48 protein-coding genes and 1 pseudogene (2 of these 49 running past the window's edge) are annotated in these 56784 nt (G+C 72.3%); 27 read left to right on the plus strand and 22 right to left on the minus strand.

The annotated features are described in order from the left end of the window. The 3 genes in view from ACIA8D_RS10170 to ACIA8D_RS10180 are tightly spaced (each overlapping or abutting the next) and all read right to left on the minus strand, a layout consistent with a single transcriptional unit that may run on beyond the window. Positions 1-931: the 5' portion of an MFS transporter gene (locus ACIA8D_RS10170; protein ID WP_399230540.1), read on the minus strand. The gene continues 413 nt to the left of window position 1, outside the view; 931 of the gene's 1344 nt are visible here — the first part of the coding sequence; its start codon is at positions 929-931; its stop codon lies off the left edge, out of view. Continuing rightward, complete coding sequence (locus ACIA8D_RS10175; RefSeq protein ID WP_399230542.1) at positions 928-1776, minus strand: SDR family NAD(P)-dependent oxidoreductase; 849 nt, start codon at positions 1774-1776, stop codon at positions 928-930. The genes ACIA8D_RS10170 and ACIA8D_RS10175 overlap by 4 nt, the downstream gene beginning before the upstream one ends. Beyond that, entirely contained in the window at positions 1773-3131 is a 1359-nt protein-coding gene (locus tag ACIA8D_RS10180; protein WP_399230544.1) for a flavin-containing monooxygenase, read from the minus strand. The genes ACIA8D_RS10175 and ACIA8D_RS10180 overlap by 4 nt, the downstream gene beginning before the upstream one ends. 145 nt (positions 3132-3276) lie before the next feature. Here ACIA8D_RS10180 and ACIA8D_RS10185 point away from each other — a divergent pair, with 145 nt between their 5' ends. After that, positions 3277-4410: a helix-turn-helix domain-containing protein gene (locus ACIA8D_RS10185; RefSeq protein ID WP_399230545.1), complete on the plus strand. Its 1134-nt coding sequence runs from the start codon at positions 3277-3279 to the stop codon at positions 4408-4410. 33 nt (positions 4411-4443) lie between these two features. Here ACIA8D_RS10185 and ACIA8D_RS10190 read toward each other — a convergent pair whose 3' ends face one another. Together ACIA8D_RS10190 and zapE are read right to left on the minus strand one after the other, a co-directional pair. Next, positions 4444-5829, minus strand: coding sequence for a PhoX family protein (locus ACIA8D_RS10190; protein WP_399230547.1), 1386 nt, complete (start codon positions 5827-5829; stop codon positions 4444-4446). Positions 5830-5965: 136 nt separating this feature from the next. Next, positions 5966-7036 (minus strand): cell division protein ZapE, encoded by a 1071-nt coding sequence (gene zapE, locus ACIA8D_RS10195; protein WP_399230681.1) that lies wholly within the window; start codon positions 7034-7036, stop codon positions 5966-5968. An 82-nt stretch (positions 7037-7118) separates the two neighbouring features. On the opposite strand from zapE, the gene ACIA8D_RS10200 reads away from it, so the two are divergent. The 4 genes from ACIA8D_RS10200 to msrB all read left to right on the plus strand — a co-directional run bounded on the left by ACIA8D_RS10200 (position 7119) and on the right by msrB (position 10514). Then, positions 7119-7970, plus strand: coding sequence for a pyrimidine reductase family protein (locus ACIA8D_RS10200; protein ID WP_399230549.1), 852 nt, complete (start codon positions 7119-7121; stop codon positions 7968-7970). A gap of 161 nt (positions 7971-8131) precedes the next feature. Next, a complete protein-coding gene (locus tag ACIA8D_RS10205; protein WP_399230682.1) occupies positions 8132-8587 on the plus strand; it encodes an indole-3-glycerol phosphate synthase in 456 nt (151 codons plus the stop codon). Positions 8588-8697: 110 nt separating this feature from the next. Beyond that, complete coding sequence (murC, locus tag ACIA8D_RS10210) at positions 8698-10101, plus strand: UDP-N-acetylmuramate--L-alanine ligase (protein WP_399230551.1); 1404 nt, start codon at positions 8698-8700, stop codon at positions 10099-10101. 5 nt (positions 10102-10106) lie between these two features. Next, entirely contained in the window at positions 10107-10514 is a 408-nt protein-coding gene (msrB, locus tag ACIA8D_RS10215; RefSeq protein ID WP_399230553.1) for a peptide-methionine (R)-S-oxide reductase MsrB, read from the plus strand. A 21-nt stretch (positions 10515-10535) separates the two neighbouring features. On the opposite strand, the gene ACIA8D_RS10220 is transcribed toward msrB, so the two are convergent. From ACIA8D_RS10220 to ACIA8D_RS10230, 3 genes are read right to left on the minus strand one after another with little or no spacing between them, the layout of a single operon-like run. After that, positions 10536-11213 (minus strand): ADP-ribosyltransferase, encoded by a 678-nt coding sequence (locus ACIA8D_RS10220; RefSeq protein WP_399230684.1) that lies wholly within the window; start codon positions 11211-11213, stop codon positions 10536-10538. A 43-nt stretch (positions 11214-11256) separates the two neighbouring features. After that, complete coding sequence (locus ACIA8D_RS10225; protein WP_399230555.1) at positions 11257-12528, minus strand: cytochrome P450; 1272 nt, start codon at positions 12526-12528, stop codon at positions 11257-11259. Next, positions 12525-13313: an alpha/beta fold hydrolase gene (locus tag ACIA8D_RS10230; protein ID WP_399230557.1), complete on the minus strand. Its 789-nt coding sequence runs from the start codon at positions 13311-13313 to the stop codon at positions 12525-12527. The genes ACIA8D_RS10225 and ACIA8D_RS10230 overlap by 4 nt, the downstream gene beginning before the upstream one ends. A gap of 132 nt (positions 13314-13445) precedes the next feature. Here ACIA8D_RS10230 and ACIA8D_RS10235 point away from each other — a divergent pair, with 132 nt between their 5' ends. After that, on the plus strand, positions 13446-14279 hold the full coding sequence (locus tag ACIA8D_RS10235) for a pentapeptide repeat-containing protein (RefSeq protein ID WP_399230558.1): 834 nt from the start codon (positions 13446-13448) through the stop codon (positions 14277-14279). A gap of 38 nt (positions 14280-14317) precedes the next feature. Here the strand turns inward: ACIA8D_RS10235 and ACIA8D_RS10240 are convergent, their stop codons facing one another. Continuing rightward, entirely contained in the window at positions 14318-14950 is a 633-nt protein-coding gene (locus tag ACIA8D_RS10240) for a chorismate mutase (protein WP_399230560.1), read from the minus strand. A gap of 136 nt (positions 14951-15086) precedes the next feature. Between ACIA8D_RS10240 and cyc2 the strand changes: the two genes are divergently transcribed. The 5 genes from cyc2 (at position 15087) to ACIA8D_RS10265 (ending at position 22346) form a co-directional block, all read left to right on the plus strand. Continuing rightward, the gene (gene cyc2 / locus ACIA8D_RS10245; RefSeq protein ID WP_399230562.1) at positions 15087-17336 is read left to right on the plus strand and encodes a germacradienol/geosmin synthase Cyc2; all 2250 of its coding nucleotides are present in this window, start codon (positions 15087-15089) and stop codon (positions 17334-17336) included. Positions 17337-17425: 89 nt separating this feature from the next. After that, the gene (phsA, locus tag ACIA8D_RS10250) at positions 17426-19366 is read left to right on the plus strand and encodes an O-aminophenol oxidase PhsA (protein ID WP_399230564.1); all 1941 of its coding nucleotides are present in this window, start codon (positions 17426-17428) and stop codon (positions 19364-19366) included. 152 nt (positions 19367-19518) lie between these two features. After that, entirely contained in the window at positions 19519-20172 is a 654-nt protein-coding gene (locus ACIA8D_RS10255; RefSeq protein ID WP_399230566.1) for a PDZ domain-containing protein, read from the plus strand. Positions 20173-20306: 134 nt separating this feature from the next. After that, a complete protein-coding gene (locus ACIA8D_RS10260) occupies positions 20307-21434 on the plus strand; it encodes an aminopeptidase P family protein (RefSeq protein WP_399230569.1) in 1128 nt (375 codons plus the stop codon). A gap of 63 nt (positions 21435-21497) precedes the next feature. Further along, positions 21498-22346, plus strand: coding sequence for an aminoglycoside phosphotransferase family protein (locus ACIA8D_RS10265; RefSeq protein WP_399230686.1), 849 nt, complete (start codon positions 21498-21500; stop codon positions 22344-22346). Between the two features lie 34 nt (positions 22347-22380). On the opposite strand, the gene treZ is transcribed toward ACIA8D_RS10265, so the two are convergent. Beyond that, on the minus strand, positions 22381-24195 hold the full coding sequence (gene treZ / locus ACIA8D_RS10270; protein WP_399230570.1) for a malto-oligosyltrehalose trehalohydrolase: 1815 nt from the start codon (positions 24193-24195) through the stop codon (positions 22381-22383). Between the two features lie 186 nt (positions 24196-24381). Between treZ and ACIA8D_RS10275 the strand changes: the two genes are divergently transcribed. Continuing rightward, positions 24382-24933, plus strand: a complete 552-nt coding sequence (locus ACIA8D_RS10275; protein WP_399230571.1) for an FHA domain-containing protein — start codon at positions 24382-24384, stop codon at positions 24931-24933. Between the two features lie 85 nt (positions 24934-25018). Here ACIA8D_RS10275 and ACIA8D_RS10280 read toward each other — a convergent pair whose 3' ends face one another. Further along, complete coding sequence (locus ACIA8D_RS10280; protein ID WP_399230572.1) at positions 25019-26260, minus strand: M14 family zinc carboxypeptidase; 1242 nt, start codon at positions 26258-26260, stop codon at positions 25019-25021. 189 nt (positions 26261-26449) lie between these two features. On the opposite strand from ACIA8D_RS10280, the gene ACIA8D_RS10285 reads away from it, so the two are divergent. After that, on the plus strand, positions 26450-27700 hold the full coding sequence (locus ACIA8D_RS10285) for a cytochrome P450 (RefSeq protein WP_399230574.1): 1251 nt from the start codon (positions 26450-26452) through the stop codon (positions 27698-27700). Here ACIA8D_RS10285 and treY read toward each other — a convergent pair. After that, entirely contained in the window at positions 27660-30122 is a 2463-nt protein-coding gene (gene treY / locus ACIA8D_RS10290; RefSeq protein WP_399230575.1) for a malto-oligosyltrehalose synthase, read from the minus strand. The genes ACIA8D_RS10285 and treY overlap by 41 nt on opposite strands. An 81-nt stretch (positions 30123-30203) precedes the next feature. Between treY and ACIA8D_RS10295 the strand changes: the two genes are divergently transcribed. Beyond that, the gene (locus ACIA8D_RS10295; protein ID WP_399230576.1) at positions 30204-31472 is read left to right on the plus strand and encodes an MFS transporter; all 1269 of its coding nucleotides are present in this window, start codon (positions 30204-30206) and stop codon (positions 31470-31472) included. Here the strand turns inward: ACIA8D_RS10295 and glgX are convergent. Further along, entirely contained in the window at positions 31447-33564 is a 2118-nt protein-coding gene (glgX, locus tag ACIA8D_RS10300; RefSeq protein WP_399230578.1) for a glycogen debranching protein GlgX, read from the minus strand. The genes ACIA8D_RS10295 and glgX overlap by 26 nt on opposite strands. Before the next feature lie 159 nt (positions 33565-33723). Between glgX and ACIA8D_RS10305 the strand changes: the two genes are divergently transcribed. The 4 genes from ACIA8D_RS10305 to ACIA8D_RS10320 all read left to right on the plus strand — a co-directional run bounded on the left by ACIA8D_RS10305 (position 33724) and on the right by ACIA8D_RS10320 (position 38096). After that, positions 33724-34509 carry a Tat pathway signal sequence domain protein gene (locus ACIA8D_RS10305; protein ID WP_399230580.1) on the plus strand — a complete coding sequence of 262 codons (786 nt, stop codon included), beginning with the start codon at positions 33724-33726 and terminating at the stop codon, positions 34507-34509. A 40-nt stretch (positions 34510-34549) separates the two neighbouring features. Further along, a complete protein-coding gene (locus tag ACIA8D_RS10310) occupies positions 34550-35869 on the plus strand; it encodes a copper amine oxidase (protein ID WP_399230581.1) in 1320 nt (439 codons plus the stop codon). A gap of 130 nt (positions 35870-35999) precedes the next feature. Next, positions 36000-37268 (plus strand): SAV2148 family HEPN domain-containing protein, encoded by a 1269-nt coding sequence (locus ACIA8D_RS10315; RefSeq protein ID WP_399230583.1) that lies wholly within the window; start codon positions 36000-36002, stop codon positions 37266-37268. 99 nt (positions 37269-37367) lie between these two features. Then, entirely contained in the window at positions 37368-38096 is a 729-nt protein-coding gene (locus ACIA8D_RS10320) for a 3'-5' exonuclease (protein ID WP_399230584.1), read from the plus strand. 216 nt (positions 38097-38312) lie between these two features. Here ACIA8D_RS10320 and ACIA8D_RS10325 read toward each other — a convergent pair whose 3' ends face one another. Continuing rightward, complete coding sequence (locus tag ACIA8D_RS10325) at positions 38313-39203, minus strand: phosphotransferase enzyme family protein (protein ID WP_399230586.1); 891 nt, start codon at positions 39201-39203, stop codon at positions 38313-38315. A gap of 333 nt (positions 39204-39536) precedes the next feature. Here ACIA8D_RS10325 and erm point away from each other — a divergent pair, with 333 nt between their 5' ends. The 3 genes from erm (at position 39537) to ACIA8D_RS10340 (ending at position 42888) form a co-directional block, all read left to right on the plus strand. Next, positions 39537-40319 (plus strand): ErmE/ErmH/ErmO/ErmR family 23S rRNA (adenine(2058)-N(6))-methyltransferase, encoded by a 783-nt coding sequence (erm, locus tag ACIA8D_RS10330; RefSeq protein ID WP_399230589.1) that lies wholly within the window; start codon positions 39537-39539, stop codon positions 40317-40319. Between the two features lie 82 nt (positions 40320-40401). Beyond that, positions 40402-41622: a macrolide-inactivating glycosyltransferase gene (gene mgt / locus ACIA8D_RS10335; protein WP_399230592.1), complete on the plus strand. Its 1221-nt coding sequence runs from the start codon at positions 40402-40404 to the stop codon at positions 41620-41622. Between the two features lie 210 nt (positions 41623-41832). Next, positions 41833-42888 carry a CDP-alcohol phosphatidyltransferase family protein gene (locus tag ACIA8D_RS10340; RefSeq protein ID WP_399230594.1) on the plus strand — a complete coding sequence of 352 codons (1056 nt, stop codon included), beginning with the start codon at positions 41833-41835 and terminating at the stop codon, positions 42886-42888. 43 nt (positions 42889-42931) lie between these two features. On the opposite strand, the gene ACIA8D_RS10345 is transcribed toward ACIA8D_RS10340, so the two are convergent. Then, entirely contained in the window at positions 42932-45232 is a 2301-nt protein-coding gene (locus ACIA8D_RS10345) for an MMPL family transporter (protein WP_399230596.1), read from the minus strand. Between the two features lie 350 nt (positions 45233-45582). On the opposite strand from ACIA8D_RS10345, the gene ACIA8D_RS10350 reads away from it, so the two are divergent. From ACIA8D_RS10350 to ACIA8D_RS10370, 5 genes and pseudogenes are all read left to right on the plus strand, one after another. Then, a complete protein-coding gene (locus tag ACIA8D_RS10350) occupies positions 45583-46788 on the plus strand; it encodes a S8 family serine peptidase (RefSeq protein ID WP_399230598.1) in 1206 nt (401 codons plus the stop codon). 73 nt (positions 46789-46861) lie between these two features. After that, positions 46862-47425: a DUF1697 domain-containing protein gene (locus tag ACIA8D_RS10355; RefSeq protein ID WP_399230599.1), complete on the plus strand. Its 564-nt coding sequence runs from the start codon at positions 46862-46864 to the stop codon at positions 47423-47425. Positions 47426-47449: 24 nt separating this feature from the next. Continuing rightward, positions 47450-48463 (plus strand): ketopantoate reductase family protein, encoded by a 1014-nt coding sequence (locus ACIA8D_RS10360; protein WP_399230601.1) that lies wholly within the window; start codon positions 47450-47452, stop codon positions 48461-48463. 73 nt (positions 48464-48536) lie between these two features. Further along, a complete protein-coding gene (locus ACIA8D_RS10365; RefSeq protein WP_399230602.1) occupies positions 48537-49139 on the plus strand; it encodes a TIGR03086 family metal-binding protein in 603 nt (200 codons plus the stop codon). A 55-nt stretch (positions 49140-49194) separates the two neighbouring features. Then, positions 49195-49800, plus strand: a pseudogene (locus ACIA8D_RS10370) (DsbA family protein). Positions 49801-49847: 47 nt separating this feature from the next. Here the strand turns inward: ACIA8D_RS10370 and ACIA8D_RS10375 are convergent. After that, the gene (locus ACIA8D_RS10375) at positions 49848-51107 is read right to left on the minus strand and encodes an MFS transporter (RefSeq protein ID WP_399230604.1); all 1260 of its coding nucleotides are present in this window, start codon (positions 51105-51107) and stop codon (positions 49848-49850) included. 80 nt (positions 51108-51187) lie between these two features. Between ACIA8D_RS10375 and ACIA8D_RS10380 the strand changes: the two genes are divergently transcribed. Beyond that, positions 51188-52174 carry a DUF5937 family protein gene (locus tag ACIA8D_RS10380; protein ID WP_399230606.1) on the plus strand — a complete coding sequence of 329 codons (987 nt, stop codon included), beginning with the start codon at positions 51188-51190 and terminating at the stop codon, positions 52172-52174. 7 nt (positions 52175-52181) lie between these two features. On the opposite strand, the gene ACIA8D_RS10385 is transcribed toward ACIA8D_RS10380, so the two are convergent. The 6 genes in view from ACIA8D_RS10385 to ACIA8D_RS10410 are tightly spaced (at most 14 nt apart) and all read right to left on the minus strand, a layout consistent with a single transcriptional unit that may run on beyond the window. Continuing rightward, on the minus strand, positions 52182-52922 hold the full coding sequence (locus ACIA8D_RS10385; protein WP_399230608.1) for a sirohydrochlorin chelatase: 741 nt from the start codon (positions 52920-52922) through the stop codon (positions 52182-52184). Positions 52923-52930: 8 nt separating this feature from the next. Continuing rightward, positions 52931-53464 (minus strand): hypothetical protein, encoded by a 534-nt coding sequence (locus tag ACIA8D_RS10390; protein ID WP_399230609.1) that lies wholly within the window; start codon positions 53462-53464, stop codon positions 52931-52933. 13 nt (positions 53465-53477) lie between these two features. Next, complete coding sequence (locus tag ACIA8D_RS10395) at positions 53478-54827, minus strand: sulfate adenylyltransferase subunit 1 (protein WP_399230611.1); 1350 nt, start codon at positions 54825-54827, stop codon at positions 53478-53480. Between the two features lie 2 nt (positions 54828-54829). Beyond that, positions 54830-55765, minus strand: coding sequence for a sulfate adenylyltransferase subunit CysD (gene cysD / locus ACIA8D_RS10400; protein ID WP_399230613.1), 936 nt, complete (start codon positions 55763-55765; stop codon positions 54830-54832). Next, positions 55762-56328: an adenylyl-sulfate kinase gene (gene cysC, locus ACIA8D_RS10405; RefSeq protein WP_399230615.1), complete on the minus strand. Its 567-nt coding sequence runs from the start codon at positions 56326-56328 to the stop codon at positions 55762-55764. The genes cysD and cysC overlap by 4 nt, the downstream gene beginning before the upstream one ends. 14 nt (positions 56329-56342) lie before the next feature. Then, positions 56343-56784 carry the 3' portion of a phosphoadenylyl-sulfate reductase gene (locus ACIA8D_RS10410; protein WP_399230617.1) on the minus strand. 269 nt of this gene lie beyond the right edge of the window, so the window shows 442 of its 711 coding nt (coding positions 270-711); its start codon lies beyond the right edge, outside the window; the stop codon is at positions 56343-56345.

Consider the following 56784-nt stretch of genomic DNA (forward strand, 5'->3'; position numbering starts at 1 on the left):
TGCCCTGGGCGGCCAGCAGCCCGCGCTGCTTGCCCGTGCGCCGCGACAGGCGCAGCCACAGCGGCCCGACGACCGTGGCCGGGACCAGGAAGGCCGCCATGAGCACCGCGGTCAGCGAGCGGTCGTGGAGGACGTACTGCGTGAAGAAGGGCAGCGCCGCGAGGAAGAGATGGGTGGTGGTGCCGGTGCAGAGGTACGAGAGCAGCAGCGCGCGGAAGTCGCGGTCGCGCCAGGCCGAGCGGACGTCGCCGAGCACCGAGTGCGGCCGCTCGCCCGGCGGCCGGAACCCGCAGCGCTCGGTGAGCCTGCGTACCCCGACGAGCGCGAGGAGACCGGAGCCGACGAGACCGCCCGCGAGCAGCAGCGCCATCCGCGTGTACGCGCCGCGGTCCCCGGACGAGACGAGGGCCGGCGCGCTGACGCCGGCGGCCAGCAGTCCGAGCGTCAGGAACGCCATGCGGAACATGAAGACGCGGGTGCGCTCGTGGTAGCCGATGCGCAGATCGGAGGGGGTCGTCAGATACGGCACCTGGAAGCAGGCGAAGAGCAGGTTCCCGACGATGTACGCGCCGCCGACCCACAGCGCGGCGCCGGTCCCGGTGAGCCCGGCCGGGACGCTGAACAGCGCGGTCCAGGCCACCGCGAGGAGCAGCCCCCAGCGCAGCATGGCGCGGCGGTGCCCGGTGCGGCGGGCCTGCCGGTCCGAGCGGGAGCCGAGGAAGGGGTGGACGACGATGTCGACGACCTTCGGCAGCAGCAGGGTCGCCCCGGCGAGGAACGGGGACACGCCAAGGGTCTGCGTGAGGAAGTAGAGCAGCAGCAGCCCGGGGACCGTCACCCACAGGCCCATGCCGACCGACCCGGCGGCGTAGAGGGAGAGATCGGCGGGGCGGGCCCGGGTGGCGCGGGCGTCCTGCGCCAGGGCGCTCATGGCGCGGACCGGTGGCGGCGGACGACACCGGCCGCCAACTCCGCGCCCGTGAAGGCGTTCTGGCGCACCCGGCCGGCGAGTGTGCGGGCCACGATGCGGTCGGTGAGCCCGGGCAGATGGCGGGCGAGGAAGAGCTCGACGGCGCCGCGCCGGGTCGTCGGCAGATCGCGGCGCACCCGGCGGCCGAGCCCGGCGCGCAGCACCGTGTCGACGACGCCGTCCAGCGGCTCGTAACTGCTCATGCCCTCAAGGGACAGCCCGGCCGCCGCCGTCGAGTCGTGGATGGGGCTGCGGACCGCCGACGGGTAGACGCAGGTGACGCCGACGTGGGTGCCGAGCTCCAGACGCAGCGCGTCGGCGTACGCGACGAGGGCCCGCTTGGACGCCCCGTACGCGGCGGCCAGCGGCAGCTGCATCGCGGCCATCCGGGAGGACACCATCACGACCCGGCCGCGCGCGGCGACGAGGGCCTCGACGCAGGCCGCGGTCGTGCGCCAGGTGCCGAGCAGATTGAGGTCGAGCTGGCGGCGGACCTCCTCGCCCGGCGGGAGTTCGGCGGGGGCAGGGCCGCCGGTCCCCGCGTTGTTGATCAGCAGATCGAGCCCGCCGAGCCGGTCGAGCGCGGCGGATACGGCGACCGGCACCGCGGCGTCGTCGGTGAGGTCGCAGGGCAGCACCGCGACCGGGTCCTCGGCGCCCGGCGCCAGATCGAGGCCCACGACATGGGCGCCCAGGTCGGACAGGCGTGCGCAGATCGCGCGGCCGAAGGTGCCGGACGCCCCGGTGACCAGCACCCGGAGGCCGCGGGGGTCGCGCACGCCGCGCGGGGTCGAGGGGGTGCTCACAGGGCGCTCCTGTCGTGGGCGGTGGCCGTGGAGGGGGTGAACGGGCGGGCGCCGCGGCGCAGTCGGGCGCCGCCCGCGGAGATCTCGCGCGGCACGTCGGCCACGTACTGGTCGAAGTCGATCCGCATGGCGGGCCGCCGCTCGCCCCACCGCTCGACGGCGGCGCGCAGCGCGTGCGCGGCGGCGCGGCGCCGGTCCTCGGGGGACGGCAGGGCGTAGCGGCCGCCGAAGTGGGCGGCGGCCAGCTTGGCCTGGGCCTCGACCACCGGCAGCGCCGCGCCGGTCGACTGCATCAGGCCGACGAAGCACAGGCTCGGGTCGTCGAGGTGGAACACCCGCTTGTAGAGCCGCAACCGCTCGGGGTCGGCGCCCAGCCAGCGCTCGGACAGGAACGGGACGGTGACCCGGTAGCCGGTCGCCCACACGATCACGTCGACCGGCTCGCGCCGCCCGTCGGTGAAGACGACGTGGTCGCCGTCGAGGCGCTCGACGCCGGGGCGCGCGGTGACCTCGCCGTGGGTGAGGCGGTGCAGGATCGTGTCGCTGATCGTGGGGTGGTTCTGGAACAGCCCCCCGGCCGGCGCGGGCAGCCCGTAGCTCTGCGGGGTGCCGACCGCGAGCCTGAGCATCGTCTCCGCGACGCGCTGGCGCAGCCGCCACGGCAGCACGGCCAGGGCGCCGCCGGTCGCGTCCGAGGGCCGCCCGAACAGGTACTTGGGCACGATGTGGACCCCGTGCCGGGCCGAGAGCAGCACCGGTCCGCGGGCCACGTACGAGGCGTCGACGGCGATGTCCATCGCGGAGTTGCCCATGCCGACGACGAGCACCCGGCGGTCCCGGAAGGCCTCGGCGGTGCGGTGGTCGTGGGCGTGCATCTGCGTTCCCGAGAAGGCGCCCGGGTACGCGGGCTCGGGCCACCTCGGGTCCCAGTTGTGCCCGTTGGCGACGACGACGGCGTCGAACCGCTCACTGCCCTCGCCCTCGCTGGTCACCTCCCACCCGTCCGCGACCCGCTCCACGGACGTCACCTTCGTCCCGAACCGGATCTGCGGTCCGAGCCCGAACTCCGCGCAGTAGTCGGCGAGATACCCGGCGACGAGGTCGGCCGACGGATAGTCCGGCCAGTCGGCGGGCATCGGGAAGTCCGCGAACTCGGTGCGCCCCTTGCTGGTGTTCAGGTGGAGCGAGGCGTACGCGGGGGACAGGCCGCTGGAGTTGTCGCGCACCCACAGCCCGCCCGGCCGGTCCCCCTGCTCGTACGCCACCGGCCGCGCGCCCACGTCGAGGAGTTCCTTGACGGCGGCGAGACCGGCCGCTCCCGCGCCGATCACGGCGACACGGCACGGTGCGGGCATGGGGCTCTCCTCCGGGAGGGGGCGGGACGGCCGGACTGTGGCCGACGCCAACCGTAGGTTCCGTCCCGCCCGTTGGACATGGGCCCCGGAACGGGATTCGGCCCGCCCGTTGTGCCCGGCCACAACAGCGGCGAGGATCCCGGACATGGCGGGACAGGACAGCACGGGCTGGAGCGGCGTCGTCGACCTCATCGAGCGGGTCGTCGGCGAGGACGATCTGATGCCCTCCGTGGTGACAGGAGTGCGCAGCACCGTGCGGGAGGTGGCGGTGCTGCCCGCAGCGGACATCGCGGGGCACACCCGCGCGCTGCTCGCGGCGGCGACCCGGGCGCTCGCCGCGCGGCGCGGGCCGACGGAGGCGGAGCTGTCCTTCGTCGAGGAGCTGGGCTCCACCCGCGCCCGGCAGGGCGTGCCCATCGAGGCGGTGCTCGGGGCGATCCACGTCGCCGAGCGGGCGATCTGGTCACGGGCCAGGGAGGTCGCGGCCGGCCGCGGCATCGAGGCCCATGTGCTGCTCGACGCGCGGGAGCTGTACGACGACTGGGCGCAGGCGGTGCGGGCCCGGCTGATCACCGCGCACCGGGCCGCCGACACCGGGCGCGCGGGCGCGGGGGACCGGGATCTGGCGGTGCTGCGGCGGCTCCTCGAAGGAGGTTCGGCGGCGACGCTGGCCGCGGCCGAGGCGGGGCTGCCGGCCGGCGGCGGCCTGTGGGTGCTGGTGGCCCGCCCCGCCGACGGCGCGCCCGCGCCGCCCGTGCGCGACCTCGGCCCCGTGCTCCTCGCGCACCTGGACGGACTGCTGGTCGGCGTGTTCACGCGGGCCCCGTACCGGCTGTCCGGCGGCGGCCCCGCGGGTCTCGCGGGGCCCGCGGAACCGGAGGACATGGGCACGCTGCGGCGCCTGGCGCTGGCCGCCCTGACCGCCGCGGAGGCGACCGGGCGGGAGGGCGTCGTGCATGTGGCGGACGTCGCCGTGCTCGCGGCCGTCGCCGACCGGGCCGACCTCGCGGCCATGCTGACGGACCGTCACCGTGCGGCGTTCGCGGAGTTCGGCGCCCACGTGGAGCCCGTCGCGGCGGCCGTCCGCGCCTGGCTGGAGTCGGGGCGCGACGTGACGGTGGCCGCCGAGCGCCTCTTCGTCCACCCCAACACCGTGCGCAACCGCGTGCAGCGCTTCGCCGCGCTCACCGGCATCGACCCGGCCGACCCGTTCGGGGCGATGAACGCGTGGTGGCTGTGCCGGTCGTGGCTCGCCGCGCAGGGCGAACCGCAGCGCTGAGCCGGCGCGCGGCCGGCCCAGCTCCGGTGGCTACTACTTGTGCCAGGGCCCCGTGACCGCGAACGTGGTCCCGGGCGTATAGCAGTTCACGTACATCGTGTCGCCGTCCGGCGAGAACGTGACGCCGGCGAACTCGCCCCACTCGGGCTTGTCGGCCGTACCGATGTTCTGGCGGCCGCGCGCCATGGCGTACACCTCGCCCTTGCGCGTCACGCCGAACACGTGCTGCGCACCCTCGCCGTCCTCGCACACCATCAGGCCCCCGCTGGGCGCGAGGCAGATGTTGTCGGGCTCCTCGCCGGGCAGTTGGACGTCCGTGTCGGGCCCGAACACGATGACCAGCGTCAGCCGGCGCGACGACGGGTCGTAGCGCCAGATCTGCCCGAAGTGGTCGGCGGCCGAGCCCTCGCGGCTGCGGGCGTACGACGACACGAAGTAGACGCTGGAGCCGCCCCAGTAGCAGCCCTCCAGCTTCTGCGCGTGGGTGATGCCCTTCGGGCCGAAGTCCTGGTTGCGGATGGGCGTCTGCGCGGCCAGCGGGTCCGGCACGTCGACCCACTCGATGCCGCTGAACGTGGCGCCGGTCTCCTGGACCGCCGACAGGTCCGGCACGCCCGGCACCCGCATCGCCTGCAGCTTGCCGCCCGCGCGCAGCGAACCGAGGCCGCCCTTCCGGTTCTTGGGCAGGAAGCGGTAGAAGAGCCCGAAGGGCTTGTCGAAGGCGTCCTCCGTCTCGTAGACGACGCCGCGCTTCGGGTCGACGGCGATCGCCTCGTGCTGGAAGCGGCCCATCGCGGTCAGCGGGACGGCGCCCGAGCGGTGCGGGTCGACCGGGTCGACCTCGAAGATGAACCCGTGGTCCTTGGTGTAGCCGTTCGTACCGGCCTTGTCCTCGGTCTCCTCGCAGGTCAGCCAGGTGCCCCACGGGGTGGGCCCGCCCGCGCAGTTGACGGCCGTGCCGGCGATGCCGACCCGCTCGGACTGGACGTTGTTCTTCCGGTCCACGGAGAGCACGGTGCAGCCGCCCTTGCCCATCGGGTCGTACGTCAGACCCTCGACGGTCGGTACCGCGATCTTCCCGGTGACCCGGTTCTCGTGGTTGCGCACGAGGTGTACGCGGCCCTGTCTGCCGGCGAAGGCCGCCATCCCGTCGTGGTTCGAGGGCACCTTGCCCTCGCCGGAGCGCAGTGGCTCGCCTTCCCGCGACAGGACCTTGTAGCGGAATCCCTTGGGAAGGTCGAGCAGCCCGGCCGGGTCGGGCACCAACGGGCCGTATCCGGCGCGTCCTTGGGCGACGGCGGAGCCGGCGAACAGTTCGGAGAGGTTCCCGGCGAAGGCGATGCCCACTCCCAGGGCGCCGGTGCGGGCGAGGACTTGACGTCGAGTTGCGGACTGTCGTGCGTCAGCGGTGTGCGACATGGGTGACCTCCTGCTGGCGGACAGGAACTGTGACCCGGCTGTGTCTATCACGTGCCCTTCGCCCCGGGAACCACGCGCGTAGCGCACACAATCCGTGCACCACCCACGTATCGGCTCACCTGCGCGGCGCCCGTGGTTACTCGTGTACGAGGCCCTTCCCGTCGCGCGCGAGCGCGGTCAGCCGGGAGATCGCCCGGAAGTACTTCTTCTTGTACCCGCCGTTCAGCATCTCCTCGCTGAACAGCTTGTCGAACGGCTGTCCAGACGTGAGCACCGGTATCTCGCGGTCGTACAGCCGGTCCGCCAGGACGACGAGCCGCAGCGCGGTCGACTGGTCGGGCACGGCCGCCACATCGGTGAGGCAGACGGCCTTCAGGTCGTCCGTGAGCGCCCCGTACCGGCTGGGGTGCACGCGCGCGAGGTGCTCGAGGAGGTGCGGGAAGTCGTCGAGCGAGGCGCCCTCGGTGGCGTACGCCGCCTTGGTGACCTGTTCGTCGGTGAACGGCGAGGGGGCCTCGGGAAGGCCGCGGTGCCGGTAGTCCTCGCCGTCGATGCGCAGCGGCCTGAAGTGGGCCGACAGGCCCTGGATCTCGCGCAGGAAGTCGGCGGCGGCGAACCGGCCCTCGCCGAGCTTGCCCGGCAGCGTGTTCGACGTTGCGGCGAGCGCGACACCCGCCTCGACCAGCTTCCCGAGGAGGGACGACACGAGGACCGTGTCCCCCGGGTCGTCCAGCTCGAACTCGTCGATGCACAGCAGCCGGTGCCCGCTGAGCGTCCTGACGGTCTGCTGGAAGCCCAGCGCGCCCACGAGGTTCGTCAGCTCGACGAACGTGCCGAACGCCTTGTGCTGGGGCTCGGCCGGCGTCGCGTGCCACAGGGAGGCGAGGAGGTGGGTCTTGCCGACGCCGTAGCCGCCGTCGAGATAGACGCCGCGCGGCCCGGTCGGGGCGGCGGGCTTCTTGGCGAACCAGCGGCGCTTGCCGGAACCGGAGGCGTGCGCCCCGCCGAGACCGGCCGCGAAGCCGCTCAGGACCTGGACGGCCTCGATCTGACTGGGCTGGTTCGGGTCCGGAATGTACGTGTCGAAGCGGGCGGAGCTGAACCGCGGCGGCGGCACCATCTCGGCGACCAGGCGCTCCGCGGGTACGTGCGGCTCGCGGGCGCACAGGGACAGCGGCGCCGCGTCGGGTATGGGGCTGATGCCCATCTGGCTGGACTCCCGGGAGTCGGCGGCTTCGAGGGATGACGACACAGCCACCCAGCTTAGTCGCCGTGCCACACTGCACGTCATGCGACGCCTGTTCCCTGTGACGTACGAAACAGCAGATGGCAAGGGGTACGAGGGGAGGGAGGCGAGTCCGGAGGGGCGCGAGTGGAGCCTCGACGAGCTCGCCGACGCCTACGCCTACCCGCCCGAGGCCGGGCGCGCGCCCTGGCTGCGGGCGAACATGGTCTCCACGCTCGACGGGGCCGCCCAGCACGACGGCCGCTCCCAGCCCATCTCCTGCGACACCGACATGCGGATCTTCGGCACGCTGCGCGCGCTCGCCGACGTCGTCGTGGTCGGCGCGGAGACGGTCCGCCTGGAGGGCTACCGCCCCGCCCGCGCGCGCGAGGCGTTCGCCGAGCGCAGGAAGGCGGCCGGGCAGGGCCCCGCCCCGCAGATCGCCGTGATCAGCGCGAGCCTCGACCTCGACTTCGGCCTGCCCCTGTTCACCGACCCGCTGGTGCCGACGCTGCTGCTCACCGGCGCGAGCGCCCCGGCCGAGCGGGTCGCGGCGGCGCGCGCGGCGGGCGTGGAGGTACTGATCGCGGGCGACGGCGCGGCGGTCGAGCCGGACCGCGCGGTGGCGGCGCTCGGCGAGCGGGGCCTCAGGCGGCTGCTCACCGAGGGCGGGCCGAGGATGCTCGGTCAGTTCGTGGCGGGCGGGGTACTCGACGAGTTGTGCCTGACCGTGTCGCCGATGCTGACCGCGGGGGACGCCCAGCGGATCGCGGGCGGCTCGGCGCTGGCCGTGCCGGAGCGGTTCGAACTGGCGTCCCTACTGGAGGAGGACGGATTCCTGTTCAGCCGTTATGCCCGGCAGCGGGGCGGACATCAGCCGCTCCCATGGGCAGCGCGGCGACATTCGGCGGAATGAGTCGTTCCGTTTAGCTTTGGCTGGGCACACTAAATCTCGCAGACCCCGTGCGAACGCGGGGCAGGATGGTTTCCGCAGGTCCGCTGGTCCACCCGGAGGGTCGCCGTCAGTCGGCCCACGGTAGGAGAAGAAGGGCGCCCGTCGTGTTCACGAGCGTATTGATGATCGAGAAGGCTCTGACCTCCGCCGACGTGGAGTTCGTCACCACGTTGCACGGAGAGGAGGAAGTCTCCTTCCACGTGCTGCTCCAGCCCCGCGGGGACCAGGCCGACCGCCTGCTGCGGGCCATCGACGACGTCGCGATGGGGGAGTTCGACGAGGCGGGCAAGGAGAACGAGGTGCCCGAGGGAGACGAGGCCAAGGGCCCGGCGGAGAAGGCCCTCGCGGTCTCCCTCGCCGCGCTTCACCAGGCGGGCAGCGAGGCGGTGGGCCGGCTCATCGAGGACCACCCGCTGGACGCCCTCAAGGCGCTCGTCGGCGAGGTGAAGGCGGACGAGGTCATCGTGCTGACCGATCCGCACTACGTCGAGGAGTTCTTCCACCGGGACTGGGCCTCGCGCGCCCGCCACCAGGTCGGCGTACCGGTCCTGAAGCTGTTCTCGCACAGCAAGGCGTGACAACGGGGAGAGGTGCGGGGCGGTGCCGGGCGAGGCAATAGGCTGGGGCCCGTGCCGTGGTCGTCGGGACCACGGGTCAGGACATCCGAGAACCCCAGGGGAGACCACGCATGGCACCCGGCCTGCCGAATTCCGTCGCCGACATGGACCGACCGCACTTCATCGGCATCGGCGGCGCCGGCATGTCGGGCATCGCCAAGATCCTCGCCCAGCGCGGCGCGCGGGTGGCGGGCAGCGACGCCCGCGAGTCCGCCACGGCGCAGGCGCTGCGCGAGCTCGGCGTGAGCGTGCACATCGGCCACGACGCCGCGCACCTCGCCTCCGACGCCACCTGCGTGGTCGTCTCCTCGGCCATCCGCGAGGACAACGCGGAGCTGGCCCGCGCGACGGAGCTGGGCATTCCGGTCGTGCACCGCTCGGACGCCCTCGCCTCCCTGATGGACGGCCTGCGCCCGATCGCGGTGGCGGGCACGCACGGCAAGACGACCACGACGTCGATGCTCGCCGTGTCCCTGAAGTCCCTCGGCCTGAACCCGTCCTACGCCATCGGCGGCGACCTGGACGTCCCCGGTTCCAACGCCGACCACGGCGAGGGCGAGATCTTCGTCGCCGAGGCCGACGAATCGGACCGCAGCTTCCACAAGTACGCGCCGGAAGTCGCGATCATCCTCAACGTCGAGCTCGACCACCACGCGAACTACGCGTCGATGGACGAGATCTACGAGTCCTTCGAGACGTTCACGGGGAAGATCACCCCCGGCGGCACCCTCGTCATCGCCGCGGACCAGGCGGGCGCGGCCGAGCTGACCCGCCGGGTCCGGGACACCACGTCCCTCAAGGTCGTCACCTACGGCGAGTCCGAGGGCGCGGACATCCGCATCCACAAGATCACGCCGCGCGGACTGACCAGCGAGGTGACCGTCCTCCTGGACGGCAAGCTGTTGACCTTCACGGTCTCGGTCCCCGGCCGCCACTACGCGCAGAACGCGGTGGCGGCGCTCGCCGCGGGCGTCGCGATGGGCATCCCGGCCCGCAACCTCGCCTCGGCGCTCAAGTCGTACACCGGTGTCAAGCGCCGCCTCCAGCTCAAGGGTGAGGAGAGCGGCGTCCAGGTCATCGACTCCTACGCCCACCACCCCACGGAGATGACGGCGGACCTGGAGGCCATGCGCTCGGCGGCCGGCGACGCCCGCATCCTCGTGCTCTTCCAGCCCCACCTCTTCTCCCGCACCCAGGAACTGGGCAAGGAGATGGGCCAGGCGCTCGCGCTCGCGGACTCCTCGGTCGTCCTCGACATCTACCCGGCCCGCGAGGACCCGATCCCCGGCATCACGAGCGCCCTGATCATCGACGCCGCGCGGGAGGCGGGCGCCGACGTGCAGGCCGCTGACGACAAGGACGCGGCGGTCGCGGCGGTCGCGGGAATGGCCAAGCCCGGTGATCTCGTTCTCACCATGGGCGCGGGCGACGTCACGGAGCTCGGCCCGCGCATCCTGGACCAGCTGAGGGGTTGAGAGACATGTCGTACGACGTCGAGAAGCCGGACGAGCAGTGGCGCGCGGAGCTGAGCCCGGCGGAGTACGCGGTACTGCGCCAGGCCGGCACGGAGCCCGCGTTCCGCGGTGAGTACACCGACACGAAGACGAAGGGCGTCTACGGCTGCCGAGCCTGCGGCGCCGAGCTGTTCACGTCCACCGAGAAGTTCGAGTCGCACTGCGGCTGGCCGTCCTTCTACGACCCGAAGAACACCGACGCCGTGGAACTCATCGAGGACCGCTCGCACGGCATGGTCCGCACCGAGGTGCGCTGCGCGCGCTGCGGCTCGCACCTCGGCCACGTATTCGAGGGCGAGGGGTACGCCACGCCCACGGATCAGCGGTACTGCATCAACTCGATCTCACTCACGCTGAGCCCCGAAGGGGAGTGAGGACCGGCGGCCCGGTGGTGCTCAGCGCGTCGCCGTCGCCGCCGTGACCGGCCGGAAGCCCGGGTTGCTCACGCAGTCCGACATGCGTTCGGTGTTGGTCTCCTTGTTGATGGGGCAGGCGCCGATGACGAAGCGCGGGGCGACCCCGCCGGGGAAGGCGACCTCCACCTGGTCGGCGTACTTGTGCGTGTCGCCGATGGTCTCGTTCACGTCGATCCCGTTCGGGGCGTCGATGTAGTAGTTGTACGCGCCGCCCTTCATCCACTTCGTCCACTTCTTGAAGAGGTCGTGGTCACGCGTGGTGGAGACGAACGGCGACGGCTGGTTCTTGAGGACGTACTTCTCCAGGTCGTACTGGCCGTTCACGGCGTCCTTCGGCGCGAAGCCCTCCTTGAAGATCACTGCCGGGGCGCGGCCGTCCGCCCGGTACAGCGTCCGGCAGTCGTTCCGGTACTCCGGGGCCGGCGAGATCCGCTCCAGGGGGACGCGGTCGATGGCCGCGTAGAGGCGGTCGGGGACGACGGGGCAGGAGGAGGGCGCGGCCTTCGCCACGGAGGCCGTGGAGCCCGCGGACTTCGCGGTGTCGGCGGCGGGGACGCTCGCCGTGGCCGAGGGCGCGGAGGCGAGGGCAAGGACGGAGACCGCGGCGGCGGGCAGGGTGGCGAGGCGGCGCGTGGTACGGGGCAGCTTGTTGATCATCATGAGCAGAACCTTCGGGGGTCCCGACCAGGATCCCCGCCAATCACCGGATCGTGGGCGTGTGCGCGTGCGTGGGCCGGTGCACGCGCAGCTCCTTGATTCCGTTGATGAAGTTCGAGACCAGACGCTTCGGCGGGGCCGCGAGCGTCAGCTCCGGCAGCGCCCGGCCCACCTCCTCGTACAGCGCCCGGAGTTGGAGGCGGGCGAAGTGGGCGCCGAGGCAGACGTGCGGGCCGTCGCCGAAGGAGACGTGGGGGTTGGGGGCGCGGGACAGGTCCAGGGCGAAGGGGGCGTGGAAGACGCGTTCGTCGTGGTTGGCGGAGGCGTGCAGGACGACCACCTTGTCGCCGCGCCGGATGCGGGTGCCCGCCAGGGTCGTGTCCTCGGCCGCCGTGCGGCGGAAGGTCAGGACGGGCGGGTGGCGGCGCAGCAGCTCGTCGAGCGCGAGCGCCACGTCGGCCCGGCCCGTGCGCAGTCGTCCGTACGCGGACGGGGCGCCGGCCAGCAGGGCCAGGCCGCCGGGGGCCGCGCTGCGGACCGTGTCGTTGCCCGCGATCGTCAGCAGGAAGAAGAACATCTGGCGCTCGGGCGGGGTGAGATCGGGGTCCGCGGCGAGCGTCGTCATGATGTCGTCGGCGGGGTGGGCGCGTTTGTGGGCCGTCAGTTCGTCGGCGTACGCGAACATGTCGGCCAGCGCGGAGGGGGAGCGCGGGTTCACCGGTGGGCCCGGGGTGGCCGCGGCCGCCCCGGCCGTCTCGTCGGGGTCCTGGTAGCCGATGACGCGGCGCGTCCAGTGCAGCAGCAGCGCGCGGTCGGACTCCGGGACGCCCAGGAGGTCGGCGAGGTTCAGAAGGGCGTAGTCGTCGGTGACCGTGGCGACCAGGTCCACCGCGTCCGCGTCGTCGTCGAGCGCCTTGCGCAGCAGGGTTCTTGCCCGGTCGCGCACCGATTCCCCGAACGCCTCCACGCGGCGCGGCGTGAACGCCCGGCTCACCAGGCGGCGCAGCCTGCCGTGGGCCGGCGGGTCCTGGTTGAGCATCATGCCGCGGATGAACGGGAGGTCCGCCGGGTCCGGATCGCGGATCTGGGTCGCGCCCAGGCACGAGGAGTACGCCGACGCGTCCTTGAGGACCCGGACCACGTCCGCGTGCCGGGCGACCGCCCAGAAACCGGGGCCCTCCGGCCAGCCGAGGACCGCGGGCTCCGGCTGCCAGGCCACCGGGTGGTGGTCGCGCAGCGTCCGGTAGCGCTCGTGCGGGACGCCTTCGGCGTACAGCCGGGGGTCGAAGACGCCCGGCACCTCGCGGTCCGTCATGCGCGCCTGCCCGCGCGGTCCGCCCGCAGGAAGTCCTCCATGACGCGGATCAGCGAGAGCGGCGCCTCGTCCATCGCGTAGTGGCCGCACACGGGCAGGTCGACGAGCTCGCCGCGGGTGAACCAGGTCAGCCACGTCGAACGCATCAGGGGCGCGGCGAGCGCCGGGTCGAGCTGCCCGGTGACCGCGAGCGCGGGGACCGTACAGGGCTCCAGATCCGCGTGGAAGTCGTCGCCGGTCCACGAGTCGAGCCAGGCCCGGAACGCCTTGGCGTCGCTGCACGCGAGCGAGCGCTCCACCATGCGGTCCAACCACGCGGCGGGGCGTACGCCGCCCGTCGTGACGTCGATGATCGCGCGGCGGTTAGCGGGGGAGGAGTCGGCCGTCACGAACAGCTCCCACTGCTCGGGCGGCATCGGAAGCCCGGACGCCGGGACGGGGGAGATGCCCACGATGCGGCGCACCCGGTGCCGCGCGTTCGCCACCACGCGCTGCGCCACGCTGCCGCCCATGGAGTGCCCGATCAGCGAGAACCGCTCCCAGCCGAGCCGGTCCGCCAGGTCGAGCACATCCGCCGCGGCCTCGGCCGTCGTGCACGCGCCCGGCGTCTGTTTCGCCTCCCCGTAGCCGCGCAGGTCAACCAGCGCGTACTGGAAGGAGGCGCGGTCCAGGTCGGGCACGATGGGCGCGTAGGCGGTGCGGTCGGCGAACCAGCCGTGCACCGCGATCACCTTGTGCGGGCCGTCACCGTGCAGTTCGTACGGCAGGACGAAGGACAAGGCCACGTCGACTCCCCAGGGTGTGGAACTTCAGGCGGTGCCGGACGCCTCCAAGGTGGCGCGGGGCGGTGCCCGGCCACAAGAGGGCGCACGCGCGCGTGGCCGTGTGCGCCCTGTCCCATCGGCGACAATGGACGGGTGACCTCCCCGGACGCCCCCCTCGACCGCCCCGACCTGCGCGCCGACTGCGCGGACTGCTTCGGCCTGTGCTGTGTCGCCCTCCCCTTCGCGAAGTCGCACGACTTCGCCCACGACAAGAACGCGGGCACGCCCTGTCGCAACCTTCAGGAGGACTTCCGCTGCGGCATCCACGCGCGGCTGCGCGACGAGGGCTACCCCGGCTGCACCGTCTTCGACTGCTTCGGCGCGGGCCAGAAGGTCTCCCAGGTCACCTTCGACGGTATGAGCTGGCGTGAGCGGCCCGAGAGCTCCAGGGTCATGTACGAGGTCTTCCCCGTCATGCGGCAACTGCACGAGCTGCTCTGGTACTTGAGCGACGTACTGGAGCTGGCCGCCGCCCGTCCCGTGCACGGTGACGCCCGGCGGGCCCGCGAGGACATCGAGCGGCTGACCCGCGCGCGCAGCGACGAACTCGTCGCCGCCGACGTGCCGGCCATCCGCGGCGACGTGAACACCCTTCTACTGAAGGCGAGCGAACTGGCGCGCGCCGACGTGCCCGGCGCCCTGGGCCGCAAGAAGAACCACCGGGGCGCCGACCTGGTGGGCGCCCGGTTCAAGAAGGCCGACCTGCGGGGCGCCAATCTCCGCGGCGCCCTGCTCGTGGCCGCGGATCTGACCGGCGCCGACCTCCGCTCGGCCGACCTGATCGGCGCGGACCTGCGGGACGCCCGGATCCAGGGCGCCGACCTCACCGGGGCGCTGTTCCTCACCCAGGCGCAGGTGAACGCGGCGCGCGGGGACGCCGCCACCCGCATCCCGGCGGGTCTGCGGCGCCCCGCGCACTGGGCGTAGGGCCTGTCGTCCGGATCAGGCCCCGGACCTCAAGGGCCTCAGGAGGCGCACACCGAAGGCAGTGCCTGCGCGAGGCCCTTGAGGTGCAGGGCGTCGAACCCGCGCGCGTGGGCGTCGCGCAGCGCCGCGGCCGTCAGCAGCGGACCGCAGGCCGCGGAGGCGCGGGTGGGAGCCACCTCCCGCAGCGCGTCGAGGAGCTGTGTCGTGATCCGGTCGAGCTGCGGCCTGACCTCCTTCGCGAGGTCGGGGCGCTCGGTCGGGCGCTGCTCGGGGTGGGCGTCCCAGCGGGCGTACAGGCCGCGCTGGACCACCTTGTTGGCCTCGATCTGGTCCCGGAAGACGGCCTGTGCGAACGCCGGGTCGATGCCGAGGCCCGCCGAGCGCTCCGCCACGTCGTCGAGGATCACCTTCTCGCGTGCCGGGTCGTCGATCGGCGCGTCCGTGCCGTACTTGGCCGCCGCGACCTTGTCCGCGAGGGCCAGCCGCTCGGTGGCGAGCGAGGTGATCGCGGCGAGGGCGCGCGGGTCCGCGTGGGCGCTCTGGGAGGAGGTGGCGGCGGGCGCGGCCGGGGCCGCGGTCGCCGGGAGGGCCGCGCCGCCGAGGGCGAACGCGGTGGCGGCGCCCAGGGTGAGCAGGCAGCGGGCGGTGGTCGACGTGGTCCGGATGCGCAAGGCGGGTCCTTCGTCTCGTACGGGCAACGGGCGTGCGTTTCCCTGAACGTACGTCGAACAACCCAGGTTCACGCGATGGTGCGATCATCTTCCGCCCCGTGGATGCCGGTTGACGGCCCCGGGTAGGGCCGCGCTCATGACACACGAGTCCACACAGCCCTTCCGTCTGCCGCGCTTCTACATGCCGTACCGGGCCAGGCTCAATCCGCACCTGGACGAGGCGCGGGCCCATTCCGCGGTGTGGGCCCGCGAGATGGGGATGCTGGAGGGCAGCGGTGTCTGGGACCGGGCCGACCTCGACGCGCACGACTACGGCCTGCTGTGCGCGTACACGCACCCCGACTGCGACGGTCCCGCCCTCTCCCTGATCACCGACTGGTACGTGTGGGTCTTCTTCTTCGACGACCACTTCCTGGACATGTTCAAGCGCACGAACGACCGAACGGCCGGCAAGGCGCACCTGGACCGGCTGCCGCTGTTCATGCCGATGGAGCTCGACACCCCCGTGCCCGAGCCCGAGAATCCGGTCGAGGCGGGCCTCATCGACCTGTGGCGGCGCACCGTGCCCGCGATGTCCATGGACTGGCGGCGGCGCTTCGCGGAGTCGACCGAGCACCTCCTGAACGAGTCGATGTGGGAGCTGTCCAACATCAACGAGGGACGGATCGCCAACCCCGTCGAGTACATCGAGATGCGCCGCAAGGTGGGCGGCGCCCCCTGGTCGGCGGGCCTGGTCGAGTACGCGACCGCCGAAGTCCCGGCCTGCGTCGCGCAGTCGAGGCCGCTGCGCGTCCTCATGGAGACGTTCGCCGACGCGGTGCACCTGCGCAACGACCTGTTCTCCTACGAGCGGGAGGTCAGGGACGAGGGCGAACTCTCCAACGGCGTGCTGGTGTTGGAGACCTTCTTCGACTGCACGCCCCAGGAGGCGGCGGAGGCCGTCAACGACGTGCTGACCTCGCGGCTGCACCAGTTCGAGCACACCGCGCTGACCGAGGTCCCCGCCCTCTCCGTGGAACAGGGGCTCACGCCGGACGAGATCGCCGCCGTCGCCGCGTACGCGCGCGGGTTGCAGGACTGGCAGTCCGGCGGCCACGAGTGGCACATGCGCTCCAGCCGCTACATGAACAAGGAGGCCACCGCGCGCACCGAGCCGCCCCTGGGTCGGCCGAGCGGACTCGGGACCGGCGCCACGGACGTACGGGCGCTGCTCGACGAGGTCGGCGCCGAGCGCCTGCGCGCGTACACGCACGTGCCGTTCCAGAAGGTCGGCCCCTCCCTGATCCCCGACATCCACATGCCGTTCACGCTGCGCCTCAACCCGGAGCTCGACGGCGCCCGCGCGCGGCTGCTCCCCTGGACGCACCGCATGGGCATCCTCGGGGAGGGCGTCTGGGACGAGGACAAACTCCGCGCCTACGACCTGCCGTTGTGCGCGGCGGGCCTCGACCCGGACGGCTCGCCGGAGGCGCTCGACCTCAGCTCCCAATGGCTCGCCTGGGGCACCTATGGAGACGACTACTACCCGCTCGTCTTCGGACACCGCCGCGACCCGGCCGCCGCCAGGCTGTGCACCACGCGGCTCTCCGCCTGCATGCCCGTCGACGGCGAGGAGATCCCGCCGCCCGCCAACGCCATGGAGCGCGGCCTCGCCGACCTGTGGCGGCGCACCACGGCCGACATGACCCCGCGGCAGCGGCAGACCCTGAAGGACTCCGTCGAGGTGATGACCGAGAGCTGGGTGTGGGAGGTCGCCAACCAGTTGCAGAACCGCGTCCCCGACCCCGTCGACTACCTGGAGATGCGCCGCGCCACCTTCGGCTCCGACCTCACCCTCAGTCTGTGCCGGATGGGCCACGGGCCCGCCGTGCCGCCCGAGATCTACCGCACGGGCCCGGTGCGCGCCCTGGAGAACTCGGCCATCGACTACGCGTGTCTGCTCAACGACGTGTTCTCGTACCAGAAGGAGATCGAGTACGAGGGCGAGATCCACAATGCGGTCCTGGTCGTGCAGAACTTCTTCGGCGCGGACTACCCGACGGCCGTCGGCATCGTGAACGACCTGATGACGCAGCGCATGCGGCAGTTCGAGCACATCGTCGAGCACGAACTCCCCGTCCTCTACGAGGACTTCGGTCTCGACCGCAAGGCGCGGGCGGTCCTCGACGGGTACGTCGAGGACCTGCGGAACTGGACGGCCGGCATCCTCAACTGGCACGCGAACGTGGACCGTTACCGCGACGCCTGGCTCGGGCGGCGCGCCCACGGCTTCGTGCCCGGCCGGATCCCGGCGCCTCCGGTCGCGACGGTTCCGCTCGGTTTCAAGAACCGCACGTCCGGAATGGGCGATTCGGGGAACTTCGCTGGGGCGTCAGCCGTCTTGTGAGGTGAGACGGCCGTTCACGGCCGCAACAGGACGGCCGTTCGCGGCCGTGGAACGGGGACTGTTCGAGAACACACGGGGGTGTTCTTTTCATGACCGAAATCTTCGAGCGCAGCACGGACAAACTCACCGGGATCGAGGAGGCCGCGAGCGAGATCGCCGCGGCCGCCGTGGGGGAACTGGCGCCGTACGTGGCGCCGTTGACGGTGCCGCCGGTGCTGCGGCCCGACTCCGGTGACGTCCGACAGGAAACGGAGATCGCGCTGCGACCCACGTGGCAGCGGCTGCACCCGCAGCTCCCGCCGACACTGATGTGGGGATACGGCGTCGACACAGCGTCGGTGCCGGGCCCGACGATCGAGGTGCGGCGCGGCGAGCGCGTCCGCATCGCCTGGACGAACCGCATCCCGAAGGGCAGCGAGTACCCGGTGACGTCGGTGGAGGTGCCCAATCCGCCGGCCGAACCGGGGCAGGACCCGCCGCCCCCGCCGACCACGCTGCCCGGCCGCGGCGGCGTCGCGGCGAACGCGGACGTGGCCGCGCTGCCCGCCTGGACCGTGACGCATCTGCACGGCGCGCAGACGGGCGGCGGCAACGACGGCTGGGCGGACAACGCGGTGGGCTTCGGCGACGCCCAGCTCTCCGAGTACCCGAACGACCACCAGGCGGTGCAGTGGTGGTACCACGACCACGCGATGAACATCACCAGGTGGAACGTGTACGCGGGCCTCTACGGAACCTACCTGGTCCGGGACGACGAGGAGGACGCCCTGGGGCTGCCCTCCGGGGAGCGGGAGATCCCGCTGCTGCTCGCCGACCGGAACCTGGACACGGACGAGGACGGCAGGCTCAACGGCAGGCTGCTGCACAAGACCGTGATCGTCGACCCGGCGAACGAGGAGACGGGCAAGCCCGTCACCATTCCGTTCAGCGGCCCGTACACGACGGTCAACGGGCGGATCTGGCCCTACGCGCAGGTGGACGCGGGCTGGTACCGCTTCCGCCTGGTGAACGCGTCGAACGCGCGGATCTACAACCTCGTGCTCATCGACGAGGACGGCGACCCGGTGCCCGGCGTCGTGCACCAGATCGGCAGCGACGGCGGGCTGCTGCCGCGGCCCGTCCCGATCGACTTCGATGGCGCGCTGCCGACGCTGCCCGTCGCGCCCGCCGAGCGCATGGACCTGCTCATCGACTTCGCGGCCCTCGCGGGCAAGCGGGTGCGGCTGGTCGACAAGGGCCGCAACCAGGCGCCGGGCGAGCCCGACGTACCCGGTGACGTGCGCTTCCCGCACGTCATGGAGTTCCGGGTGGGCGAGTGCGGCGACCCGGACCCGTTCGTGCTGCCCGAGGTGCTGTCCGGCTCCTTCCGCCGGCTCACCCACGACATCGAGCACGGGCACCGGCTGATCGTCCTGACGCCGCCCGCGACCAAGGGCGGCGGCGGACACCCGGAGATCTGGGAGATGCAGGAGGTCACCGACGAGTCCGAAGGGGCCGAGGACATCCAGGTGCCCGGCGACGGCGTCATCCAGCTCGTCGACGACAAGGGCCAGTTGAAGACGTACCGGCGCATCGCCCGGACCTTCAACGACGGGCTCGGCTTCACCATCGGCGAGGGCACCCACGAGCAGTGGAGCTTCCTCAATCTCGCCGTGAACCCGCCGGTCGTGCACCCGATGCACATCCACCTCGCCGACTTCCAGATCCTCGGCCGGGACGTGTACGACGCCTCCGGTTTCGACGTCGAGGTGGGCGGCACGGTCAAGCCGGTCGCGTTCGACCCGAACCAGGTGATCCCGCTGCCGCCCAACGAGCAGGGGCACAAGGACGTGTTCCGCGCCCTGCCCGGCCAGATGCTGCGCGTCATGGGCAGGTTCGACGGGGCGTACGGCCGGTTCATGTACCACTGCCACCTCCTGGAGCACGAGGACATGGGCATGATGCGGCCCTTCGTGGTGCTTCCGAAGGAAGCCCTGAAGTTCGACCACGGGGCCGGGCACGGCGGTGGCCACGGGGGCCACACCGGCTGACCGGCCGAATCTCGAGGAGCACGGGACGCCGGGCGCCGGCGTTCGAGCCGGCGCCCGGCAGTCTCACTCGTTCGTGGTTCGTCGGGGGCGTGCGCGGAGGGTAGGGCTCTGGCCGTGGCCGAACGAGCCAGGGACCGGAGGCGGGCGACCCCATGGAACAGACTGCGTTGCGTCCCAAGTCGATGCCCGGATCCGGGGGCCGGGCATCGGCCGCGACGTCGGGGCCGGAGCCGCCCGCCGACCCGCTGACGCGTCCCGCACCGGCGCCGCGGCCCGGCAGGCCGCACGCCGTCCGCCGGCGCGGCAGGCGCCTGTGCAGCGTGCTGTGCGGGCTGCTGTGCGCGGTGGTCCTGGTCCTTGCGGGCATCGGCCTCGGCACTGTGGGAGCCACCGTCATCGGCATGGGCAAGCTCGCCGACCTGAAGCGGCAGGCCCCGCCCGCGGCGCGCCCCGCCGCCCCGCCGCCGAGCAGCGCCGCTCCGACGCCGGGCCCCACCCCGGCGCCCGCGCCGCCCGCGTCGCCCCTGGCGACGGGCGGGCTCGGCGTGGAGGTCGTCGACGCCCCCAGGACGTCCGGCGCGCTCGTCGTCGCCGTGCACATCCCGGGCCCCGGCTACACGGGCGGACTGGTCCGCGGCGACGTCCTGGTGGGCCTCGGCGCGCGCCACGTCGGCTCGGCGCTGGACCTCGCGGCGCACGTGGCCGACGCGGCGGACGCCCGCCCCGGACGGCAGCTCGTGGTCACCGTCCGGCACGCGAACGGTGAGCTGCAGAAGCTGGCGGTCACACCAGGGGTGGTCACATGACGTCCGCGTTCGGCGCGCGCCCCGCCCCGGGCGCCTGAAATCATGGGCAGAGGTCGGTCTCGCGCCGCCCCGCGCCGCCGGGCAGGATGGCTGCCCGTACGACGCCCGCGCCCACCCGTACGAGAGGTCAGGACATGACGACCGGTACCCCCGCGCCCTTCACCGCCGCCGACTACAAGGCCCGCATGGACCGTGCCGCGCAGTCCGCCGCCGACGCGGGGCTCGCCGGAGTGCTGGTCGCGCCGGGCCCCGACCTCGTATGGCTCACCGGCTACCACGTGCCGGCCGACACCGAGCGGCTCACCCTCCTCGTCCTCGCGGCCGGCCAGGAGCCCACGCTCGTCGTGCCCACCCTGGAGGCCCCCGACGCCGCGAAGGCCGCGGGCGCCGACGCGATGACGCTGCGCGACTGGATCGACGGAAAGAACCCGTACGACGTCATGGCCCCGCTGCTCGACGCGCGGGGCCGCTTCGGGGTCAGCGACAACGCCTGGGCGATGCACCTGCTCGGCCTCCAGAAGACGCTCCCCGGGACGTCGTACGCCTCCCTCACCGAGGCCCTGCCGATGCTGCGCGGCGTGAAGGACGCCGCCGAGCTGGAGCGGCTCGCCGCCGCGGGTGCGGCGGCGGACGCCACGTACGAGGAGATCAAGAAGGTCGCCTTCGCGGGCCGCCGCGAGAACGACATCGCCGGTGAACTGGCCGATCTGCTCAAGCGGTTCGGGCACTCGCAGGTCGACTTCACCGTCGTCGGCTCGGGCCCGAACGGCGCCAATCCGCACCACGAGGCGAGCGACCGCGTCATCCAGGACGGCGACATGGTGGTCCTCGACTTCGGTGGCCTCAAGCACGGCTACGGCTCCGACACCACCCGCACCGTGCACGTCGGCGAGCCGACCGCCGAGGAGCGCGAGGTCCACGACATCGTCCGGGAGGCGCAGACCGCGGCCTGTGACGCGGTGCGGCCGGGCATCGCCTGCCAGGACGTCGACCGGGTCGCCCGCAAGGTCATCACGGACGCCGGGTACGGCGAATACTTCATCCACCGCACCGGGCACGGCATCGGCGTCACCACCCACGAACCGCCCTACATGATCGAGGGCGAGGAGCAGGAGCTGGTGCCGGGCATGTGCTTCTCCGTCGAACCCGGCATCTATCTGCCGGGCCGGTTCGGCGTCCGCGTCGAGGACATCGTGACCGTCACCGAGGACGGCGGCCGACGCCTCAACGCGACGGCGCGCGAGCTGGCGATCGTGGGCTGAGCGGCCGTGCCGTCGACGCCGCGGCAGCCCACTGCCGACGCCGTGCGCCGCGTCCTCGGGGCGATGCTTCCGGACGGCGGCGCCCCCGAGGCACGCCCCGTCACCGAGGGCGGCGAGCACTCCACGTGGTGGGTGGGTCGGGCGCACGTGCTGCGCCTGGCCACCGACGGGGCGATGTCCGCGCGGCTGCGGCGCGAGGTGCGTCTTCGCGAGCTCGTACGCCCGCACGTCCCGGTCGCCTTGCCGGCCTCCGTCGCGACGGGGGAGTGGGCGCCCGGCCTCGCCTGCACGCTCGACAAGCGGCTGCCCGGGGAGTCCGCCGAGGTCAGGGACGTCACCGCGGCCGGCGAGGAGGATCTCGCCGGGCTGCTCGCGGGGCTGCGGGCGGTGCCGGTCGCACGGACCGGGTCGATCGGCGTGCCGAAGGTGGCGCCGCGCTCCCTGGAGAGCCTGCGCCGCGAGGCGGGCGCCGCCGCTCTAAAGCTCGACGCGGACGGCGAGTTCGAGGCCGAGCGGCTCGATCAGCTCTCGGCGCCGGCCGTCGCGCAGCTCGGCCCGCAGCCCGACACCGTGCTCGTCCACCGCGACCTCAAGGGCGAGCATCTGACGGTGTCGGCGGACGGCCGGGTGCGCGGCGTCCTCGACTGGGCCGACGCGGCCGTCGGCGACGCGGCGGAGGACATCGCCGGACTGACGATCGCCGTGGGCGCGCGGGCCGCGGTCCGCTCCGCGACGCTCGCGGGGTACGGACCGCGTTCGTGCCTGCGGGGGCTGTGGCTGGCCCGCTGCGATGTCCTCGTGCGGCTCGGCGACCGGCTGTACGGCGCCGACGACAGCCCCGTGGGGCTGCTGCGGGTGCAGCTTGAGCGGGCGTGGGAGGCGATCCTGCTGGAGCTGGTGTCGGAGGGCTGAACCGCCTCCTGCCCGTTCTTACGGCGCTGTGGCGCTACGGCGCGACAGCGATCACGCAGGACTCCGCCGGGACCGTCAGCACCCCGTCCCTGCCCGGCAGTTCCACCGGCTCCCACGCGGCGAGCAGCCGCGCCACCGGACGCCCCAGCGGAATCGACACCGGCACGTCCGACAGGTTCACCGCCACCCGCAGGTCGCCGCGGCGGTACGCGATCCACCGGGCCCGCTCGTCGTAGGCGACCTTGACCGCGGCCAGATCGGGGTCCTGGAGGTCAGGCCGTGCCCGGCGCAGGGCGATGAGCTCGCGGTACCAGGTGAGCACGCGCGCGTGGTGGCCGGTTTCCCGCTCCTCCCAGTTCAGACAGGAGCGCTCACGGGTGGCCGGGTCCTGCGGATCGGGAATGTATTCGGTATGCCCCTGCCGGGGCGTGGCGTCCTCGGCCCAGCCGTGCGCCGCGAACTCCCGCCGCCTGCCCTCGCGCACGGCGTCGGCGAGCGCGGGGTCCGTGTGGTCGGTGAAGTACTGCCAGGGCGTGCTCGCGGCCCACTCCTCGCCCATGAACAGCATCGGCGTGAACGGCCCGGTGAGCACGAGCGTCGCCGCGCAGGCAAGCAGTCCGGGGCCGACGAGCGCGCCGAGGCGCTCGCCCCGCGCCCGGTTGCCGATCTGGTCGTGGGTCTGGGTGTAGGCGAGCAGCCGGTGCGCGGGGACGGTGGCGCGGTCCAGCGGGCGGCCGTGGTGGCGGCCGCGGAACGTCGAGTACGTGCCGTCGTGGAAGAAGCCGTGGTTGAGCGTCTTGGCGAGCGCGGCCATCGGCCGCCGGGCGAAGTCCCCGTAGTAGCCCTGCCGTTCACCGGTTACGGCCGCGTGCACGGCGTGGTGCACGTCGTCGTTCCACTGCGCGTGCAGCCCGAGCCCGCCCTCGGCGCGCGGGGTGATGACGCGCGGGTCGCCGAGGTCGGACTCGCCGACCAGGAACAGTGGCCTGCCGAGGTCGTCGGCGAGCGCGTCCACGGCCGCCGACAGCTCCTCCAGGAAGGTCAGGGCGCGCCGGTCGTGGAGCTCGTGGATCGCGTCGAGCCGCAGCCCGTCGATCCGGTAGTCGCGCAGCCAGGCGAGCGCGCTGCCGATCAGGTACGCGCGCACCTCGTCGGAGCCGGGCGCGTCCAGGTTCATCGCGCTGCCCCACGGCGTGTGGTGGGTGTCGGTGAAGTACGGGCCGAACGCGGGCAGATGGTTGCCGGAGGGGCCCAGGTGGTTGTGCACCACGTCGAGCACGACACCGAGGCCGTGCTCGTGCGCGCTGTCGACAAAACGCTTCAGCGCCTCTGGCCCCCCGTACGGCTCGTGCACGGCCCACGGACCGACCCCGTCGTACCCCCAGCCGTGCCGCCCCGGCATGGGGCTCAGCGGCATCAACTCCACGTGCGTGACGCCCAGGTCGGCGAGGTGTCCGAGCCGCTGCGCGGCGGCGTCGAGCGTGCCCTCGCGCGTGTACGTGCCCACATGGAGCTCGTACAGGACGGCCCCGGTCAGCCCGCGCCCCGCCCAACCGCCGCGCCACGTATGGCGCCTGTGGTCGACGACGGCGCTCAGGGCGTCAGGGCCGTCGGGCTGCCGGCGCGAGCGCGGGTCGGGCAGCACGGGCCCGCCGTCGACCGCGAATCCGTACCGCGTGCCGTCGGCGGCCTCGGCCTCGCCGGACCACCACCCGTCGCCCCGGTACGGGTCGCGAGACAACGCGCGCGTGGTGCCCTGTTCGCCTTCGGCGCCCTGTGGTTCGTCCTCGGCGCCCCGAATGTGGAGCGTTACCTGTTCGGCCTGTGGTGCCCACACCTCGAACTGCACGGACCGTTCCCCCTCGTGACCGGATGCCTGCCGACAGTGACGGCTGGTTCCCATGGTGCGTCAGCTGTGATCGACGCGGGGCGGTTTCGCCTCGCTGGGGCATGCGTCACACGAAGTTTCGCCCGCGTGGCCCCACGCTCGCGGTTTTCTGGACACTTCGGCCTCCGCTGCCCGACAATTCCCTGTGTGACGTCCTCTTTTGAACACCACACGTACCCGGCTCGGCTCTCCGACGCCGAGCGGGACCGTGCGTTGAAGGTGCTCAGGGACGGCGTGGCCCTCGGCCGGCTCTCGCAGGACACGTTCGTGCGCCGTATGGAGCTGGTGTTCGCCGCCCGCAGGACCGAGGACCTCGACCGGCTCACCGCCGACCTGCACCAGGAGGGCCGCTGGTCGCGTGCGCTGTTCGGCACCGTGGGGGCGGTCTCCGGGTTCACGGTGCGGCTGCGCAGGGCGTGGACCGTGGAGCGGCTGCCGAAGCTGCTCCTGCCGCCGCCGGCGTCCCCGTACCCGCTGCGCATCGGCCGCGACCCGGCCAACGGGCTGCGGCTGAGCCACGACACGGTCTCGCGGGTGCACGCCGAGCTGAGCCGGCAGGCCGGCACGTGGGTGCTGCGCGACCTCGGCTCCACCAACGGCACGTCGGTGAACGGGCGCAGGGTGATCGGCGCGGCGGTCGTCAGGGGCGGCGATCAGGTCTCCTTCGGGCGCATGGCGTTCCGGCTGTCCGCCGACTGACCCGGCGGCGCGTGCTCACCCGTGCGCGTGCTCATCGGCGCCCGTTCTCAATCGCGCGCGTGCTCGACTTCGCCCGTCCTCGCCCTCACCCGCGCGCGTGCCGCACCGCAGCCACCGTCGTCCGAGCCTGATGCTCGATCTGGTGGGCCACCGGCACCCACCGCGCCCCGAACCGCTCGGCGTACGCCTCGCACCAGCGCGTGACGAGCGCGTCGAGCCGGGGAGCCGCCAGGTCGCCGGCCTCCTCAAGGACCCGCAGGAGCATCGCCGCGGCCCGCAGCGGAAGCCGCCGCGCGAACGCGTCGATGCTGCCGACGTACGCCATCGTGGCGCCGGGCGGCGGCGGTTGGACCCAGTCGTCCGCGAGCCCCGGCACCAGGCCCAGCGCCCAGCAGGCCGCGCCGAGCAGTGGTCCGTCGGTGTGCGGGAGCCGGGGCATGGCCTCCGTGAGGATCTCCTCCACGAGCCGCGTGTCACGGCTGAGCCGGGCCGACAGGCGCCGCAGCGCCCGCTCGGGCGCGGGGTGCGGGGCCGGGTCGTCCACCAGATCGCTGGCCCACATCGGGACCTCCACGATCGCCGTGGAGCCGCCGTAGCGGTGCGCGTGGTGCCACGTCGACAGGCGGGCGTCGTCGGGCAGGCTCGGGAACGCGGCCTGCGCGTCCAGGTCCGGCATCACATGGACACCGCGCCCCGACGTCGGCCAGCCCGCCGCGTCCGACGCCCCGGTCTCCACCGGTATGTGCAGCTCGGCGGCCGACTTGGCGAACGGCTCGGCGAGCCCCGGTATGTCTCGCGTCAACTGCACCCAGCTGCCGCCCAGTTCGGTGCCGTGCAAGGACACCTGGAGGTAGGGCCGCACCTCGTCGATCACACCGACCAGCGTCCTCGTCTCCGGCGGGAGCCGGTCGGGAGGCAGCACGGACGGCGACCACTCGGGCTGCTCCGCGCCCGTGGGCCGGAAGAACCCGCGGTGGTAGTCGAGCAGCGAGTGCGGCTCGGGAGCGTTGTGCAGGGCCGCGCCGTCCGGGTCCGCGCACAGCAGGAAGTGCCACGACCGGTCGGTCCGCAACTCCCGCTCGAAGAGCGCCTTTTCGGCCAGGTGCAGCGCCGTGGGACCCCCCGTGGGTTCGTTGGCGTGCGCCCCCGCGACGATCAGCACGGCGCGCCGGTCGTGCCCGACGGAGAGCAGGTGCAGGGGGCGCCCCCCGCGCGACGTTCCGACCTGGCGCAGGCGACACAAGTCGGGTCGGTGAGACGCCAGCTCCCGCGCTGACTGGACCAACTCGGCCGAGGTGGGGTACCGCTGCTCCGTCAGGTGACTCACCCCCGTTGGCGCTCCCGGCGTCAGCAATCCGCAGTACCCCATGCTCCGCTCCATGTGTCAAGGAGGCCTGTAAGGCGGCCCCGGGCCGCTCGGCAAGGGGAGAGTTCACGCCACCGCGGCCCCGCGCAGGTCAGACCCCTACGTCACCCTGAGTCACCGCTGTCACTCGTACGGTGGGACGGAGGCTGCGTGACGAAGTCCTCGGTGGTGCGCTGGGAGGAGCCGCGCGCAGCGACCGGTGCGCGCCCCGGTGCAGAGTGGAGTCCCGCGGTGCTGTGCCCTTCCGGACCGGTCTCGTATCCCGACGCATCGGGCTACTACCCGCGCGCGGGGGCCACGACGCCACTCCCGAGCCTCGTGGCGCCGCACACCGTCCACGATCCGTTCCCGCTGTACCGGACCCTGCGGTCCGCCCACCCGCTGCACCTCGACGAACCCTTCGGCGCCTGGCTCCTGAGCCGCTACGCGGACGTGCGCACGGCCCTCGCCGACCCCCGGCTGGTCGCCCCGCCGCCCGGCCGCACCTACGCCCACCTCGAAGCGGACACGCACGCCGCCCAGCGCGCCCTGCTCACCACCGCCCTCCAGGGGCGCGCGCTGGTCACCTTGAAGGCGAGCGTCGAGCGCACCGCCTACGTACTCGCGCGCCGCCTCGCCGGGCGCCACGAGGCCGACCTGGTCGAGGAGTTCTGCCACTGGCTGCCCGCCGTGGCCGCCGTCCGCGCGCTGGGCCTGCCCTACCAGGGCACCGCCCACGTCGCCGCGCTGTGCCGTGCGGGGCTCACGCACCTGGGCGGCGCCCCCGAGGCCCTGGACGCCTTCCTGCGGCCCCAGATCGCCCGCCGCCGCGCGCACCCGACGGACGACCTCCTGGGCGCCCTGTGCGCCGCGCGGGACGGCGGGCGGCCGCTGTCGGACGACACGGTCTGCGGGCTCGCGGCGACGCTCCTCGGCGCGGGCGGGGACGCCACCGACCGGGCCCTCGCCGCGCTCCTGGCCAATCTGCTCGACCACCCCGAGCAGTTGGCGCTGGTGCGGGCCCGCCGCGAACTCGTCGGCGCCGCCTGGGCCGAGTCGCTGCGCCGCGACCCCGCCGCGCACATCGTCCTGCGCCGGGCCCTCGCGCCGGTCCCGGTGAGCGGCGGCACGATACCGGCGGGCGCCACCGTCGCGTGCCTGGTGGGCGCGGCGGGCAGGGACGCGTCCCGGTTCCCAGACCCCGACCGCTACGACCTGTTCCGCACGGCCCCCGGGCAGCTGGCCCACGGCACCGGGCGGCACCGCTGCCCGGGTGTCCAGCTCGCCCGCCTCACCGCGGAGGCGGGCCTGCGCGCCCTGCTGGCGGCGCTGCCGTCGATGAGCTGGTCGCCGGGCTTCAGACCCGCCTACGAGGGCCTGCTCACCCGCTCTCCCACGGCCCTCCACGTACGTCTGCGATGAGGTCGCGCAGATCCTCGTCCTCGTGGCCGTCCTGATCTGCGCGGACGAGGAGGGCCACGGGCAGCTGCTCGAACAGCGCCGCCACGCGCGCGTGCCCGCTGAATCGCCGACCCGGAGCCGACGGGTCGAGCAGGTCCACCCACTCGCCCTCGGGGAGCGCGAGCCGTGTCGAGCGCCACCCGCCGGCGTCTGCGAGCCGCAGGGAGAGCCGGGTCGCCGCCACGACCACGCGCGCGGAGCGCGCGAAGGCGACACAGTGCGCCTCGCCGGGGCCCTCGGCGGGCAGCGGCTCGTAGCCCGCCGCGCCGCCGAACCACTCGGGTCGTGCGCGGCGCAGCCGCAGCGCGCACCCGGTGAGCTCCGCCTTGTCGCCGTGCCCCTCGGGGGCGAGCCGGGCGGGTGCCCGGTTGTCCGGGTCCACCAGGGCGCGGTACTCGTGCTCCGTGTCCTGATAGACGTCGGGCACGCCCGGCATCGTGAGGTGGACGAGGGCCGCGCCCAGGATGTTCGCCCGCACATGGGGCTCCAGGCCGTCCATGAAGCGCAGCACCTCGTTGCCCGGCGGGCCGCACGGCCCGGACGCCACGAAGTCCTCCACCGCGCGTTCGTAGTCCGCGTTCTGTTCCGTCCACGTCGTGAACAGGCCCGCCTCGCGCGCGTGCTTGAGCAGGGCGCGCCGCAGCCGCGCCGGTTCCGCCGGGCCGAGCCCGGCCACGGTCTGCCAGGCGGCCCACGCCAGCTGGGGGTCGGGCGCGCTCGCGCCGCCGCCGCGCGCGGTCAGCCCGGTGACCTCCGCGAGGAGCGCCTCCCAGCGGTCGGGGCACTGCGTCAGGACGGAGATCCCGGCCCGCACGTCGGCGCTGCGCTTCGTGTCGTGCGTCGACAGGACCGTCGACGTGTACGGCCAGTCCCGCTGCACGCGCGCGCAGTACGAGTGGAACGCCGCCGCGGACACGGCCGGACTGCCGGGCGATCCGCCCACCTCCAGGGCCGACAGGAGCGGCGTGAACCGGTAGAACGCCGTGTCCTCCGCCGACTTGGCGCGCAGCGCCGACGCGGTCTGCGCGAACCGGGCGCGGAACGCGGTGTGCGCGGGCCCGGAGCCGCGCCGCCCCAGCGCCAACTCCCGTACGACGTCCACCGCGCGGGCCTCGTCGGGCACGACGAACACGGCCTTCGCCTCGTCGGCCGCGGAAGCCGTCAGGACGGTCTCAGGAGGCACGCCACCGGTCGCGTAGGGCCGGTACACCGGAACCCGCACGAGAAGCTCGCACAGCGCCGTACGGAGCGCCCAGGGGGCGTGGTCGCACAGCTGCGGGTCCTCGGCGCACAGCGCGACGGCCTCCCGCGTCAGCCGGTCCACCTCGGTGGCCAGCTCGTGCGTGACGACGCGGTGCGCGGCGCGCCGCACGGTCGCGGGCCAGTGCCCGCCCAGATCCCGCGCCGCCCCGGTGAACCGGCGGAACAGGCCCAGGAGTTCGTCGGACCCCGCCGGGTCGGTGAACAGCCCGTCGATGTGCCGCAGCGCGTCGTACCCGGTGGTGCCCGCCACCGGCCATGCGGCGGGCAGCCGCTCCTCGTCCTCCAGGATCTTCTCGACGACGGTCCACCGGCCGCCCGTGGCCCCGCTCAGCCGCTCCAAGTAGGCACCGGGGTCCGCGAGTCCGTCGGGGTGGTCGATCCGCAGCCCGTCGACGACGCCCTCGCGCAGCAGCGCGAGCAGCGTGCCGTGCGTCGCCTCGAAGACCTCCGGGTCCTCCACCCGTACGGCGATCAGATCCGAAATCGTGAAGAAGCGCCGGTAGTTGAGTTCGGTGCGGGCCAGGCGCCACCACGCGAGGCGGTACCACTGGGCGTCGAGCAGCCGGGGGAGCGGCAGGTGCGCCGTGCCCTCGCGCAGCGGGAACGCGTGTTCGTAGTAACGCAGTACGTCGCCGTCCACCTTCAAGTGCGGTAGTTCCTCGCCCAGATGGCGTCCCAGGACCGGCAGCAGTACCCGGCCGCCCTGCGCCTCCCAGTCGATGTCGAACCAGCGCGCGTACGGAGACGTGGGGCCTTCGCGCAGCACCGCGCGCAGCGGCCGGTTGCGCGACACCGCCGCCGCCATGTGGTTGGGCACGAGGTCCACGACCAGGCCGAGGCCGTGCTCGTGCGCGGTCCGTGCGAGGTCCCGCAGACCCGCCTCGCCGCCCAGTTCACCGCGTACGCGCGTGTGGTCCACCACGTCGTAGCCGTGCGTCGAACCCGGCACCGCTTCGAGGACCGGCGACAGGTGCAGATGGGAGACCCCCAAGGAGGCCAGATACGGGACCGCCGCCGCCGCGGCGGCGAACCCGACGTCCGGTTGCAGCTGGAGCCGGTACGTCGCCGTGGGCGTCGTCGCCGTCGGCGTCGCGGGCGGCATCGGGGCTTGAGGTGTCATGTGAACCTACGTACCCGCGCCGCCGCCTTTCGTGTCATCACCGCATGCGTGCACACGCGGATGCCTCGTTAACGTCGGACGATGCCTGGTATATCCAACAAGGCCGGTGGCACCCTCGACGCGTACCGCGCCGTGCTCGCGGCTACGGGGCGCCCGCTGCCCGTCGTGTCGTTCCTCGGACGCCTTCCGGTCGCGGTGATCCAGTTCGGCAGCGTCCTCCTGGTGACCCGCACCAGCGGCTCGCTCGCCACCGGGGGCGTCGTCGCCTGCGCCCTCGCGCTCGGCCAGGTGGCCATGGGGCCGTTCGTCGGGCGGCTCGCGGACCGGCGCGGCCAGCGCACCGTCGTGCTCGCCTTCGCGCTGCTCAACGGGCTCGCGGTCGCCGCCTACACGCTGGCCGCCCTCGCGGGTCTGCCGACGGCGGCGCTGATCGCGCTCGGCGTCCTCGCGGGCGCCACCGTCCCCGGCATCGGTCCCCTCGCGCGGGCCCGCGGCGTCGCCCTCGTGCGCCGAAAGGGCGGCGACGAGCGGGTGGTGAACGCCGTGCTGTCCCTGGAGTCCACCATGGACGAGCTCAGCTTCGTCCTCGGACCCGCGCTCATCGGCATCGCCTCCGTGGTGGCGCACCCCGCCTACGCGTTCGGCGCGGCCGCGCTCCTCGTCGCGGTCTGCGGCGCCGCGTTCGCGCTGCACCCGACCGCCACGGCGGTGCCGCCCGCCCCGGCGCCCACGCGGCCACGCGCGCGTGCGGACCGGCCACGGCTGCCGCGTCAGGTGCACGTGGTGCGCGTCGGGCTCGTCCTCCTGGGCATCCTGCTCGGCGGCTGCGGCGCCGGGATCACCGCGCTCACCGAGGAGCTGGGCCACGGCGAGCAGGCGGGGCTCGTCTACGCCGCGATGGGCGTCATGAGCGCGGTCGTCGGCCTGTCCATGGCGGCGGTGCCGGCCCGGTTCACGCTGCGGGCCCGCTGGCGCGTCGCCACCGCGGCCGCCGCCGTCCTGTCGCTCCCGCTCCTGTTCACGCACTCCATGGCGCTCCTGTACGTCGCGGTCACCGTCTTCGGCGCCCTGTTCGCCCCGAACCTGATCACCGGGTTCGGGCTCACCGAACAGGCCGTGCCGCACGAACGGCTCGGCGAGGGCATGACGGCCGCAGTGAGCGCGTTCGTCGGCGGACAGGCCGTCACGCTCGCCGTGGCGGGCCGTCTCGCGCAGTCCCACGGGGCCGCTGCCGCCTTCGCGGTGGGCAGCCTGGCCGCCGGGGCCGCCTTCCTCGTCGCGCTGCGCGTACGGCCCCTCCAGGCGCCCGGCGGGACGACAGGCCCTAGGCCGGCCGTTGCAGCACCGTGAGACTGCGCCCCTGCACCGTGACCCGGTCGCCGGCCTGCACCTTCGGGCCCTCGCCCGCCGAGATGCCCTCGGGCAGCGCCGTGTCGACGACCGCCTGCCACTGGCGCCCTTGGTTGACCGGGACCACGAACTCGGTCGGCTGCGGCGAGGCGTTGAACAGCAGCAGGAACGAGTCGTCCTGGATCCGCTCGCCGCGTGCGCCGGGCTCCGAGATCGCGTTGCCGTTGAGGAACACCGACAGAGCGCGCGCCTGCGCCGCCCCCCAGTCCTGCTGCGTCATCTCCTCGCCCTCCGGGGTGAACCACGAGATGTCGGAGAGGTCGTCGTGCGTGCCCTCGACCGGGCGGCCGTGGAAGAAGCGCCGCCTGCGGAACACCGGGTGGCCGCTGCGCAGCCGCACCATCGCGCGCGTGAACTCCAGGAACGGGTCCGGCGCGGCGTCGGGATCGGCCCAGCGCACCCACGCCAGCTCGTTGTCCTGGCAGTAGGCGTTGTTGTTGCCGCCCTGGGTGCGCCCGAACTCGTCGCCGTGGCTGAGCATCGGGACGCCCTGCGACAGCATCAACGTAGCGATGAAGTTGCGCATTTGGCGGTCCCGCAGGTCGAGCACCGCCGCGTCGTCGCTCTCGCCCTCGGCGCCGCAGTTCCACGACCGGTTGTGGCTCTCGCCGTCGCGATTGCCCTCCCCGTTGGCGTCGTTGTGCTTGTCGTTGTACGACACCAGGTCGCGCAGGGTGAAACCGTCGTGGCAGGTCACGAAGTTTATCGAGGCCAGCGGGCGGCGGCCGTCGTCCTGGTAGAGGTCGGACGAGCCGGTCAGCCGACCCGCGAACTCGGCGAGCGTGCGCGGTTCGCCGCGCCACAAGTCCCGCACGGTGTCGCGGTACTTGCCGTTCCACTCGGTCCACAGGGGTGGGAAATTGCCCACCTGGTAGCCGCCCTCGCCGACGTCCCAGGGCTCCGCGATCAGCTTCACGCGGGAGACCACCGGGTCCTGCTGGACCAGGTCGAAGAACGACGACAGGCGGTCCACCTCGTGGAACTGCCGGGCCAGGGTGGCGGCCAGGTCGAAGCGGAACCCGTCGACGTGCATCTCCTCGACCCAGTAGCGCAGCGAATCCATGATCATCTGGAGTACGTGCGGGGACCGCATCAGGAGCGAGTTCCCGGTCCCCGTGGTGTCCATGTAGTAGCGCGGATCGTCGGTCAGCCGGTAGTAGGACGGATTGTCGAGGCCTTTGTAGGAGAGCGTCGGGCCCAGATGGTTGCCTTCGGCCGTGTGGTTGTAGACCACGTCCAGGATCACTTCGATGCCCGCCTGGTGCAGCGCCCGCACCGCGGACTTGAACTCCAGGACCTGCTCGCCGCGGTCGCCCCACGACGCATACGTGTTGTGCGGAGCGAAGAAGCCGATCGTGTTGTAGCCCCAGTAGTTGTTCAGCCCCATCTCGACCAGCCGGTGGTCGTTGACGAACTGGTGCACCGGCATCAACTCCAGCGCGGTGACGCCCAGTTCCGTGAGGTGGTCGATGACCGCCGGATGCGCGAGCGCCGCGTACGTGCCGCGCAGCTCCTCGGGCAGCGCGGGGTGCAGCATCGTGAGGCCCTTCACGTGCGCCTCGTAGAGCACCGTCTCGTGGTACGCCGTGCGCGGCGGCCGGTCGTCGCCCCAGTCGAAGTACGGATTGACCACCACCGACGCCATCGTGTGCGGCGCCGAGTCCAGGTCGTTGCGCTCGTCCGGTGCGTCGAACGGATAGCCGTACACCGACTCGTTCCAGTCGATCCGTCCGCTGATGGCGCGCGCGTACGGGTCGAGCAGCAGCTTCGCCGAGTTGCAGCGCAGTCCGCGGGCCGGCTCGTACGGGCCGTGCGCCCGGTACCCGTAGCGCTGCCCCGGCATGATCCCCGGCAGATAGGCGTGCCGCACGAAGGCGTCCGCCTCCCGCAGCTCCACCGCGGTCTCCGAGCCGTCGTCGTGCAACAGACACAGCTCGATACGGTCGGCGGCCTCCGAGAAGACCGCGAAGTTCGTCCCGGCGCCGTCGTACGTGGCACCCAGTGGATACGCCTGTCCAGGCCAGTCCTGCATGCTGACGACTCTTCCAGTTCCCGCCCGGCCGTCCGGGCGACATCGGACACTCTCTGCCCGAAAGTGAGGCAACCACACGGGAGTTGGAAGGCTCTAACACGACGACCATGTCGGTCCGGCACGACCCGACCGGGGCTGCCGGGGGAGTTGGGGGCAGATGTGCGCACTACTGCAAGACGCCATCTCGGGAAGCTGATGGCGGTGGGGGCGCTCGCGGTCGCGGGCGGCGCCGTCGTCGTGGGGGTGACCCTGCCGGACGCCGGCGGGGGCGACATGACCAGAGCGGGGACCGCGCGGCAGGACGCCGTGGCCCCGGAGGGCACCGTGGAGCCCGCACCCGCAGAGGAAGCCAAGGGGGTGGGGCGCGACCCGCTCACGGACGCCGAGATCGACCGCGCGGAGAAGCTGGCGACGGCGGGCAACGCCCTGCGGATGGACGCGCGGGACGTGGAGGGCGACCGCGGCCCCCAGCACCTGTCGACGAACCTGACCGAGGTCGACCCCGGCCTCGGCGGTGCCGCCGCCGACCAGCGGCGCGCCGACGTCGTGTACTACGACTACAAGAGCGACTCCGTCGTCACGAAGACGGTGAACCTCGACACGGGGAAGGTCGAGGACAGCAGGACCGACCAGGGCGTGCAGCCACCGCCCAGCCAGGGCGAACTGACCGAGGCAGCCCAGATGTTGATCGCCGACCCGCTCGGTGCCGATCTCAAGGGCGACTACAAGGACGCCACCGGCAAGCAGCTCACGAAGCCGGACCAACTGCAACTGAGCGGCATGGTGTTCCGCAAGAACACCGTCGCGAACGTTCCCGCGGGCCTCAAGGAGTGCGGTGAGCACCGCTGCCTGCGCGTCATCACCAAGGTCGTCAACGGGCCGTGGGTCGACACCCGCGACCTGATCGTCGACCTGAGCGCCCGTACCGTCTCCCGCCTCGGCTGAGGGCTTCGCCGACCTCTCCTCCATGAAGGAGCGCTTCCGTATGCACGTCAACAGAGTTCCGCGCGCCCGCAAGAGGCCCGCACTCGCGGTCACGGGCCTCGCGGTCACCGCGCTGCTCGCCGGCCTCTTCGCCACCGCACCCGCAGCCACCGCCGCCCCGCCGCGCGCGCCCGAGGCCGCCGCGCCCGCCTGCTCGGACGCGTACCGCATCGAGCAGACCCTCGACGGCGGCACCACCTGGCGCATGTGCTGGCACTACAACACGCTGGCCGGACTCGTCCTCGACGACGTCAGCTACCAGCCCAAGGGCGAGGCCGCGCCCATCAAGGTCCTGGCCAGCGCACGCCTCGCGCAGGTCCACGTCCCCTACGACGACGGGGAGGCCGAGTACGACGACGTCACCGGCACCGACTTCGGACAGGCCCTGCAGGACCTGAAGCCCGGCGAGTGCCCCGGCGGCACCATCAAGACCGTCAAGGTTCCCGGCATGGGCAACGTGAAGGGGCTGTGCACGACCACGCGTGCGCGCGGGCACGCGTACCGGCTGAGCGACGACTACTCGACCGGCGGCAGCGGCAAGGTCTACAGCGCCCAGGGCAAGGACCTGCTCGTCTACACGGTCAACAAGGCGTCCTGGTACGAGTACATCACCGAGTGGCGTTTCGGCTCCGACGGCACCATCACCTCCAACATGGGCGCCACCGGCAGCCTCTCCCCGTACGACTACGACGGCACCGACGGCAAGGGCTGGCCCATCGGCAAGGGCGCGAGTGCCTACGCCGAGAGCCACAGCCACAACATCTTCTGGCGGCTCAACTTCGGCCTGGACGGCTCGCCCAAGGCCAAGGTCGAGCAGTACGACTCCAAGGTGACTCCGCCGAACGGCGACGGATCGCCCACCACGAAGACGACCCGCACCCCCGTCACCAAGGAACTCGCGGGCGACACAAAGGACATGCGCTGGTGGCGCGTGGTCTCCACCGCGGGCAAGAACAAGGACAACCACCCCAGGTCGTACGAGTTCGTGCCCGGCCGCTCCAGCCGCTTCCCCGGACGCGCCTTCACCAAGCACGACGTCTACTTCACCGAGTACAAGAAGTGCGAGCAGTACGCGAGCGACAACCCGGCGGCGAACTGCGGCGGCACGAGCGTCAACAAGTGGGTGAACGGTCAGACGCTCAAGCACCCGATCACGTGGGTCAACATCGGGTTCCACCACATCGCCCGTGACGAGGACCAGCAACCGATGCCGGTGCACTGGCAGGGCTTCTCACTGGCTCCCAGGGACGTGACCGCCATGAATCCGCTCACTCCGCCCGACCTGGCGGGGCAGAACGGGGTTCCCCGAAACGGCAGTTGAGAAACCGGCGGCCGCATCCGGCTGCATCGCCACCCGCTCCCGGAGTACCCTTCCTTGATCGTTGCTGGGGGCCGTGCCCCACAGGTTCGGGCACGACAGACTCGGGGGAGCGGAAGGCGGTGCGGAGCGGGTGAGCTCGGGAGGGCTGGAGCTGCCCCCTGGTGACGACGGTCACGAGGGCCAGGACAGCCAGGAGGCAGCCTCCACGGAGATCCCGCCCCAAGCGGTGTCGCTGGCCAGACCCATGGACATCGCGTCCCAGATCGGGCCGGAGCTGGACTGGGGCGCCGACGCCTGGAGCGAGGTCCGTACGCGCGCGCAGCGTGCCGGCCGGGCCTACATCTGGCTGAACCTGGTGGAGCAGCGGCTGCGCGCCGTCGTCGCCGCCGTGCTCCGCCCCGTCTACGCGCCCGTGCACGGCGAGGACTGGGTGGTCGCGGCGGCGGGGCCCGCAGGACAGGAGTGGGTGCAGCGGGCCGTCGCCGTGCGCGAGGTCAGCCGCCGCAAGGGCTATCTCCTCGACCCGGCCGACGACAACGTGCTGTCGTTCCTGACCCTGCCGCAACTGCGCGAGCTGATGGTGCAGCACTGGCCGTGCTTCGAGCCGTACTTCGACGACCGCCGCGACGTCGAGCTCGCCCTGGACGAGCTGGAGGTCACGCGCAACGTGGTCTCCCGCAACCGCGCCCTGTCCGAGACGGTCCTCGCCCAGGCCGAGCGGGCCTCCGGCCGCCTCCTGGACATACTCGGCGCCGGCTCGGACGTGCCCTCGGCCCGCCGGCTGCCCGTCGACGCCGTCGAGGACCTGGTCGGCGACCGGTACGCGGACGTGGTGGGTGTGCACCCGGACCGGGTCAGGCTGCTGCGCCAGTTCCCGGCCGAGGACCTCTTCGGCGGGGCGCGGCGCCTGGACGCCGTCGGCATAGGTCTCAACCTGCTCGCGCAGAACTTCTCGGGCCGCCGTCTGGTGCGCCTCGCCGAGTCGGGCTGCCGGATACGGCTCCTCTTCCTCAACCCGGCCTCCAGCGCGATCAAACGGCGCGAAAGGGAACTGGGGCTCAAAAGGGGCGAGTTGAGCCGCTCCGTCGAGATGAACATCCTGCACATGCGCCGGGTCAGATCCCGGCTCAAGGACCCCGGCGCGTTCGAGATCCGGGTCTTCGACGAGACGCCCCGCTTCAACGCCTACCTCGTCGACGGCGACGGCTCGGACGGCATCGCGGTCGTCCAGACGTATCTGCGCAGGACGCGCGGGATGGAGGCGCCGGTTCTCGTGCTGCGCGGCGGGGGCCGCATCGTCAAGGCGAGCGCCTCGGCGGACATGGGCGAGAACGGGCTTTTCGTGACCTACCGCGACGAATTCGAGCAGACCTGGGCGGACGCGCGACCGGTGTCGTAGCGGCCCCGGGCGGGCCCAGACGGGCGCCGGGACGGATTGTCAGTGGGGCGTGCGAAGGTGGTGGTCACTGGGGGAACGCACCACGAGAAGGGGGCTGCCATGGGCTGGCACCGCGAGCTGATGATCGGCTTCGACCTGGAGACGACCGGCACCGATCCGTGCGAGGCACGCATCGTCACCGCCGCCGTCATAGAGGTGAAGGACGGCGCGGTCCTCGGGCACCGGCAATGGCTGGCCGACCCCGGAGTGCCGATCCCCGAAGAGGCCATCGCGGTGCACGGCGTCAGCAACGAACGGGCGGCCGCCGAGGGCGAGCCGGCCGACCGGGTCGCCGACGCCCTAGCCGAGATCCTGGTGGGCTACTGGCGCACGGGCGTGCCCGTGGTCGCCTACAACGCGACCTTCGACCTCACGCTGCTCTCCGCCGAGCTCGCCCGGCACGGGCTGCCGTCGCTGCGCGAGCGCCTCGCGGGCGTCGAGCCCGGACCGGTCGTCGACCCGTACACGATCGACCGCTACGTCGACCGGTACCGAAAGGGCAAGCGCAACCTCGAAGCGGTCTGCACCGAGTACGGCGTCCCGCTCGACGCCGCGCACGACGCCTCGGCGGACGCCCTGGCCGCGGCGCTGCTCGCCCGCGCGATAGGCGAGCGGCACGCGAAGGTCGCGCAGCTCGGGGCGGCCGAGCTGCATCGCAGACAGGTGGAGTGGTACGCCGAGTCGGCGGCCGACTTCCAGAACTTCCTGCGCCGGAAGGGCAATCCGGACGCGGTGGTGGACACGGTGTGGCCGATGCGCGACGTGGTTGCGGTCGATTCGGGGGCTTAGGGCTTGTCGTTTGGATCAGGCCGGGCTCGCGGGGCCTGGCACGCACGCTCGCGGCGTTGTCGTCGGTCGACGACGCTCCGCGTCGCCTCCCTCCTCCGCCTTGCGATCGCACGCACCAGGCCCCGCTCCCTGATCCGGCCTGATCCAAACGACAAGCCCTAGCCCCCGGACCCCCAGTCCTCAATCGCCGGACGGGCTTGATGTGCCACGCCGACCTCAGAACGGGTACCAGCGAACCTCCGGGTCCCCGTCCCGCAGCGAGGCCACCCGTCGCCGGAACTCCGCCAGCGCTTTCGGGTTGGTGGGCGCGTGCTGCGAAACCCACGCACAGGACGCCGTCTCCCGCGCACCCCGCAGCACCGCACACCCCTCCCACTCCCGGACGTCCCACCCGTACGCGGACACGAACCCGTCGTACGCCGCCGCGGGCAACCCGTACCGGTCCCGCGACAGGGCCATGACGACCAGATCGTGCTCCCGCAGATCGGAGGAGAACGTCTCGAGGTCGACGAGGACGGGGCCCTCAGGCCCGATGTGCACGTTGCGCGGCAGGGCGTCACCGTGGATCGGTCCGGCCGGCAGGTGCGGGGTCAGTGCCGCCGCGGCGGCCGCGAACCCGTCCCGCCGCTCGCGCAGATAGTCCGCGTCGGCCGGGTCGATCGCGTCGCCCGCGAGCCGCAGCCAGCGCTCGACCCCGCCGAGCAGTTCACGGCGCGGCAGTTCGAAACCGGTCGGCGTCGGCAACGCGTGCACGAGCCTGAGCAGCTCCGCCAGATCGCGCGGCTCGGCCGGGCGGACCGCCGCCGGGATCCGGTGCCACACGGTCACCGGATGCCCGTCCACGACGAGCGCCTCGTCCTTCGCGGCGCGCACCGCGGGGACGTCGTGCCCGGCGAGGTAGGAGGCGATGGCCAGCTCGCGGCGGGCGCGGTCGAGGAGTTCGGCGCCGCCGTGCTCGACGCTTCGGCCGATCTTGATGACGAGGTCACCGGCGGCGAACACCGCGTTCTCGCCGAGCGCGAGCAGCTCCGCCGTGCCCGCCGTCCCGGCGGTGCCGTCCACGACGTCCGCCCGCGCCAGCACGTCCCGTGCCCGTGCCTCGTCCATGCTGTGCCTCCCGCGTTCCCGCGTCTCACCTGGTAGGAGGCCCAGTCTCGCACCCGGTCCGCGGCGCGCCGCGAGCCGGTGAGCGGAAAACCGGTGGACGGGCCGACGGGGACCCGGCCAGCATGTGGGGCATGTGCAGCGCAGCCATGATGGCCGTCTCGGTGACCCGCCAGGTGCAGGGCTGCGCGCACGCCGTTCGGCTGCGCGTCGGCCCGGCGTTCTGACCGGTTCCGACTCCGCGACCTGCGCGCACGTGAGCGTGCGCGGCTGATCGCGGTCCGGTCAGCGCCTTCATCCGCCCTCTTTCCGTACGGATGACAAGGACCGCAGGCCATGGCCGCCCGCTCCACCGGCACGTCGCGTTCGCGTGCCCTCTCGCAGAACTTTCTCGCCGACCGCGCCGCCGCGCGCCGTTTCGCCCGGTTGGCGACCCCGGATTCCACCCCGCTGCTCCTCGAAGTGGGCGCGGGCAGCGGCGCGTTGACCGAGCCGCTCGCCCGTCGCGCCACCGACCTCGTGGCGTACGAGATCGACGGGCGGCTCGTCGCCCGGCTGCGCGAACGGTTCGCCGCGCAGGCCCACGTGCGCGTACGGCACGCGGACTTCCTCGCGGTGCGCGCGCCCCGGACCCCGTTCGCCGTCGCCGGGAACGTGCCGTTCTCGCGGACGGCCGAGGTCGTGGACTGGTGCCTGCGCGCCGACGCGCTGACCCGCGCCGTGCTGCTCACCCAGCTCGAGTACGCCCGCAAACGCACGGGCGACTACGGGAGTTGGACCCGCCGCACCGTCCTGACCTGGCCGCACTTCGAGTGGCGGCTGCTCGGCCGGGTGCCGCGCACCGCGTTCCGCCCGGCCCCGCGCGTCGACGCGGGCGTGCTCCGCATCGACCGCCGCGCGAAACCCCTGCTGACCCCGGCCGAGTACCCGGCGTACGAACGGCTCGTCGCGCTCGGCTTCACCGGCGTCGGCGGCAGCCTGCGCGTCTCGCTGGTCCGCGCCCACCCGTGCCGCCGGGTCGACGCGGCACTGCGCGCGGCGGGGATCCCGCCCGGCGCCCTCGTCGGGGAGGCGGCCCCTGAGCGCTGGCTGCGGCTGTGGGCGGCGCTGCACCGGTGAGCGACGGCCGGTGAGCGACGCCCTGTGAGGAACCCGCGATAATCAGTTGCACGAGACGTCTCGTCTCGCTTACGGTGAGGGCATGACGAACCCGAACCACGGCAAACGTGCCCACATCGCCATGTTCTCCATCGCCGCCCACGGGCACGTGAACCCGAGTCTTGAAGTGATCCGGGAGCTCGTCGCCCGTGGGCACCGCGTCACGTACGCGATCCCGCACCTGTTCGAGGAGAAGATCGCCGAGGCCGGCGCCGAGCCGGTCCTCTACCGCACGACGCTCCCCGGCCCGGACGACGATCCGGAGGCGTGGGGGTCCACGCTGCTCGACAACGTGGAGCCGTTCCTGGACGACGCGATCAGCGCACTGCCGCAGCTGATCGACGCGTATGAGGGGGAGGGCGGCGTCGGCGTCCCCGACCTGGTCATCCACGACATCACCTCCTACCCGGCGGGCGTCCTCGCGCACCGCTGGGGCGTGCCCGCCGTCACGCTCTCGCCGAACCTCGTCGCCTGGGAGGGATACGAGGAAGAGGTCGCGAAGCCGATGTGGGAGGAGCCCCGCAAGACACCGCGCGGCAAGGCCTACTACGAGAAGTTCGACGCGTGGCTCGAGGAGTCCGGCGTACCGAAGAACGCCGACGAATTCTGGGGCTCGTACGAACGCACCCTCGTCCTCATTCCGAAGGCGCTCCAGCCGAATGCCGACCGGGTCGACGAGAAGAAGAACACCTTCGTCGGCGCCTGCCAGGGCGACCGGTCCGCGCAGGGCGACTGGGAGCGCCCCGCCGACGCCGAGCGCGTCCTGCTCGTCTCGCTCGGCTCGTCGTTCACCAAGCAGCCCGACTTCTACCGGGAGTGCGTGAAGGCGTTCGGTGATCTGCCGGGCTGGCATGTCGTGCTCCAGGTCGGCAGGCATGTCACCGCCGAGGACCTCGGGCCGGTCCCCGGCAACGTAGAGGTGCGGCAGTGGGTGCCGCAGCTGGCGATCCTCAAGAAGGCCGACGCCTTCATCACGCACGCCGGGGCGGGCGGCGGCCAGGAGGGGCTGGCCACCGCGACGCCGATGGTCGCCGTGCCGCAGGCCGTCGACCAGTTCGGCAACGCCGACATGCTCCAGGGGCTCGGTGTCGCCCGGCACGTACCGATGGAGGAGGCGACCGCGCAGACGCTCCGGGAGGCGGTCCTCGGGCTGGTCGACGACCCGGAGGTGGCGCGTCGTCTCGCCGAGGTTCAGCGGGACATGGCCGGCGAGGGCGGCACGCGACAGGCGGCCGATCTCATCGAGGCCGAACTGCGTCCCTGAGGTCCAAAGGGGCGGTGACGCGATTTTTCACGGAACGGTTCCGCCGTTCCGTGAAAAGCGTGTGCCCAAGAGATAACGAAATCGACTCGCCTGTGGAGTGCGACCAATACCCCCCGGTAAAGGTTGCGTTCGTACGTTCTTGAACTTATTCAGAACGGATTCTTACGGTGAGGTGAACCTACTTTTGAACAAGGAAAGCTGGCGCGCCTCATGCCCCGAGACATACCGTCGTTGCCCGAAGTGCGGCGCATCACCCAGAAGAAGCGCGACGCGTGGTGGACCGTGCTGCTCGTCGACCCGATCGCCACACCTCTCGTACGGGTCACGGCGCGCTGGACGCGCATCACGCCGAACCAGATCACCTGGGGCGCGCTGATCCTGGGGCTCGGCGCGGCCGGCTGTTTCGCGATGGGGGACTGGCGCTGGCTGATCGCCGGGGCGCTCATTTACCACCTGAGCTTCGTGCTCGACTGCATGGACGGCAAGGTCGCCCGGCTGACCGGCCAGGGCTCCGTGTTCGGCGCCTGGCTCGACTACATCTTCGACCGCGTCCGCGTCATGGCCTGTGCCGTGGCGCTGATGGGCGGCCAGTTCCACCGCACCGGCGACCTGATCTACGTCTGGCTCGCCGTGGCCGTCGTCTTCCTCGACGGCCTGCGTTACATCAACTCGCTGGAGATCTTCAAGACCCGGCACACGATGCGCAAGCAGATCAAGACCCGTATGCGGGCGGCCCGCCGCGCGCAGAACGCGGAGCGCATCGCGTTCATGGAGGACCTGCTGCGGGCCAACCCGTCCGCGGACATCGAGCAGGACCTGAACGGGGCGGCCACCGCGGAGGCCACCGCCGAAGCCGTCGCCGACGACGACGAGGCGGCCGCGGACCTGGAGACCGTGCAGGAGCCGGCGCCGCGTCCCAAGGTCGTCGACCTGCACCAGGAGTTCCGCAGCCGCTTCCCGGCCTATCTGCGTTTCCGGTCCTTCCTGCTGCGCCACCGCATCCGTACGCACCTGGTGAGCGGCATCGAGTTCCAGATGGCCGTCTTCATCGTCGGGCCGCTGATCGACCAGGTGGTCGGGGCGACCGTCGCGGCCGGTGTGCTGCTGCTCGTCTTCGAACTCGCCATCGTCTACAAGCTGCTGCTGTCCACGCGCGACTTCGGCCGCACCCTTGAGGCCTTCGAGAAGGACGCCGCCGAGCGGGACGCCGCGGAGCACGGCCCCCTCGGCGAGGAGAACGAGAAGGGCCTGTCCACCGCCGCGTGACGCGGGCGGTGAACAGGCCGTGGGGCGCTCGTGAGGTGCCGCGTCAGACGCGCACCTCCGCGCCGCCCTCGCGCGGCACCGGGGCGGGCTCGATGCCCGCCTCGTCGTGCGTCAGGTCCGGCATCCGGCGCAGCCACTTCGGCAGATACCAGTTGCGCTCCCCGAGCAGGGCCATCACGGCCGGGAGCAGCACGCCGCGGATGAGGGTCGCGTCGATCAGGATCGCCGCCGCGAGGCCCACGCCCATCTGCTTCATCGACTGCATGGACAGCGTCCCGAAGATGCTGAAGACGGCGACCATGATGACGGCGGCGCTGGTGACCACGCCCGCGGTCGTGACCACGCCGTGCCGGATGGCGTCCAGGTTCGTACGCCCCTGAAGACGCGCCTCCTTGATCCGGGACACCACGAACACGTGGTAGTCCATCGAGAGGCCGAACAGGATCACGAACAGGAACAGCGGCAGCCACGTGATGATGGCGCCCACACCCTCCGCGCCGACCAGCGAGGCACCCCAGCCGTGCTGGAAGACGGCCACGAGGATCCCGTAGGCGGCGCCCACCGACAGCAGGTTGAGCGCGATCGACGTGATCGCGACGGTCAGCGAGCGGAACGAGAGCAGCATCAGCAGGAACGCGAACGCGACGACGAACGCGAAGACCGGGACGACGGATCCGACGATCTGGTCGTTGAAGTCCTTCGACCCCGCGACCTGCCCGGTGACCGGCGCCTCGACGCCGTCGACCGTGCCCAGCGTGCCGGGCCGCACCTCGTCGCGCAGCATCGCGAGGCTCTTCTCCGCCTTGTCCTGATCGGACCCGCCGACCAGCGGTACGTCGACGATGGCCACGTTCTCGTCCCGGTGCACCGTGACCTCGACCGGGCCGCGCGAGGCACCCGAACTCACGGCCTGCGCACGGAAGTCGGCGAGCGCGGCGCGTACATCGGCGGCGTCGATGTCGTCGGCCTTCACGACCACCTCGGCCGGGTCCGAGCCGCCGGGGAACGCCGCGTTGACCCGGTCGTACGTCGCCACGATCGGCAGCGAGTCGCCGAACTCCTGGTCCAGGGTGAGGTTCTGGGTCTTCATACCGAGCGCGGGCGCGGCGATCGCGAGCAGCGCGCCGACCGCGACGACGACGGAGACGGCGGGCCGTGCGAGCACGACGGTCAGCACGCGGCTCCAGAACCGGCTGCCGCTGTCACCCTTGCCGTTCCCGTTCCCGTTCCCGTTCCCGTTCCCGCCCCGCCGCTTCGTCGGGTGCAGGAACGGGATCCGTCCCTTCTCCACCCGCTCCCCGAGCAGCGAGAGCAGCGCCGGGAGCACGGTCACGGAACCCACCATCGCGACCGCCACCACCATCAGCGAGGCGAGCCCCATCGCCTGGAACTCGGCGAGCCCGGTGAACAGCATGCCCGCCATCGCGACGCACACCGTGACGCCGGAGACGATGATCGCCCGGCCGCTGGTGGCCGCCGCGACGCGCAGCGCCGTCTGCGGGTCGCGTCCCTTCATCCGTTCCTCGCGCTCGCGCCGCAGATAGAACAGGCAGTAGTCGACGCCGACCGCGAGGCCCACGAGCAGCATCACCGAGTTGGCGGTCTCGCTCATCGGCTGCAGATGGCTGACGAGCCCCATCAGGCCCATCGTCGCCATGATCGCCGTGACGGCGAGGGCCACCGGCAGCAGCGCCGCGACGAGCGCGCCGAACGCGATCAGCAGGATGCCGAGTGCCACCGGCACCGCCGAGTACTCGGCCTTCTGGAAGTCGTCGCCGAACGCGTCGTCGAAGGTCTTGTTCATGCTCGCGGCGCCGATCTCCTCGATCCGCAGCGCGTCATGGTCGCCCGCGACGCCGGCGACGGCCTTCTGGACCGGTTCGACCCGGTCGGCCGCGGTGTCGGGGTCGCCCCGCATGTCGAACTGGACGAGCGCGGTGCGGCCGTCCTTCGAGATCGTCCGGGTGTCGGCCGCGTACGGCGAGCGCACCGCGGTCACCTCGCCCGTGCCCTCGACGGCCTTCACCACGTCGGCGACCGCGGCCCTGAACTGCGGCGCGGTGGCCCGCAACGCGCCGTTCCTGCTCTGTACGAGCACGGTCTCGCCCGCCGGCTCGTCCACGCCCGCGTCGTCGATGATGCGGGCGGCCTGGCTCGTCTCGCCCTTGAGCTGGTCGTCCTCCGACACGTCCACGCGCCCCGCGACGGACCCCAGGCCCATCGCCACCACGACGAACAGCACCCAGATCCCCACCGCCGCCCACCTGTGCCGGGCGCTCCAGCCGCCGGCCCGCGCGGCGACTCCGCGCACCCGGTGCTCCCGCCGTTCCCCGTTCCTGGCCATCAGGTCACCTCCGGAATCGAAGGTATGGGCGGGATAAGGCCGGTTCGTCGTGCTGTTCGGTGAAGTGCGGGCGTCGGGGGTCCGCGCGGAGGATGACCGAAGTCCCCTACATCTATCGGGGGTTGAGCCCTCGGGGGATGAACCGGATCCGAACCTCCGCAAGAGTCCGATTTGTTATTACGAAACCTTGTTGAGGACGTCACAGCTGTATGTAGGTCTTGATCTGACCGCGTCAATCGGTCAGGGTTTCGTCTCAACCCCCGGACATCTTCCGGAGTTTGACAACCTTCGCGACGGTTCGTCCTGGGGCGCTGGCATTTCCCCCCACACCACTGAGGAGATCCCTCTTCATGGCAACAAACCAGCATGCGCGCACGATGAAGCTCACCGCGGCCATAGCCACGGCGGCTACAGCAGTGGGCGTCACCATGTTCGGCGGCTTCTCCGCCACCGCGGCCCCCGCCGAGGGCAAGGTCTACGGGCAGGACGCCAAGGGCGCCGTGTCCGGCAGCTACATCGTGCTGCTCGACCAGAAGGCGGGCGTCTCCGCCAAGAAGGACCTGGCCAAGCAGTACGGCGGCAGCATCGAGCGGAACTACGGCTCGGCGGTCAACGGCTTCTCGGCGAGCGGTCTGTCGGACACCGAGGCCAAGCGCCTCGCGGCCGACGGCGCTGTCTCGAAGGTCGTCCAGAACAAGAAGTTCCACATCGACGCCACCCAGGACAACCCGCCGTCGTGGGGCCTGGACCGCATCGACCAGAAGGACACCGCGGGCGACAAGAAGTACACGTACCCGGACAGCGCGGGCGAGGGAGCGACCGCGTACGTCATCGACACCGGCGTCCGGATCAGCCACAAGGACTTCGGCGGCAGAGCCTCCCACGGCTTCGACGCCGTCGACAACGACGACAGCGCCGACGACGGCAACGGGCACGGCACGCACGTCGCCGGCACCATCGCCGGTGAGGCGCACGGCGTCGCCAAGAAGGCGAAGATCGTCGCGGTCCGCGTCCTCGACGACCAGGGTTCGGGCACCACCGAGCAGGTCGTCGCGGGCATCGACTGGGTGACCAAGAACCACCAGGGTCCCTCCGTCGCCAACATGTCGCTCGGCGGCGGCGTGGACGAAGCGCTCGACGCGGCGGTCAAGAAGTCCATCGACTCCGGTGTCACCTACGCGGTGGCGGCGGGCAACGAGTCGGCGGACGCCTCCCAGTCCAGCCCCGCCCGGGTCCCGGAGGCCATCACGGTCGCCTCCTCGACCGAGGACGACGAGCAGTCGGACTTCTCCAACTTCGGCTCCGTCGTCGACATCTACGCGCCTGGATCGGACATCACGTCCGACTGGAACACCGGGGACGACGCCACCAACACCATCTCCGGTACGTCGATGGCGACACCGCACGTCGTCGGCGCGGCGGCCGTCTACCTGGCCGGACACAAGGACGCGGCCCCGGCCGACGTCGCCAAGGCGCTCACCGACGGGGCCACCCCCGACGCCATCAAGAACGCGTCGGACGGCACCGCGAACAAGCTCCTGAAGGTCGTCGAGTAAACGTTTCGGCTCGATGACCGGCGGCCGCCGTGCCCACCCCCACGGGGAACGGCGGCCGCCTTATCGTGTGCGCATGACTCAGGCGAACGAGGGCTACGCGGCGCTGCTGCGCGGCATCAACGTGGGTGGCAGCAAGAAGGTGCCGATGGCCGCGCTGCGGCCGGTGATCGAGGGCCTCGGCCTCACCGACGTACGCACCTACCTCCAGAGCGGCAACGTCGCCTTCACCGCGCCGGACGGCGGCGACGAGAACACGCTCGCAGCCGCGATCACCAAGGCGATCGCCGAAGAGTTCGGCTTCACCGTCGACGTCCTCGTGCGCGGCCACGCCTACCTCAAGGCGGTCGCGGCGGACTGCCCGTTCCCGGTCGCCGAACTGGAGGCCAAGCAGCTGCACGTCACGTACTTCTCGGAGCCCGTGACCGCCGAGCGGTTCGCCGCCGTGGACCCGGCCGCGTTCGCCCCCGAGGACTTCCGCCTCGGCGACCGCGCCCTCTATCTCTACGCCCCGCAGGGCCTGGGCGTCTCGAAGCTCGGGGCCCAGCTGTCCCGCCCCGGGCTCAACAAGGGCCTGATCGCGACGAGCCGCAACTGGAACACCGTGACGAAACTGGTGGAGCTCACGGCCCCACGGTGAGCGCGTCCGTGAAAAGGTCGGCGCATGCGCTACATCATCATCGGAGCAGGAGCGGTCGGCGGCGTCATCGGCGGGCGGCTCGCGCAGTCCGGGCACGGTGACGTCGTGCTCGTCGCGCGCGGCGGCCAGTACGCCGCGCTGCGCGACAAGGGGCTGCGCGTCGAGACGCCGGACGGCCCGCACACCCATCAACTCCCGGTAGTGGAAGGCCCGGAGGCGCTCGGCACGCTGCGCGCCGACGACGTGCTGATCCTCGCCGTGAAGACCCAGGACAGCGCGGCGGCGCTCGCCGCGTGGGGACCGCGCCCCGTCGAGGGCGGCGGCACGGCGGCGCTCCGGCTGCCGCTGGTCTGCGCACAGAACGGCGTGGAGAGCGAGCGGCTCGCCCTGCGCACCTTCCAGCGCGTGTACGGGATGTGCGTGTGGCTGCCCGCCACGTTCGTCGAGCCCGGCGTCGTCCGCGCCCAGGGCGCCCCGCTCTCCGGCATGCTGCACCTCGGCCGCTACCCGTCGGGCAGCGACGAGACCGCGCGGGCGATCTCCGCCGACCTGGAGAAGGGGCTCCTCGAAGCGCCCGTCGTCGACGACGTCATGCGCTGGAAGTACGCCAAGCTCCTCTCGAACCTGGCCAATTCGATCGAGGCCGTCTCCGGCGTGCTCACCAGCGAGGAGGGTATCGCCCTGTTCCGCAGGGCCCGCGCCGAGGGCGAGGCGGTGCTCGACGCCGCCGGTGTCACGTACGCGAGCCAGGACGAGGAGAAGGCCACCCGCGCCGACAAGATCACCTTCGAGCCCTTCGACAGTTCCCCGCGCGGCGGCGGCTCCTCCTGGCAGTCCCTCCAGCGCGGCGCGGGCTCCATCGAGGCCGACTACCTCAACGGCGAGATCGCCCTCCTCGGCCGGCTGCACGGCGTGCCGACGCCCGTCAACGACGTCCTCCAGGAACTCGCGGACGAGGCCGCGCGCGAGGGCCGCTCGGCGGGGGAGACGAGCGTCGCGGACCTGGTGGCGGCGGTGGACGCGCGCAGCACCGCGTAATCCCGCGCAGTCCCCGCCCGCCTGTCGCGTTTGTTCAAGAGGCGCGGGTACCGGCCGCCGTAGCGTCGTCGGCATGAACGAACTCCGCATGGACACCGTGTACCCGTACCTCACCGAAAGCGCCGCCGAGGCCGTCCGCGTCGCGGCCGGCGTCAAGCCCGACCGGCTCGACGCGGCCTCGGGCTGCGGCGACTGGGACGTGCGGGTCCTGGTGAACCACTGGACCGTGTACACCTCGCACGGCATGGAACACCGGGCGCTGCGCACCCAGCTGCCCGAGGAGCGAGTCGCGCGCGACCTCACGGCCGAGGAGGACTGGGCGACGACGTACGCCGCCGACCTCGACCGGGCAGTCGCCGCGTGGGCCGACCCGGCCGTCTGGGAGGGCGAGGTCGACCTCGGCTTCGCCCAGCAGCCCGCACCCGAGGTCGCCGCCCTGCTGTGGGCCGAACTCGTCCTGCACGGCTGGGACGTGGCGCACGCCACCGGCCAGGACTTCGCCGTGTCGGACGGCGCGGCCGCGCTGCTCCTGCGCGTCGTCGAGGAGAATGCCGAGGTCTACCGGCAGTACGGGGGATTCGCCGATCCCGTTCGACTCGACGACACCGCGACGGTGTTCGAGCGGGCCCTCGCGCTCAGCGGGCGGGATCCCCGGGCGCCGCGAATGGCCCAGTGAAACGAGGTGGAAATGGCCCGTGGGCCGGGGCCATCCGGCGGATAGCTTCTTGGGCATGACCTCTCGTGTCGACTTCTACTTCGACCCGGCCTGCCCCTTCGCCTGGATCACCTCCCGCTGGATCCTGGAGGTCGAACGGGAGCGCCCGCTCGACCTCCACTTCCACGCCATGAGCCTGTAACTGCACAACATCGGTAACGAACTCCCGGACTGGTACCGGGATTTGGTGAACAGGTCGATCGGGCCCGTGCGCGTTGCGGTGGCCGCCGCGCAGCAGCACGGGGGCGGCGTTCTGCGCGACCTCTACACGGCACTGGGTGTCCGCATCCACGAGCGCAAACAGGACGACTTCGACGCCGTGATCGCCGAGTCGCTCGCCGAACTGGGGCTGCCCGCCGCCCTCGCCGACGCAGCGCACGACCCGGCGTACGACGAGGCCGTGCGCCGCAGCCACGACGCGGGCAAGGATCCCGAATCGGGCGGCTACGTCGGCACACCCACGATCCATGTTGACGGCACGGTGTGGTTCGGGCCTGTCCTGCGAGCGATCCCGCGCGGAGAGCGGGCCGCCCAACTCTTCGACAGTTACCTGGTGTTGGCGTCGCACTCCGACTTCTTCGAGCTCAAGCGCACCCGCACCGGGGACCTCGACTTCAGCTGAGGCCGAGGCCGAGGCCGAAGCGCGGAGCCCGAGCCGGCCGACGCGGTTCACTCGCCGCGCCAGTCACCGCCCCGCCGTGCCCACCGCACGGCGGGCCCCACCCCGAGGCCCGCCACCACGAACAGCACCCCGAGCACGGCCCAGCCCGCCGTGCCGTGCCGGATCGCGGTCACCGTCACGAGGGCGGGCGCGGCCATCGTCGCCGCGGCCTGACCGGAGTTGAACACGCCCTGGTAGACGCCCTGTGCCCGCGCGTCCGCAAGGCCGTACCCGACCGTCCAGCCGCCCGCGGCCTGCAACACCTCGGCGGACACCTGCACCACGGCGCCGAGCACCAGGATCCCCAGCGCCCACAGCGGGGAGAGCCCGGCAGAGAAGGCGAAGAACGCGCAGGACAGGGCGAGGAGCAGCCCCGAGCGCCGCATCGCCCGCACCGCGCCCGGCAGATCCTCCACCCCGCGCGTCGCCCGCACCTGAACCAGCGCCACCAGCACGCAGTTGAGCACCATGACGAGCGCCGCCGTCCACCGCGGCGCCTCCGTATGCTGCGTGATCCACAGCGGCAGACCCACCTCCAACAGGCTGTATTGCAGGGCCAGTACGGCGTTGAGGAAGGTCACCGCCAGGAACGGCAGATCGCGTACGGCCCGCCACCGGCTCTCCGCCGGGGTGTCGTCGACCGGCCGCCGCCCTGCGCCGCCCGGCAGCCGGTGCACGAGCAGCGCGGACCCGACGAACGCCAGCGCGTCGACGAGGATCAAGGCCGTGTAGCCGGCCCGGCTGTCGAGCTGAAGCGCGAGCGCCCCGAACGCGCCGCCCGCGCCCATGCCCACATTGGTGACCATCCGCAGATGCGCCCGGCCCTCGACGCGTTCCCCGGGCGGCAGCACGTCCGCGTACAGCGCGTTGCGCACACCCATGCTGCCCTGGCTCAGCGTCGCGTAGCAGACCGCCGTCACCAGGAACGAGACATAACCGCCGATCAGCGTGTACGCCCCGAGCGCCGCGCCGCACCCGATCCAAAGCCCGGTCAGTACCGGCCGCCGCCCCCACCGGTCCGAGGCCCGCCCGGCCGGCACCCCCGCCGCGAGCCCGAACAGCCCGGCCACCGTGAGGCCCACACCCACCGAGGTGGCGCTCAGCCCCACGAACCGGGTGAAGTACAGGACGCTGACCGGGAAGAACAGCCCGCGCCCGAACGCGTTGAGGAGCGTGAGCAGGGACAGCCGGCGCAGCACCGGCACCGTGGGCAGCAGCCCGGCGAGCCGTGTGGTGGGAGGCGCGGGCCGGGGCGGAGATGTGGTCATGGCGACAGCGAAGCCGGGTACCCGGCCACCGCGACAATCCTTTAGCCTTGCGCTAAATATTTGAGGAGGGGACCGGCGCCGTGATCGAGTTCCGGTTCGTCGTGGGGGACCTCGCCCGGACGTCCTTCGCGTACTCGCCCCTCCAAGAGGCGGTGTACTCGCTGCGCTGCTGGCGCGACCCCGCCCGCTATCCGCACCAGCGGCCGTGGCTGCGCCGCCTGGCCCCGGCCTTCCGGCGCCTCGACACCGAACTGCTCGGCGCCCTCGTCGCCCCTCACCTGTGGCTCCCGGACTATCTGACCCCACGCCCGCGCCGCCCGCGCCCGTCGTTCGAGGGGCAGCTCGCCGAGATCCGCGCGGTGCCGCCCGAGCTCCTCGAACCCGAACTCACCGCCGCCTACGACACCGTGACGGACCGTCTGCCACCGGTGCTGCGTGCGGGGCTCGCCGACCCGGCCGCGTTCCGGCACCGCATCGCCGACGCGCTGGAGGCCTACTGGCACGAGTGCCTCGCCCCGCACTGGTGGCCGCGCGTCCAGTCCGTCCTGGAAGCCGACCTCACCTACCGCGGCAAGGTGCTCGCGGACGCGGGCGTGGGCGGCCTGTTCACCAGCCTCGACCGGCGGCTGTCCTGGGACGGCGACGTGCTGACCCTCGTCCAGCACGACAGCCTCCACCCGTGGCCAGAGGCCGAGATACCGATCGAGGGCCGCGGGCTCGTCCTCGTCCCCACGCTCTTCTGCCACGGCGCCCACACCATGATCGACCCCGGCCTGCCGCCGCTGCTCAGCTATCCGGCCCGGGGCCGCGCCACCATCTCGGAGAGCCCGCCCCCGGCGACCAGCGAGGCACTGACCCGGCTGCTCGGCGCGGCCCGCGCCCGCATCCTGCGCCTGCTGGAGGAACCCGCGTCGACCACGGAGCTCGCCCACCGCCTCGCCGTCACCCCGGGCGCGGTCAGCCAGCACCTGTCGATCCTCTACGACGCCGGTCTGCTGCTGCGCACCCGCAGCGGGCGCAGCGTGCGGTACGCGCGCAGTGAGCTGGGGGAGCGGCTGTGCGGGTGAGCGCCGCTCAGGCGCCGACCGCCAGCAACTCCCGTACGGCAGTCGACTCGTAACGGTCCATCAGGACCCGCGCCACCTCCGGCGCCGCGCCCAGGACGTCCGCGAGGACGTCGGCCTCGGCCGCGCCCGTCGCGATCCGGTCGGGCAGGCGGCCCGGGGCGAGGATGTACGGGGCGACCGCCACGCGTTCGCAGCCGAGGGAGCGCAGCTCGCGCACGGCGTCCTCGGTGCGGGGAAGGGATGCGGAGGCGAACGCAGGCCGCACGGCGCACCAACCGGTGTGCCGCCACTCCCGCGCGATTTCAGCGATCACTGCGATCGCCTCCGGGTCGGAGGAGCCCGCCGAGGCCAGGACGACCCCGGTCGTGGGCTTGTCGACGGGGGTCAACCCCGCCTCGTACAGGCGCCGTTCGAGGGCCGCGACCAGCAGCGGGTCGGGGCCGAGAACCTCCGCCTGGCGGATCCGCAGGCCGTGCGGCGCCTCGCGCAGCACCGCCGGGATGTCCGTCTTCGCGTGGAAGGCGCGGGTGAGCAGGAGGGGCAGCGCGATCACGTCGCGGACCCCGTCCGCCGCGAGCGACGTCAGCACCCCGTGCACCGACGGGACGTTGAATTCCAGGAACGCCGTCTCCACCCGCACACCGGGGTTCTGCGCCCGCACCTCGCCCACCAGGGCGTGCACGGTCGCGGCATGGCGCGGGTCGCGGCTGCCGTGGGCGATGACGAGGAGGACGGGGGAGTGGCTCATCGGTCGGCTCAGCTCTTGACGAGGAGTCCGCGGTCGCGCTGCGCGCGCCGCTCCAACGGGGTGAGGATCAACAGGTCGACGGCGATTCCGACGGTCAGGACGAGCAGGACCGTGAGCACGACCGCCGGTACGGCGGTGGTGGCGTCCGGTGTCGCCGAGGCGATCAGCACGGCCGCCAGCAGCGCGCGCCAGGCGAACGCCCAGCCCTGCTTGACGCCCACCAGGTAGCCGGCCGGCGACGAGCCGAAGCCCTGCGCGATCGGCGGCGCCGCGCCGAGCAGCAGCACCGCGCACATCACCGGAGCGTTCAGGCCCAGCCACAGGATCACGGCCGGCACCCACACCACCGACGGCAGCCACCGCAGAGCCGACAGGACCGGCCCTGCCACCGCGCGCGCGGACGGCACACGGGACATGGCGAGTCCGAGCAGCGTGCCGGCCGCCAGGGCGAGCAGGAAGCCGAGCAGCCCGCACGAGACGCTCGTCCGGATCAGCTCCGGGAGCGCTTCCTGCCAGGCCGCGGCCATCACGCTCGCCCTCATGCCGGTCCGGGACTCAGAAGTCCCAGCCCTCCTCGTCCACCAGCGCCTTGGGGTCCTCCGCCGAGGCGAAGGACTCGCCGGCCATGCCCGCCGCGAGCGTCGTGCCGTCCGACGGGTCGACCAGGAGGAACGAGCCCGTGCGGCGCGAGTCCGCGTAGGAGTCGATGGCGAGCGCCTCGGCGATCCGCACCTTGACCCGGCCGATGTCGTTGGCGACCAGCTGACCCGGCTCCGGGTGCTGGGAGAGGTCGTCGAGCGTGAGCCGCGACGGGATCTCCTTGACGATCGCCTTGACCGTACGGGTGGTGTGCTTCAGCAGCACGCGCTGACCGACGCTGAGCGGGGTGTCCGCCACGTGGCACACCGTCGCCTCGATGTCCTGCGAGGTGGCGGGCGCGTCGTGGCTCGGCACGATCAGGTCGCCGCGCGAGATGTCGATGTCGTCCTCCAGGAGGAGGGTCACCGACTGCGGCGTCCACGCGACGTCGACCGACGTGCCCAGCAGGTCGATCCCGGTGACCTTCGACGTCTTGCCCGAGGGCAGCACGGTCACGGACTCGCCGACACGGAACGTTCCTGCCGCGATCTGCCCCGCGTAGCCCCGGTAGTCCGGGTGCTCGGCGGTCTGCGGACGGATCACGTACTGGACGGGAAGGCGCGCGTGGCACGTGGTGAGGTCGTGACTGACCGGCACCGTTTCCAGGTGCTCCAGGACGGTCGGGCCGCCGTACCAGTCCATGTTGGCGGACGGCTCCACGACGTTGTCGCCCGTGAGCGCGGAGATCGGGATCGCGGTGATCTCCGGGACGCCCAACTGCCCGGCGTACGCGGTGAATTCCTCGGCGATCTTCGCGAAGACGGTCTCCTCGTAGTCGACGAGGTCCATCTTGTTCACGGCGAGGACGACGTGCGGGACGCGAAGCAGCGCGGCGACCGCGGCGTGCCTGCGGGTCTGCTCGATGACGCCGTTGCGGGCGTCGACGAGGACCACGGCGAGGTCGGCGGTGGAGGCGCCGGTCACCATGTTCCGCGTGTACTGCACGTGCCCCGGGGTGTCCGCCAGGATGAAGCGGCGGCGCGGGGTCGCGAAGTAGCGGTACGCGACGTCGATCGTGATGCCCTGCTCGCGCTCGGCACGCAGGCCGTCCGTGAGCAGCGCGAGGTCGGGCTCGGCGGCGCCGCGCGACTTGGAGGCCAGCTCGACGGCCTCCAGCTGGTCGGTGAGGACCGACTTGGAGTCGTGCAGCAGGCGGCCGACGAGCGTGGACTTGCCGTCGTCGACCGAACCGGCCGTGGCGAACCGCAGCAGGGTCGTCGCCGAAAGCCCGGCCAGCTCCTCGGCGGCGGAGGCAGTGGTGCTCATGTCTAGAAGTACCCTTCGCGCTTGCGGTCTTCCATCGCGGCCTCGGACATCTTGTCGTCGGCGCGGGTGGCGCCCCGCTCGGTGAGCCGGGAGACGGCGATCTCGGCGATCACCTTGTCGATCGTGGTGGCGTCCGAGTCGACGGCGCCGGTGCAGGACATGTCGCCGACGGTGCGGTAGCGGACCTGCCGCGTCTCGACCGTCTCGTCGTCCTTCGGGCCGCCCCAGTCGCCCGCGGTCAGCCACATGCCGCTGCGCTTGAAGACCGGGCGCTCGTGCGCGTAGTAGATCTGCGGCAGTTCGATGTTCTCGCGGGCGATGTACTGCCACACGTCCAGTTCGGTCCAGTTGGACAGCGGGAACACGCGGACGTGCTCGCCGGGGGCGTGCCGGCCGTTGTAGAGCTGCCACAGTTCGGGGCGCTGGCGGCGCGGGTCCCACTGGGAGAACTCGTCGCGCAGGGAGAACACGCGCTCCTTGGCGCGGGCCTTCTCCTCGTCGCGGCGCCCGCCGCCGAAGACGGCGTCGAACTTCTCCTGCTGGATCTTCTCGGTCAGCGGCACGGTCTGGAGCGGGTTGCGGGTCCCGTCGGGGCGCTCGCGCAGCTTGCCGGCATCGATGTACTCCTGCACGGAGGCGACGTGCAGGCGCAGGCCGTGCTTCTCCACCGTGCGGTCGCGGTAGTCGAGGACCTCGGGGAAGTTGTGCCCCGTGTCGACGTGCAGCAGGGAGAAGGGGATCGCGGCCGGCGCGAAGGCCTTCAGCGCCAGGTGCAGCATGACGATGGAGTCCTTGCCGCCGGAGAACAGGATCACCGGCCGCTCGAACTCGCCCGCCACCTCGCGGAAGATGTGCACGGCCTCGGACTCCAGCGCGTCCAAGTGGCTGAGCGCGTAGGGGGAATCGGTGTCCTCGGTCACTGTGGCTACGGTCGTCATGCGGCGAGACCCCTCTCGGTGAGCAGCGCACGGAGCGCTGCCGCGGACTCCTGCACGGTCTGGTTCTGCGACTCGATGCGCAGGTCGGGCGATTCGGGCGCCTCGTACGGGTCGTCGACCCCGGTGAGCCCGGACAGCTCACCGGCGGCCTGCTTGGCGTACAGGCCCTTCACATCGCGGTCGGAGCACACCTCCACGGGCGTGGCCACGTGCACCTCCAGGTATCCGGTGCCGCCGGTCTGGTGGCGCTTGCGGACGGCCTCACGGCTGTCCGCGTACGGGGCGATGACCGGGACGAGCGCCAACACGCCGTTGCGGGCCAGGAGTTCGGCGAGGTAGCCGATGCGCTGGACGTTCGTGTGCCGGTCCTCGCGGCTGAAGCCGAGGCCCGCCGAGAGGTACTCGCGGATCTCGTCGCCGTCCAGCACCTCGACCTTGCGGCCCTCGGCGCGCAGCGTGTTCGCCAGCTCGTACGCGATGGTGGTCTTGCCGGCGGACGGCAGACCCGTGAGCCAGATCGTGGCTCCGGTCACTTGGTTCTCCAAAGTCCGTGTTTCGTTCATGGGTTCAGGCCCGGTCAGCCGTGCAGTCCGCACTCGGTCTTGGACCGGCCCGACCACCGTCCGGCGCGCGCGTCCTCGCCCTCCAGCAGGCGGCGGGTGCACGGGGCGCAGCCCACGGAGCCGTAGCCGTCCATCAGGAGCGGGTTGGTGAGGACGCCGTGCTCGGTGATGTAGGCGTCGACGTCGTCCTGGGTCCAGCGAGCGATCGGCGAGACCTTGACCTTCCGCCGCTTCTCGTCCCAGCCGACGACGGGGGTGTTCGCGCGGGTCGGGGACTCGTCGCGGCGCAGTCCCGTGGCCCACGCGGCGTATCCGGCGAGGCCCTCTTCCAGGGGCTTCACCTTGCGCATCGCGCAGCACAGATCGGGATCGCGGTCGTGCAGTTTCGGGCCGAACTCGGCGTCCTGCTCGGCGACGGTCTGCCGGGGCGTGAGTGTGATGACGTTGACGTCCATC

The sequence above is a fragment of the Streptomyces sp. NPDC051684 genome (assembly GCF_044453445.1).
Lineage (GTDB): Bacteria > Actinomycetota > Actinomycetes > Streptomycetales > Streptomycetaceae > Streptomyces.

Bases quoted from the DNA above. Each gene is read 5' to 3' on its own strand.
- ACIA8D_RS10320 (WP_399230584.1), top strand. From the start codon at position 37,368: ATGGGCTGGCACCGCGAGCTGATGATCGGCTTCGACCTGGAGACGACC.
- cysC (WP_399230615.1), bottom strand. From the start codon at position 56,328: ATGAACGAAACACGGACTTTGGAGAACCAAGTGACCGGAGCCACGATC.
- ACIA8D_RS10395 (WP_399230611.1), bottom strand. From the start codon at position 54,827: ATGAGCACCACTGCCTCCGCCGCCGAGGAGCTGGCCGGGCTTTCGGCG.
- ACIA8D_RS10255 (WP_399230566.1), top strand. From the start codon at position 19,519: ATGGAACAGACTGCGTTGCGTCCCAAGTCGATGCCCGGATCCGGGGGC.
- murC (WP_399230551.1), top strand. From the start codon at position 8,698: ATGGCACCCGGCCTGCCGAATTCCGTCGCCGACATGGACCGACCGCAC.
- ACIA8D_RS10355 (WP_399230599.1), top strand. From the start codon at position 46,862: ATGACTCAGGCGAACGAGGGCTACGCGGCGCTGCTGCGCGGCATCAAC.
- erm (WP_399230589.1), top strand. From the start codon at position 39,537: ATGGCCGCCCGCTCCACCGGCACGTCGCGTTCGCGTGCCCTCTCGCAG.
- ACIA8D_RS10220 (WP_399230684.1), bottom strand. From the start codon at position 11,213: ATGATCAACAAGCTGCCCCGTACCACGCGCCGCCTCGCCACCCTGCCC.
- ACIA8D_RS10265 (WP_399230686.1), top strand. From the start codon at position 21,498: ATGCTTCCGGACGGCGGCGCCCCCGAGGCACGCCCCGTCACCGAGGGC.
- cysD (WP_399230613.1), bottom strand. From the start codon at position 55,765: ATGACGACCGTAGCCACAGTGACCGAGGACACCGATTCCCCCTACGCG.
- ACIA8D_RS10295 (WP_399230576.1), top strand. From the start codon at position 30,204: ATGCCTGGTATATCCAACAAGGCCGGTGGCACCCTCGACGCGTACCGC.
- mgt (WP_399230592.1), top strand. From the start codon at position 40,402: ATGACGAACCCGAACCACGGCAAACGTGCCCACATCGCCATGTTCTCC.
- ACIA8D_RS10390 (WP_399230609.1), bottom strand. From the start codon at position 53,464: ATGAGGGCGAGCGTGATGGCCGCGGCCTGGCAGGAAGCGCTCCCGGAG.
- glgX (WP_399230578.1), bottom strand. From the start codon at position 33,564: ATGCAGGACTGGCCTGGACAGGCGTATCCACTGGGTGCCACGTACGAC.
- ACIA8D_RS10200 (WP_399230549.1), top strand. From the start codon at position 7,119: ATGCGACGCCTGTTCCCTGTGACGTACGAAACAGCAGATGGCAAGGGG.
- treY (WP_399230575.1), bottom strand. From the start codon at position 30,122: ATGACACCTCAAGCCCCGATGCCGCCCGCGACGCCGACGGCGACGACG.
- ACIA8D_RS10365 (WP_399230602.1), top strand. From the start codon at position 48,537: ATGAACGAACTCCGCATGGACACCGTGTACCCGTACCTCACCGAAAGC.
- ACIA8D_RS10350 (WP_399230598.1), top strand. From the start codon at position 45,583: ATGGCAACAAACCAGCATGCGCGCACGATGAAGCTCACCGCGGCCATA.
- ACIA8D_RS10385 (WP_399230608.1), bottom strand. From the start codon at position 52,922: ATGAGCCACTCCCCCGTCCTCCTCGTCATCGCCCACGGCAGCCGCGAC.
- ACIA8D_RS10185 (WP_399230545.1), top strand. From the start codon at position 3,277: ATGGCGGGACAGGACAGCACGGGCTGGAGCGGCGTCGTCGACCTCATC.
- ACIA8D_RS10345 (WP_399230596.1), bottom strand. From the start codon at position 45,232: ATGGCCAGGAACGGGGAACGGCGGGAGCACCGGGTGCGCGGAGTCGCC.
- ACIA8D_RS10375 (WP_399230604.1), bottom strand. From the start codon at position 51,107: ATGACCACATCTCCGCCCCGGCCCGCGCCTCCCACCACACGGCTCGCC.
- ACIA8D_RS10190 (WP_399230547.1), bottom strand. From the start codon at position 5,829: ATGTCGCACACCGCTGACGCACGACAGTCCGCAACTCGACGTCAAGTC.
- ACIA8D_RS10325 (WP_399230586.1), bottom strand. From the start codon at position 39,203: ATGGACGAGGCACGGGCACGGGACGTGCTGGCGCGGGCGGACGTCGTG.
- ACIA8D_RS10180 (WP_399230544.1), bottom strand. From the start codon at position 3,131: ATGCCCGCACCGTGCCGTGTCGCCGTGATCGGCGCGGGAGCGGCCGGT.
- ACIA8D_RS10340 (WP_399230594.1), top strand. From the start codon at position 41,833: ATGCCCCGAGACATACCGTCGTTGCCCGAAGTGCGGCGCATCACCCAG.
- ACIA8D_RS10225 (WP_399230555.1), bottom strand. From the start codon at position 12,528: ATGACGGACCGCGAGGTGCCGGGCGTCTTCGACCCCCGGCTGTACGCC.
- ACIA8D_RS10310 (WP_399230581.1), top strand. From the start codon at position 34,550: ATGCACGTCAACAGAGTTCCGCGCGCCCGCAAGAGGCCCGCACTCGCG.
- zapE (WP_399230681.1), bottom strand. From the start codon at position 7,036: ATGGGCATCAGCCCCATACCCGACGCGGCGCCGCTGTCCCTGTGCGCC.
- phsA (WP_399230564.1), top strand. From the start codon at position 17,426: ATGACCGAAATCTTCGAGCGCAGCACGGACAAACTCACCGGGATCGAG.
- msrB (WP_399230553.1), top strand. From the start codon at position 10,107: ATGTCGTACGACGTCGAGAAGCCGGACGAGCAGTGGCGCGCGGAGCTG.
- ACIA8D_RS10360 (WP_399230601.1), top strand. From the start codon at position 47,450: ATGCGCTACATCATCATCGGAGCAGGAGCGGTCGGCGGCGTCATCGGC.
- ACIA8D_RS10260 (WP_399230569.1), top strand. From the start codon at position 20,307: ATGACGACCGGTACCCCCGCGCCCTTCACCGCCGCCGACTACAAGGCC.
- ACIA8D_RS10205 (WP_399230682.1), top strand. From the start codon at position 8,132: ATGATCGAGAAGGCTCTGACCTCCGCCGACGTGGAGTTCGTCACCACG.
- cyc2 (WP_399230562.1), top strand. From the start codon at position 15,087: ATGACACACGAGTCCACACAGCCCTTCCGTCTGCCGCGCTTCTACATG.